General features: G+C 40.7%; 49 protein-coding genes (1 of these 49 running past the window's edge). 19 read left to right on the top strand and 30 right to left on the bottom strand.

Annotated features, from left to right (window positions below):
* Positions 1-748: the final stretch of a citramalate synthase gene (cimA, locus tag A3775_RS11465; protein ID WP_066379991.1), read on the top strand. It extends 953 nt beyond the left edge of the window; the window shows 748 of its 1,701 coding nt (coding positions 954-1,701); its start codon lies beyond the left edge, outside the window; it ends in the stop codon at positions 746-748.
* Between the two features lie 147 nt (positions 749-895).
* Here the strand turns inward: cimA and A3775_RS11460 are convergent, their stop codons facing one another.
* Positions 896-1,129 carry a hypothetical protein gene (locus A3775_RS11460; RefSeq protein ID WP_066379994.1) on the bottom strand — a complete coding sequence of 78 codons (234 nt, stop codon included), beginning with the start codon at positions 1,127-1,129 and terminating at the stop codon, positions 896-898.
* A 162-nt stretch (positions 1,130-1,291) separates the two neighbouring features.
* On the opposite strand from A3775_RS11460, the gene A3775_RS11455 reads away from it, so the two are divergent.
* On the top strand, positions 1,292-3,427 hold the full coding sequence (locus tag A3775_RS11455; protein ID WP_066425004.1) for an NAD(P)/FAD-dependent oxidoreductase: 2,136 nt from the start codon (positions 1,292-1,294) through the stop codon (positions 3,425-3,427).
* A gap of 71 nt (positions 3,428-3,498) precedes the next feature.
* Here A3775_RS11455 and A3775_RS11450 read toward each other — a convergent pair whose 3' ends face one another.
* From A3775_RS11450 to A3775_RS11430, 5 genes are all read right to left on the bottom strand, one after another.
* Positions 3,499-5,055, bottom strand: a complete 1,557-nt coding sequence (locus A3775_RS11450) for a hypothetical protein (RefSeq protein ID WP_197480135.1) — start codon at positions 5,053-5,055, stop codon at positions 3,499-3,501.
* Between the two features lie 450 nt (positions 5,056-5,505).
* Positions 5,506-6,996: an Ig-like domain-containing protein gene (locus A3775_RS11445; protein WP_066425002.1), complete on the bottom strand. Its 1,491-nt coding sequence runs from the start codon at positions 6,994-6,996 to the stop codon at positions 5,506-5,508.
* Between the two features lie 77 nt (positions 6,997-7,073).
* Entirely contained in the window at positions 7,074-7,838 is a 765-nt protein-coding gene (locus A3775_RS11440; protein ID WP_066379997.1) for a TIGR03943 family putative permease subunit, read from the bottom strand.
* A 129-nt stretch (positions 7,839-7,967) separates the two neighbouring features.
* Positions 7,968-9,023 (bottom strand): permease, encoded by a 1,056-nt coding sequence (locus A3775_RS11435; RefSeq protein ID WP_066379998.1) that lies wholly within the window; start codon positions 9,021-9,023, stop codon positions 7,968-7,970.
* Between the two features lie 424 nt (positions 9,024-9,447).
* Positions 9,448-9,693 (bottom strand): hypothetical protein, encoded by a 246-nt coding sequence (locus A3775_RS11430; RefSeq protein ID WP_156481604.1) that lies wholly within the window; start codon positions 9,691-9,693, stop codon positions 9,448-9,450.
* On the opposite strand from A3775_RS11430, the gene A3775_RS11425 reads away from it, so the two are divergent.
* Positions 9,687-11,045: a sensor histidine kinase gene (locus tag A3775_RS11425; RefSeq protein WP_066380099.1), complete on the top strand. Its 1,359-nt coding sequence runs from the start codon at positions 9,687-9,689 to the stop codon at positions 11,043-11,045. The two genes, A3775_RS11430 and A3775_RS11425, sit on opposite strands and share 7 nt — an antisense overlap.
* A 207-nt stretch (positions 11,046-11,252) precedes the next feature.
* Here A3775_RS11425 and A3775_RS11420 read toward each other — a convergent pair whose 3' ends face one another.
* The 12 genes from A3775_RS11420 to A3775_RS11365 all read right to left on the bottom strand — a co-directional run bounded on the left by A3775_RS11420 (position 11,253) and on the right by A3775_RS11365 (position 23,374).
* Positions 11,253-12,131, bottom strand: coding sequence for an NAD(P)-dependent oxidoreductase (locus A3775_RS11420; protein WP_066380004.1), 879 nt, complete (start codon positions 12,129-12,131; stop codon positions 11,253-11,255).
* A 566-nt stretch (positions 12,132-12,697) separates the two neighbouring features.
* Positions 12,698-13,927 (bottom strand): class I SAM-dependent methyltransferase, encoded by a 1,230-nt coding sequence (locus A3775_RS11415; RefSeq protein ID WP_066380006.1) that lies wholly within the window; start codon positions 13,925-13,927, stop codon positions 12,698-12,700.
* Positions 13,928-13,989: 62 nt separating this feature from the next.
* Complete coding sequence (gene proB, locus A3775_RS11410) at positions 13,990-15,099, bottom strand: glutamate 5-kinase (RefSeq protein WP_066425000.1); 1,110 nt, start codon at positions 15,097-15,099, stop codon at positions 13,990-13,992.
* A 272-nt stretch (positions 15,100-15,371) separates the two neighbouring features.
* On the bottom strand, positions 15,372-15,911 hold the full coding sequence (locus tag A3775_RS11405; RefSeq protein WP_066380009.1) for a YqeG family HAD IIIA-type phosphatase: 540 nt from the start codon (positions 15,909-15,911) through the stop codon (positions 15,372-15,374).
* 249 nt (positions 15,912-16,160) lie between these two features.
* Positions 16,161-16,733, bottom strand: a complete 573-nt coding sequence (locus A3775_RS11400; RefSeq protein WP_066380011.1) for a DUF3727 domain-containing protein — start codon at positions 16,731-16,733, stop codon at positions 16,161-16,163.
* A 141-nt stretch (positions 16,734-16,874) separates the two neighbouring features.
* Complete coding sequence (ruvX, locus tag A3775_RS11395) at positions 16,875-17,333, bottom strand: Holliday junction resolvase RuvX (RefSeq protein WP_066380013.1); 459 nt, start codon at positions 17,331-17,333, stop codon at positions 16,875-16,877.
* A 70-nt stretch (positions 17,334-17,403) separates the two neighbouring features.
* Positions 17,404-18,660: a GNAT family N-acetyltransferase gene (locus A3775_RS11390; RefSeq protein WP_066380016.1), complete on the bottom strand. Its 1,257-nt coding sequence runs from the start codon at positions 18,658-18,660 to the stop codon at positions 17,404-17,406.
* A gap of 205 nt (positions 18,661-18,865) precedes the next feature.
* Positions 18,866-19,066 carry a hypothetical protein gene (locus A3775_RS11385; RefSeq protein WP_066380017.1) on the bottom strand — a complete coding sequence of 67 codons (201 nt, stop codon included), beginning with the start codon at positions 19,064-19,066 and terminating at the stop codon, positions 18,866-18,868.
* Positions 19,067-19,329: 263 nt separating this feature from the next.
* On the bottom strand, positions 19,330-20,898 hold the full coding sequence (cobA, locus tag A3775_RS11380) for a uroporphyrinogen-III C-methyltransferase (protein WP_066424998.1): 1,569 nt from the start codon (positions 20,896-20,898) through the stop codon (positions 19,330-19,332).
* A gap of 92 nt (positions 20,899-20,990) precedes the next feature.
* Positions 20,991-21,464 (bottom strand): tetratricopeptide repeat protein, encoded by a 474-nt coding sequence (locus tag A3775_RS11375; protein WP_066424996.1) that lies wholly within the window; start codon positions 21,462-21,464, stop codon positions 20,991-20,993.
* A gap of 57 nt (positions 21,465-21,521) precedes the next feature.
* Positions 21,522-22,466 (bottom strand): homogentisate phytyltransferase, encoded by a 945-nt coding sequence (locus tag A3775_RS11370; RefSeq protein ID WP_066380023.1) that lies wholly within the window; start codon positions 22,464-22,466, stop codon positions 21,522-21,524.
* A gap of 53 nt (positions 22,467-22,519) precedes the next feature.
* Positions 22,520-23,374 carry a methyltransferase domain-containing protein gene (locus A3775_RS11365; RefSeq protein WP_066380024.1) on the bottom strand — a complete coding sequence of 285 codons (855 nt, stop codon included), beginning with the start codon at positions 23,372-23,374 and terminating at the stop codon, positions 22,520-22,522.
* 203 nt (positions 23,375-23,577) lie between these two features.
* On the opposite strand from A3775_RS11365, the gene A3775_RS11360 reads away from it, so the two are divergent.
* A complete protein-coding gene (locus A3775_RS11360) occupies positions 23,578-24,912 on the top strand; it encodes a TrkH family potassium uptake protein (RefSeq protein ID WP_066424994.1) in 1,335 nt (444 codons plus the stop codon).
* 187 nt (positions 24,913-25,099) lie between these two features.
* Positions 25,100-25,795, top strand: a complete 696-nt coding sequence (locus A3775_RS11355; protein ID WP_066380026.1) for a TrkA family potassium uptake protein — start codon at positions 25,100-25,102, stop codon at positions 25,793-25,795.
* Positions 25,796-25,804: 9 nt separating this feature from the next.
* Here the strand turns inward: A3775_RS11355 and A3775_RS11350 are convergent, their stop codons facing one another.
* A complete protein-coding gene (locus A3775_RS11350) occupies positions 25,805-26,968 on the bottom strand; it encodes a tetratricopeptide repeat protein (protein ID WP_066380028.1) in 1,164 nt (387 codons plus the stop codon).
* Between the two features lie 208 nt (positions 26,969-27,176).
* On the bottom strand, positions 27,177-28,367 hold the full coding sequence (queA, locus tag A3775_RS11345) for a tRNA preQ1(34) S-adenosylmethionine ribosyltransferase-isomerase QueA (protein WP_066424993.1): 1,191 nt from the start codon (positions 28,365-28,367) through the stop codon (positions 27,177-27,179).
* 270 nt (positions 28,368-28,637) lie between these two features.
* Between queA and A3775_RS11335 the strand changes: the two genes are divergently transcribed.
* A complete protein-coding gene (locus tag A3775_RS11335) occupies positions 28,638-29,027 on the top strand; it encodes a hypothetical protein (protein WP_066380032.1) in 390 nt (129 codons plus the stop codon).
* Between the two features lie 81 nt (positions 29,028-29,108).
* Here the strand turns inward: A3775_RS11335 and A3775_RS11330 are convergent, their stop codons facing one another.
* On the bottom strand, positions 29,109-29,567 hold the full coding sequence (locus tag A3775_RS11330; RefSeq protein WP_066380034.1) for a YraN family protein: 459 nt from the start codon (positions 29,565-29,567) through the stop codon (positions 29,109-29,111).
* Positions 29,568-29,581: 14 nt separating this feature from the next.
* Between A3775_RS11330 and A3775_RS11325 the strand changes: the two genes are divergently transcribed.
* Entirely contained in the window at positions 29,582-30,157 is a 576-nt protein-coding gene (locus A3775_RS11325) for a pentapeptide repeat-containing protein (protein WP_066380037.1), read from the top strand.
* A gap of 314 nt (positions 30,158-30,471) precedes the next feature.
* Here A3775_RS11325 and A3775_RS11320 read toward each other — a convergent pair whose 3' ends face one another.
* The 5 genes from A3775_RS11320 to A3775_RS11300 form a co-directional block, all read right to left on the bottom strand.
* Positions 30,472-31,818, bottom strand: coding sequence for a TMEM143 family protein (locus A3775_RS11320; RefSeq protein WP_066424988.1), 1,347 nt, complete (start codon positions 31,816-31,818; stop codon positions 30,472-30,474).
* Positions 31,819-31,890: 72 nt separating this feature from the next.
* The gene (locus tag A3775_RS11315) at positions 31,891-34,059 is read right to left on the bottom strand and encodes a DEAD/DEAH box helicase (RefSeq protein WP_066424983.1); all 2,169 of its coding nucleotides are present in this window, start codon (positions 34,057-34,059) and stop codon (positions 31,891-31,893) included.
* A gap of 95 nt (positions 34,060-34,154) precedes the next feature.
* A complete protein-coding gene (locus tag A3775_RS11310; RefSeq protein WP_066380040.1) occupies positions 34,155-35,483 on the bottom strand; it encodes an ATP-binding protein in 1,329 nt (442 codons plus the stop codon).
* A gap of 75 nt (positions 35,484-35,558) precedes the next feature.
* Positions 35,559-36,857 (bottom strand): tellurite resistance TerB C-terminal domain-containing protein, encoded by a 1,299-nt coding sequence (locus A3775_RS11305; protein ID WP_066380041.1) that lies wholly within the window; start codon positions 36,855-36,857, stop codon positions 35,559-35,561.
* A gap of 139 nt (positions 36,858-36,996) precedes the next feature.
* The gene (locus A3775_RS11300) at positions 36,997-38,349 is read right to left on the bottom strand and encodes an ATP-binding protein (RefSeq protein WP_066424981.1); all 1,353 of its coding nucleotides are present in this window, start codon (positions 38,347-38,349) and stop codon (positions 36,997-36,999) included.
* An 82-nt stretch (positions 38,350-38,431) separates the two neighbouring features.
* Here A3775_RS11300 and A3775_RS11295 point away from each other — a divergent pair, with 82 nt between their 5' ends.
* Positions 38,432-38,752, top strand: a complete 321-nt coding sequence (locus A3775_RS11295; RefSeq protein WP_066380043.1) for a TMEM14 family protein — start codon at positions 38,432-38,434, stop codon at positions 38,750-38,752.
* Between the two features lie 875 nt (positions 38,753-39,627).
* On the opposite strand, the gene A3775_RS11290 is transcribed toward A3775_RS11295, so the two are convergent.
* Entirely contained in the window at positions 39,628-39,906 is a 279-nt protein-coding gene (locus tag A3775_RS11290) for a hypothetical protein (protein ID WP_066380044.1), read from the bottom strand.
* 98 nt (positions 39,907-40,004) lie between these two features.
* Here A3775_RS11290 and A3775_RS11285 point away from each other — a divergent pair, with 98 nt between their 5' ends.
* From A3775_RS11285 to A3775_RS11275, 3 genes are all read left to right on the top strand, one after another.
* On the top strand, positions 40,005-41,243 hold the full coding sequence (locus A3775_RS11285; RefSeq protein ID WP_066380046.1) for a phosphotransferase family protein: 1,239 nt from the start codon (positions 40,005-40,007) through the stop codon (positions 41,241-41,243).
* Positions 41,244-41,412: 169 nt separating this feature from the next.
* A complete protein-coding gene (locus tag A3775_RS11280) occupies positions 41,413-42,477 on the top strand; it encodes a T3SS effector HopA1 family protein (protein ID WP_369815989.1) in 1,065 nt (354 codons plus the stop codon).
* An 89-nt stretch (positions 42,478-42,566) separates the two neighbouring features.
* Positions 42,567-43,013 carry a thioesterase family protein gene (locus tag A3775_RS11275; protein ID WP_066424979.1) on the top strand — a complete coding sequence of 149 codons (447 nt, stop codon included), beginning with the start codon at positions 42,567-42,569 and terminating at the stop codon, positions 43,011-43,013.
* Positions 43,014-44,413: 1,400 nt separating this feature from the next.
* Here the strand turns inward: A3775_RS11275 and ruvC are convergent.
* A complete protein-coding gene (gene ruvC, locus A3775_RS11270; protein ID WP_066380049.1) occupies positions 44,414-44,905 on the bottom strand; it encodes a crossover junction endodeoxyribonuclease RuvC in 492 nt (163 codons plus the stop codon).
* Positions 44,906-45,078: 173 nt separating this feature from the next.
* On the opposite strand from ruvC, the gene yvcK reads away from it, so the two are divergent.
* Positions 45,079-46,449, top strand: coding sequence for a gluconeogenesis factor YvcK family protein (gene yvcK, locus A3775_RS11265; protein ID WP_066380051.1), 1,371 nt, complete (start codon positions 45,079-45,081; stop codon positions 46,447-46,449).
* Between the two features lie 11 nt (positions 46,450-46,460).
* Complete coding sequence (tsaE, locus tag A3775_RS11260; protein ID WP_066380052.1) at positions 46,461-46,916, top strand: tRNA (adenosine(37)-N6)-threonylcarbamoyltransferase complex ATPase subunit type 1 TsaE; 456 nt, start codon at positions 46,461-46,463, stop codon at positions 46,914-46,916.
* A gap of 1,434 nt (positions 46,917-48,350) precedes the next feature.
* Here tsaE and A3775_RS11255 read toward each other — a convergent pair.
* Entirely contained in the window at positions 48,351-49,670 is a 1,320-nt protein-coding gene (locus tag A3775_RS11255; RefSeq protein WP_066380104.1) for a dihydroorotase, read from the bottom strand.
* A gap of 289 nt (positions 49,671-49,959) precedes the next feature.
* On the opposite strand from A3775_RS11255, the gene lepB reads away from it, so the two are divergent.
* The 3 genes from lepB (at position 49,960) to A3775_RS11240 (ending at position 53,737) form a co-directional block, all read left to right on the top strand.
* Positions 49,960-50,604 carry a signal peptidase I gene (lepB, locus tag A3775_RS11250; protein ID WP_066380053.1) on the top strand — a complete coding sequence of 215 codons (645 nt, stop codon included), beginning with the start codon at positions 49,960-49,962 and terminating at the stop codon, positions 50,602-50,604.
* 228 nt (positions 50,605-50,832) lie between these two features.
* Positions 50,833-51,960 carry a circadian clock protein LdpA gene (ldpA, locus tag A3775_RS11245; protein WP_066380054.1) on the top strand — a complete coding sequence of 376 codons (1,128 nt, stop codon included), beginning with the start codon at positions 50,833-50,835 and terminating at the stop codon, positions 51,958-51,960.
* 40 nt (positions 51,961-52,000) lie between these two features.
* Positions 52,001-53,737 carry a R3H domain-containing nucleic acid-binding protein gene (locus tag A3775_RS11240; RefSeq protein WP_066380056.1) on the top strand — a complete coding sequence of 579 codons (1,737 nt, stop codon included), beginning with the start codon at positions 52,001-52,003 and terminating at the stop codon, positions 53,735-53,737.
* A gap of 206 nt (positions 53,738-53,943) precedes the next feature.
* On the opposite strand, the gene A3775_RS11235 is transcribed toward A3775_RS11240, so the two are convergent.
* Positions 53,944-55,323: an ATP-binding protein gene (locus A3775_RS11235; RefSeq protein WP_066425055.1), complete on the bottom strand. Its 1,380-nt coding sequence runs from the start codon at positions 55,321-55,323 to the stop codon at positions 53,944-53,946.
* A gap of 185 nt (positions 55,324-55,508) precedes the next feature.
* Here A3775_RS11235 and A3775_RS11230 point away from each other — a divergent pair, with 185 nt between their 5' ends.
* The 3 genes from A3775_RS11230 to A3775_RS11220 all read left to right on the top strand — a co-directional run bounded on the left by A3775_RS11230 (position 55,509) and on the right by A3775_RS11220 (position 57,252).
* Entirely contained in the window at positions 55,509-56,363 is an 855-nt protein-coding gene (locus A3775_RS11230) for an ATP-binding protein (RefSeq protein ID WP_066424977.1), read from the top strand.
* 89 nt (positions 56,364-56,452) lie between these two features.
* Entirely contained in the window at positions 56,453-56,830 is a 378-nt protein-coding gene (locus A3775_RS11225; RefSeq protein WP_066424975.1) for a hypothetical protein, read from the top strand.
* Between the two features lie 23 nt (positions 56,831-56,853).
* The gene (locus A3775_RS11220) at positions 56,854-57,252 is read left to right on the top strand and encodes a hypothetical protein (RefSeq protein ID WP_066380064.1); all 399 of its coding nucleotides are present in this window, start codon (positions 56,854-56,856) and stop codon (positions 57,250-57,252) included.
* Positions 57,253-57,671: the final 419 nt, after the last annotated feature.

Below are 57,671 nucleotides of genomic sequence, written 5' to 3'. Positions count from 1 at the left end.
ACATGCGCCTTTTGTGGGACGTTCGGCTTTTGCCCATAAGGGTGGTATTCATGTCTCGGCGGTGGAACGTAATCCCCTCACTTATGAACACATTCAACCCGAACAAGTGGGGAATCGTCGCCGCATTGTGATTTCTGAACAATCGGGCATGAGTAATATTTTAGCTAAAGCCCGTACCTTTGGCATTGAACTCGATAAGCAAGACCCCAGGGCTAGGCAAATTCTCCAGCGTCTCAAACAATTGGAAAGTGAAGGGTATCAATTTGAGGCGGCTGAGGCGAGTTTTGCCTTATTGATGTATGAAGCTTTGGGGGAACGACGGCAGTTTTTTGACATCAAAGGTTTTCAAGTCCATTGTGACTTGGTGGAAGGCAAGGAATCTAGTAATGCCTTAGCCACTGTGAAAGTAGCTGTTAATGGTGAAAATCAACTAGAAGCTGCTGAAGGTAATGGCCCTGTGGCAGCGTTGGATGCTGCTTTACGCAAGGCTTTACTGAATTTTTATCCGCAATTGGCTAATTTTGAGTTAACTGACTACAAAGTGCGGATTCTCAATGGGCATCAAGGCACAGCATCAACAACTCGTGTACTGGTGGAATCAGGTAATGGTTCTCAACGCTGGGCGACGGTAGGCGTGTCTACAAATATCTTGGCTGCTTCCTATCAGGCGGTTGTTGAGGGTTTGGAGTATGGGTTATTGTTGCATTTTCTAGAAGCTAGAATTCAGGGGTTAGAGGTTAGAGGCTAGGGGCTATCTTTTTAACTTTTGGCTGATTGAGCGATCGCACAGCAATTATGATTTTGATTCCCACACCACAAATCAGCGCGATCGCTCAGTCCTACCTCAACACTCGATAGACGCATTCATCGCGTCTCTACAAGAAAAATCGCCGCTTTAACTAAATTTCTCCCAAGCTTGACTGACTAATTTACTCAGCCAGCGTCGTTGCTGCTGATCTAATAATGGGTCATCAGCTAGCAGTTGCGCGGTTAAATCTTCTAAAGAGCGTCCCTGAGAACGCATGATTTTAATGACTCCGGCGATCGCTGATGCTACTAATTCTTCATCCACTGGTTTTTGTTTTAAAGCAAAAATTTCTTGGGGACTGTTTGGAATGGGATAATTCATGGCGTGGGTTTATAAAATTACAAAATGAATCAAAAAATTTGACAATTTTTTAAAAAATCTTTACCGAATCATTATGGAAACCAATAGGGCGGAGTCTAGCGTACTTGATGCCTTTCCCATATCTGCCTGAATAAGTAGATTTCGCGGAGATATTAGAAAAACATGAAAGAAATCCTCTATCTTGAAGTTCCGATTCCAGATACAACAACTGTACGCAGTTGGCTGCAAATAGAATTTAACCCCGGAAGTTGGGACAAAGTGCTGACTCCAGATGGATTCCGCCTGAAATTATCTAGTAAATATACAACAGGTGGGGCTAATTTTTCCGAACAATTACCGAAAGAAATTTCTGTATTTGTTTGGTCTGTCCAAAGAACCACTTATCTTAAGGTGTTTCGTTGGGCAGACAAGCCACTGCCCCAAGAGCAAGAATTCCTACAACGCTTAACTACGGAAATTAGAAGCCGGTTTCCCAATCAATACCCAGAACCACCAGCGATTGATTTATCCCAGCAATCAATTTTTGAGGCTTTAGCACCTGACTATCCCCTGACGGTAAAATATTTCCAAAAAATGCCCAATGGAGAATATGACCTCCAGCGCGCTTATTGGTGGGAACAAAGATGGCGCGAAGGGGTAAGAAATCCACAGCAACCCCGTCAGGTAGTGTTTTCACACACAGATGACAGACAAATTAATTCAAAAGTCAAGAATTCTGGGGAAAAAATCTCCCCTGCCTCCCCTACCTACGATTTAATTTACATCGGTGGCGCATTAGGGGCGATTCATGCGGCGGTGATGGCGAAACTGGGGTACAAAGTGCTACTGGTGGAACGTCTACCTTTTGGGCGGATGAATCGGGAATGGAATATTGCCCGTGATGAAATTCAAAGTTTGGTTAACTTGGGTTTGGTGACACCAGCCGAGTTAGAAAAGATTATTGCTAGGGAGTATAAGGACGGATTCAATAAGTTTTTTGATGGTAATAATCCCGCCAAATTGCGATCGCCTGTTTTACACACCCCCACAGTGCTAAATTTAGCTTTAAACTCAGATACATGGCTGCAAATGTGCGGCGAAAAGCTAAAAGCCGCAGGTGGGGAAATTTGGGATGAGACAGAATTTTTACGTGCAGATATTGATGACTCTCAAGTTGTAGTCACTCTCCAGCATTTACCCACTCAAGCAGAAAAACAAGTGAGTGGGCGACTGTTAGTCGATGCAATGGGAACAGCTTCCCCCATCGCTTGGCAATTAAACGGTGGACGGGCTTTTGATAGTGTTTGTCCTACAGTGGGGGCTGTGATTGACGGCGGTTTAGCACCGGAAGTATGGGATTCTGACTATGGAGACGTACTTTATAGCCACGGTGATATTTCACGGGGTAGACAGTTGATTTGGGAATTATTTCCCGGTGCGGGTGCAGAATTGACGATTTATCTGTTTCATTATCATCAAGTCAATCCCAAAAATCCCGGTTCTTTGCTGGAGATGTATGAAGATTTCTTTACTATCTTGCCAGAGTATCGCCGTTGTGATATGGAGAAGTTAGTTTGGAAAAAACCGACATTTGGCTACATACCGGGACATTTTAGTGTGAGTGATAGCGATCGCCAAGTGGCATTTAATCGATTAATCGCCATTGGTGATGCAGCTTCTCTACAATCTCCTCTTGTTTTTACGGGCTTTGGTTCCCTAGTTCGCAACTTAGAACGGTTAACCACCCTGTTAGATATTGCCCTCAAACAAGATTTATTAACTTTCCGCCACTTAAACCGCATTCGTGCTTATCAAAGCAATGTGTCTGTAACTTGGCTGTTTTCTAAAGGGATGATGGTTCCTACCGGGAAATTTTTACCACCCCAGCGCATTAACTCCATGTTAAATACCTTCTTTGGGCTATTAGCAGATGAACCCCCAGAAGTAGCCGACAATTTCATCAAAGATAAATGTGATTGGTTCACCTTTAACCGTTTAGCACTGAAAGCAGCCCGCAAAAATCCGGCTTTGCTGTGGTGGATTTGGGAAATGGCCGGGGCTAAAGATTTACTACGATGGTTAGGGAGCTATATTAATTTTGCTCGTTACGCCCTAGTTAGCGTCTTGCTGTTTGCATGGTTTCCGGGCTTTTTAGCGTGGAGTAAACCTTGGCTAGAAAATAAGTATCCCGCCTTGTGGTTGCGACTATTAGCTATTAATTACGCTATCACCACAGGCAGACCGCGATCGCCCCATGAATTCGTCAATTCCAACTCAACAAAAGTCATGCAAACACCAAAAACCGGAATGATGAATTAATCCCAAGTCAATAGTCAATAGTCAGTTGACTGTTGACTGTTGATTGTTGACTAATGATTAATAACTAATAACTACTGACCATTTGGCTTATTAAAATTTGGTAGTTCTACTGAAGCTAAAGATTGACGCTTCTTGCGTTGGTGCTGGGGATAAATCACTGGTGAAGGTGATGTACTATCCTCAGCATATTTATCTTGATCTAATGAATTCGGCGGTAAATCAGTCAATGGTGCCACCTCTTCCACAGGATTATTTGGTGCTGCAACAGTTTGCTGACTGGGGAAGACATTAAATGACAAAGTTGATGGTGTGGCAGGATTTACTTCTGGCGATGGTTCTAATGGTTGTTCTGATGGGGTGTTTGGTATCTCATCGACTTCCCCATCGCTAGCCCAAGAGTTGAATAAGGGCTGAACCACGGGATTTTGGTTTAAATTGGGCTGGGGTGTAGACGCTTGTGATGCTACAGACTCTGACTGAGAAGCAAAAAACATTTGAATCAAACTATCTATTTGCTGATCTAAGTCTGAGGATGAACTGACAGCAGAAACTTCTTCGGGCGTAGTTTGAGCATCATCATCTATGGTTGCCTGTGACTCAGGTGGTTGTGCTGGGGTGGGTGCTTCTTCCTGGGCTGGCCAATTCCACAGAGAATCAGAGGGGGGATTAGGGGTAGAGTAATGACTACTAAATGGTGTTGGTGCTGGTGGTTCACTCCACACAGGAGGATTCTCAGGAGGTGGTTCTGGCTGTGGGGATTCTGGTTCTGCTGACCAAGGTTTAATAGGCTGGGCGTTGGGGAATAAAGAGCGAGCTTTTTTAGTAAATCGGCTTTTGAAGTTGGCTGTATTTTCGGTACTATGAGCAGATTTGGCTTTTGAATCGTCGCTGGGGATAGATGTATCTAAACATTTTTCCAGGGCTGCTTTGAATTGTAAGGTTTGGCGTTGTTGTCGCATCAACCTAGTACGTAACTCTCGACAAACATTTTCCGACTGTACGATTTGTTGAGATTGTTCGTTATAGTTAGTTTGTAGTAAGGCACATTCGCGTTCTAACTGAGCAATGCGCTGTTGGCTAATTTGTAGTTGTGCTTTATAACTTTCAATCAGAATTTCTTGACGCTGTACGGTGGTGGTAGCCGTTTCTAACTGTTGGAATAGAGATTGGATTTGTTCTTGGGCGGCGGATAGTTCTTGGGTTTGCTGATTGAGCATCGACTCAGTGACGCTATAACGTTTTTTGTGCCACTGTAAAGATTTGTCTGTTTCAGCTAAATCATCTTTAAGATGTTCCACTTGCTGATATAATTCATTATTCGCGGTTCGCAATTCTTCATTTAGTGCCAGCAGCTTTTGAAATTCATCATTCACTTGTGTTTGTGTTTCGCTCTCAAGCTCTACCACCCAATCTTTTTGAGTGGTTTTATCCTGCTTAAAATCAGCAACTTGTGTATGCTCCTGTTCATTTGCGGCTGGCTTGAGGAGTGGCACATTTGCAACTGTGGTATTTGCAGCAGGCACAACTGTATAAAAGGGACAAATCGTCTGTTGTGGTTGTAGAGAATTATCAGCAGAATTAAAAGATTCCATCACAGCCCTGTAGTTTGAGGTGTCAGCTTCATTCATCACTCTTGAACCACCCACTGAACAACATTCGGCATTACTATCGTTGAACAGTGCATATCAACTGCCTAGGGGTTGATTGTTAAGCCAAGTTAGGCTTGCCCCTAGTATGAGTGTTCGCGCTCATTCATTAATTAGTGTTTCCCATGTTGTCTAACTAACTGATGCCGTTATAACATTAAGAACTTACCCCTCGTCAACCTGAGATATGGCGGGGGTTTCGAGTTTAAATGCTACAAATATATAAACCGCAGTACAGATACTTAATATCAGGTAGGTACTGGCTTGGCTGGGATAAACAGTTATGTGGTAGTTGCTCGCTGGTACAAATTCAAACGCTGGAGAAACACTAGCTCTGTATCTAATTTAGCAAATAGTTATTCGAGAAAAACAAGAAAAAAAGGCAAAAATTTAAAATTCTTTTGCCTTTCACTTTTGAATTTTTAACTTTTTTTATGGTAGCCACCGGGGATGAAATCCCACTAAAGGTAGTTTTTCTGGCTGAATACTGCTGATGGCATTGTCAGAAATGGGTAGTAGGGGCATTAACCACAGACTACTGGTAGCGATCGCCTCGCCGTCATCGGTTTTTAAGTTGTTGGGCGATGTTGGTATAGGATTCTCTTGAGGAATTATTTGGTCAAATAGCAAAGCCAAACCATCAGGGGCTAAAGTCATTTGTACGTTTCTTTGTCCGACAGGTAACACCAATAATGGTTTCTGCTGTTGCGTTTTCAGGTCAATTGCCACTAAGTAAGGCTGTTCTATATACTCTGTTTGAGAGATAAGTTGTGTTAACAAGCAGTAGAGAGTCGGTGAACCTGGATCAAACTGGCAGCTGAGAATCGAGCCGGTAGTTTTTAACAAAGACTTCTGTGTGCCTTGGTTTGTCACTAAGAATAAATCTCTTGTGAAATCTGTATTAAACTTGACCATTGCTGCTTGAGAGCCATCTTTGGAGAATGCCTGTACTAGCCCAAATTGGGGTAGAAAATCTAGGGGTTTACTGGCATCGGGTTGTAGCGGTAGGATGGCTGCACCTTGTCCTTGGGCTACGGCTACGGCTTTGCTATCGGGAGTAATTAAAAAGTCTCCTCCTGGCTGACTTTGCAACCTTTGAGGTTGAGGTTGTTCACCGGGTTTGTGGTTGGCTGGCATAAACCACAGTCCAAAGTCACTGGGATTATTTCTATTTCCCCGTTGCACAACTATGGTTTCGCCATCAGGCGACAAGTCAAATTTGAGGTTTTGATAGTCTTTATTATTTAAAACTAGGTCAACTTTACCGGCTGCGGCTGTTGGTTTGTCAGTTTTAGCTGGAATTCCGGTTGTGACGGTGTACAGTTGCGCTGACAGTAAATCTTGGTTATTGCTAGCACGAGCCGAAAAGAGAATTTTTTCCCCATCTGGAAATGGTTTAAAGTCCATTACTACCAAATCTTTTGGGGTAAGTAATTTTTTTTGTTCTTTGGTCAAGTTATACAGGACTAAGCGTCCTTTGTCTTGTGCGTCGGCTCCTATGTACATCAGAACGCGATCGCGTGTGCGAAATTGACCCGTAAATGGCTCAATTATCCGATTTGAGGCTTCTGTTTGGGAGAACTTATCTTTAGCTCCCTGTAACTGTACTTTATAATTTGCACCATAAGGTGCTGGTGTCAACAGAGTATAAACCATCCGTCGCCCAGCCCAACTAAATTTACCCGCTAAAGGTGGGTCAATTTTTAAGTTTTCCTCAACGCTTTTGACATCCATCGGACGGCTAAAGGTAAAGGTAAAAGAAATATCATCTGCACCAATTTGTTGATTTTGCCAACTAAAATCTCGCACACGCGGCACAACAACATCGCCTTGCAAAATCAGGAAGCCAATCAGTAGACTCAGCAGCAACATCAAGGCGATCGCTACCCGATCTAATGGTTGGAAAAATGCTTTGGTAGTCATTAGTCATTAGTTATTAGTCATTAGTCATTAGTCATTAATTGCTCTCCTCCGCTCCTCCTCTCTCTCATCTCCCTCAATTAATAACTATAGGGATTCTGCGGTTGGGGAATCTTTGTCAAGGATTTGGCGGCAATAGTGAGTTGACGTTTACCATTGATAGTTTCTGTGATCATTTGCCCTTCTATTTCTAGCCAAGTGTCGGGAGAATATCTTTCTTGATTATTGCTGAGTTTCACGGGTAAACCGATAGGATAAGCATCTGCGGCACAACAAGTCAGCACAAATCTGGCGATGAATATATACTCTTTGCCTATGTCTGGTGGGTGGATGACAAATCCTTGCACCTTGGCTTTTTGACCTGTGTATGCGTCTGGTTCTGGATAGACGCTGAGTGTACGCACCCAGTCTACAAGCGATCGCTCTTCTGGACGAATGGCAGCACGAAATGATTGGGGTTGAACACGAGAAGTTGTTAATAAGTCGGTAACACCCTTTTGGAGTGCTTTATCACTGGCAAATACTTGCGGTGTAATGGTTAAGCCTAGAATTGCTGAGATTAACAACAAGCTACTACCCAAGCCAGGGGCAAAAAAATTAACGTGTTGGGCGTTGGGTGTAACTTCCCGTTTGCGCTTTCGTTGTCGCCAAAGTTCTTGGGCTTTCAATAAACCAACGATGAGCAAAGCTATACCACCGGCTACCACTAACCCAAAGAAATTGGGGTGAATCAACAAGTACAGCTTGCCAGTTAGCCAATATCTCAACATCAACACACCCCAAGCTATGATTGCCAACACATCCAGCCAGGGAATTAACCGATTTGGAGCCTGAGATTTAGTCATGAGTGATGAGTTATTAGTCATTAGTTATTAGTCATTAGTCATTAGTTTTTCTCCTCCGCTTCCTGCCCCCTGCCCCCCTGCTTCCCTATCCTCCTGCTGCTTAAGAGTTTCCATTCCCTATTTCTCATGTCAAAATACGTGCAAGTTAACAAACAGGGTGAACAAAAATGTCAGTTGTCCGGCTAAGGCAAATAAGTAGAAGATAGTTTTGGGTTTGAACATGGATAACATCAAGCCGACACTTTTGATGTCAATCATGGGGCCAAAAACCAAAAATGCTAATAGCGAACCAGTGCTAAACGCTGAGGCGAAAGACAGGGCAAAAAAGGAATCGACTGTGGAACAAATTGAGACAACGGCGGCTAATACTAGCATGACTAGAATTGAGGTAATCGGGCCAGCACCGAGACTGAGAATCAAATCGCGGGGGGCTAAAACTTGAATTGCTGCCGCGATCGCACTACCTAAAACCATCACTCCCCCTAATTCCCGTAACTCTTGGATAGCATTATCTAGGGCTAGGCGGAGTTTGTCTGCTGCTGGTTTACTGGTGGTGATAGCAGCCTCATTGCTGGGGGCGAGATTAGCATCTAATTTTGTGGTGATCCCGGCTCTACCGCCTAAAATATAAGTGCCAGAACGTAACATATTTGGTGTGTTGGCGGTTTGTTGTCTGGGCTGATTTCTGCCCCGGCGTTTTGCTTCCGGTTTAGGTGGGGGGTTAAATTTTAAATAACGGGCGATCGCCGGTTGAACTATAGGCTGCAAGTCTGTTTGAAAACTGAAAACACAACCAATAATCGTGGCAATTAACAAGGAAAATACTACTCGTAACACTACCATTTCTGGCTGATCACGAAATGCTGTCCAGGTAGCCCAAATCACAATCGGGTTAATTGTGGGTGCTGCTAGTAGGAAACCAACTGCTACTGGTGTGGGTACTCCTTGCATCAGCAATCGCCTGGCTACCGGCACATTGCCACATTCACACACCGGAAACAAAAAGCCCACCATACTGCCGACTAAAGCTCCCATGAAGGGGTTTCTGGGCATTATTTCTACTAATTTGCGCTCATCTACAAAAAACAGCAGCAAACTAGAGAATAAAACCCCTAGCAGCAAAAAAGGCATCGCCTCGACTAGCAGACTCAAAAATATAGTGAAACCATTGTTCAGTTGATTCATGGGTGTCGCAGTCAAAAGCGGTTTGGATTTTTTAGGATATGCTTAGTCATTCTATCGGAATCGGGATCAAACACATTTAGCTGTCATGAAACATATTTAAACTGAGATTAATGTTTATCTTCGGCTCTGTGTTATCCTCAAGCACTATTTGCACTCTCTAGTGGTAAACAACGATTTTTATGGGAGTGGATGCGATGATCATGACCATTGCTAAGATTGTTGAATCTCCAGAATAGTTCCGAATGTGCTGATCAGCCATCTCACGACATCAAGTTTTATTAACTAATATTTATACTTACGGCAAATTGGGTCTTGAGTGTGTTAACTTCTGAGCATTTTCATCAAGAATTCATAGTTTTTCAAAATTTGGGGATCACTGTGAGTTGTTAATATCAATGATTTTGCTGAGTTCTGGGAGAAGCGATCATTTTGGGCGGATAGGTTGAATTTCTACTATAAAAACACTCAGCTTGCAAGTCCTATCTGGAAAAATTTGCCATTTATGTGAAAAAATTGTGGCGAAAACTATCAGGTTTCTAGTGATGGGTGATGTCCCTGACTCTACTGCTGTAGCAGGTTTACCGCCTTGATTCTCAGCAGTAACTATAGCCGCTAAAAAATTAGCTGATTTTTTGCCAGTCTTGAGCAATGTATAAGTATACCGTGTCACAAGAGTTTTTTTCTCGAATATCACCTCCCGTGTTATCTGTGGGTAGCGATCGCGATTTGCGTCTAGATTCCACGCTGCAAGAACTACCAATGTACACTTTTACAGTCGAAATTAGCTGTATCGGTGCAGAGGTAGGAAAATATTTTGACAAATATCCCTTACTACCAGGGGCTATTATGGTGGAACAGGGGCAGTTCTTCGGGATGATTTCCCGACGGCGACTATTAGAGTTTTTGCTGCGTCCCTATGGACAAGATTTATTTACCACAGAATCCCTTGAGGCTCTGTATAGTTACGCTCGGACAGCGATTTTGTTGTTACCGGAGACAACGCCCATTTTAACAGCAATGCAGCATAATCTCAGGCGATCGCCGGAATTTTTGGCTGAACCTATTGTCATCCAAACAGCCGAAAATACCTACAAATTATTAGATACCCATGAATTGAATATTGCTGCTTGGCAAATTCGCGGCATAGAAACTCAGGTACGGTATGAACGCAGCCAAGCCCAAATGATTCAAAATGATAAAATGGCTAGTTTGGGCAGGTTAGTAGATGGGGTAGCCCACGAAATTTTAGACCCCTTAAATTTTATCTGGGGTAACTTAACTCATATTTCTAATTACAGCCAAGATTTACTCAAACTCATAGCTGCTTACGAAGATAATTTCCCTCAAGGTTCTGAGACGATAAATGCTTTAAAAGAAGAAATAGAATTTGATTATTTAGAACAAGATTTATCTAAAGCCATCAACAGCACTCGTACTGGAGCAGAAAGATTAAAAAAACTTGTCACTAGCTTACAAAATTTTTGTCATATTGATACAGTTTACCCTAAACCAGTAGACTTACACGCTTGTATTGATAGTATTGTAATTTTAATTAAAAGCCATTTAAAAGAAGAAATTACCATCATTAAAAACTACGGTCAACTCCCACCAGTGTCTTGTTTTATGGGGCAGTTGTACCAAGTTTTAATGAACATTTTTACGCAAGCTGTAGATAATTTATTAGATGAGGCAGTCCGGCAACAATTACAACCAGAAACCAACCAAAATCCTAAAAAAGCCACAATTGAAATTACTACAGAAGTGATTTCTCAAACTAATAATTTACCATCTGGTAAAGGCTCTCGCTGGGTATCAATTTGTATTGCTGATAATGGCCCTGGAATGTCCGAAGAGTTACAAAAACAGATGCTCGACAATTTAACTGTAGAAAAAAGAGCCGATAAAGAAACCAGTTTCGCAGTTAGTTATCGAATTATTACCGCAAGACATGGAGGCCAACTAAATTTTAGTTCACAACCAGGTAAAGGTACAAAATTTCAAATCTTGTTACCTTTGGTTTAGTCATTAGTCATTAGTCATTAGTCATTAGTCATTAGTCATTAGTCATTAGTCATTAGTCATTAGTTTTTCTGCCCTCACTCCCACCCTGCGGGTGAATCCTACGGATACGCTGCGCGAGCGCGGTAGCGTCTCTGTTCGCGGAGCGTCCCGTAGGGAAAGAGAAGCAAGCTACATCTCCCCCCACTCCCTCATCTCCCCTGCTTCTTCCTAGCCTCCACTCATTTCTCCCCAATCTTTAATTACAGAAAACAGGGCAGAGTAATCGTCATTGGCGAATGACACTTTCATTGCTGTTTGCAAAATTTTCTGTACAGTTTCGATAGTGCTAAGATCCAAACCTAGAGATTGAGCTTCAGAAATAAACAAATCTGTATCTTTAAGTAAATGCTTGGTGGGAAAATTCGGATTGCTGTAGTCGCCGGATAACATCCTTGATAGCTTTTTGTCAAAAGTAGGGGCGTAAAGCGCACTGTCGCGTAATACTTGCATAAACAAGTCTACATCAACACCTTGATGCTGCACAAAAGCCAAGCTGAGAGCAAAGCTAGTAGTTAAGGAGGCAATTAATTGATTTAAAGCTAATTTCAAAGCTGCCGCAGTTCCCACAGGCCCGATTAACACCGGTTCTGGATCAAAATTTTTCAGTAAATCCAAGTAACGTTGATACTGTTCAGGTTTAGCACCTACCATCACCTTCAGCTTACCTGCTTTAGCTTCGGGGATGCTACCCAATACGGGTGCTTCCATATATTCACCACCACCACCAATTACAGAATCTCGAATTTCTTGGCTTTGTGAGGGGGTGATAGTTCCCATCTGGATGATTGTGCGCCCTTCTAGGGTGCGCCAAGAAGTATCCGAAAGCAATACATGATAGATTGCTGCGGCGTTAGTCAGCATGAGAATCACACACTCAGCATCCCGAATCGCATAACGGGGGTGTGTTACTACTTCCGCACCAGCTGCTTGCAGGGGTGCTAGTTTTTCTGGGGTGCGGTTATAGGCAACTACCTGTATATTTGCTTCTATCAATCTTTGGGCCATTGGTAGTCCCATGAGTCCAGTTCCCAGAAATGCCACCTTCATTGTTGATGTTCCTTTAGTACAGCGTAGGTGTAGCCAGTTTTATAGATGATTGTGCCATCTTGCGATGGTAGGTTAGGAAGTAGCTATTGGATGGTTCACCAAATTTTCTACTCCCTATACCCGGATCTAGCAATCAGCCACCTGCGGCAAAACTAGCCATAATCAAGACTGAAAGCAAGATTCCGGGACTCAATAGTGTTACTAGCATTAACATGTCATGAGCAGACATAATGATTACTCCCCTCTGATGCTCGATTTGATTGTAATCACTGTTATGCTAGTCCATCTCAAGGGAATACAGCATTCTTACAGAGAGTTTTAAGTTTTCACACCCAGTTGAAAAAGGATTTGGGAGTAGGTATTTAGCATTGCTAAACCCGTACAGGCGTAGGGTATGTACCTTTTTCATGTTTGGTTGTGAGATTTTCTGGTGAATGGTTTACTGATACAGGAATTACGCTACAAGATTTTTTGTTGACCTTTATACCTAAGTGCCACATTTTTGATTGTGGGTTACTCACAGGTCTGTCTTATTGTACCAAAAAACCTTTATAAAAATTTCCTGTTTAATACGGCACGGTTAAACCTTTTAAGGTGGGGTAAGAGTCTTTCTCTAAACCCTTGCTTTGAATTAAAACGCCAAAGTTGCCCATTCCCATAGGATCAATCAATTGGTGTAGTGACTCGCGACGTTGCAGCAATTGCGAAAGTGGGATGTTTTGCTGGGAGAGGGTAGAAATGCGATCGCCTAAACCCAAAGCCATTAAAAACAACCCTTGCTGAATAAAACCGACTGTTTCTAAACCACAATGCTCACCCCATCGTTCCAAGGCGGTAAAATCAACATGGGCTGTAATATCTTGCTGCCCAATATTGATGTAGGGATTGTTGTGATGACGATGGTGATAGTAGCACTGTAGCGTTCCTTGCGATCGCCTGGGGTTGTAGTATCTGTTGGCAGGGTAGCCATAATCAATTGTTAACACATAGCCACGCTGCAAGCGGTCAGCTACTATACTCAACCAATCTAAAGCAGCTAAATTAATCTCACTGCGGTAGCCATCCTCATAACCACCTTGAGTGATGTTAACCCCGACTAAATCAAAATACTCAGCTAGCTTGGGTGTAGAAAGTTCGCCGGTGACTTCTGTAAATGAGGGGGATGAGGGGGATGAGGGGGATGAGGGGGAAACGAAAAAGTTTTCTGCTTGATTTTCTTTTACTTCCTCATCTTCCCGCACAGTGACATAAATCTCTCGCAGTTCACCCGACTCTAAGATAAACTGATGTACTGGCAAAGCATCGACTAATTCATTCGAGAAAAAGCAGCCAACAATCGAGTTAGATGACATCTCCTCCCAGCGACACCAACGCACCGGAAAATCTTGCAGACGTTGCTGTTGTTCTTGCTTTAAGCCGGGAGATTTTTCCACAATAATGTACTGCAAAGCTGCAAAAAAATCAGGATAATGCTGCTGAGTGTATTCTAGAATATGCACAGCCAACAGACCTTGACCTGCACCCATTTCTACCAAATGAAAAGGTACAGGTTGTCCCAAAATTTCCCACATTTGCCAAAATTGTACTGCTAATAATTCCCCAAAATCAGACCCAAGATTGACCGAAGTAAAAAAATCACCACCCTTAAACCCAAATTTCACCCTATTACTAGAATAATAACCATATTCAGAGTGATATAACACCAAATCCATATACTCAGCAAAAGTAATTCGCCGTTGGGGACTGGCAAAAATACAATCAACAATGACTTGATACAACGCCAAAATAGAATTCATACTCAAATTAAACTCTGCGTACCTCCGCGTTTCCTCCGCGCCCCTCTGCGTTTTTTTCCCTCTCACATCAAAACCAAATTATCCCGATGAATCACAGTTTCCGCGCCAGCATAACCCAAAATTGCCGGAATCTCTCTAGAATGACACCCGCGAATTTGTTGTAATTCATTGCTGCTGTAATTAACAAGCCCCCTAGCAATTTCCTTACCGTGAGTGTCGCACAACTGCACAGCATCCTGTGTATCAAATTCACCCTCAACAGTTTTAATCCCAGCCGCTAATAAAGATTTACCAGCTTCCACGATAGCAGCGATCGCACCCACATCTAAATATAACTTCCCAGCCGGCACAAGTCCGTAGGCTATCCAACGTTTACGGGCTGAGGTTGGTTCTGGTTGGGGGAGAAAATGAGTACCTATCGCTTCCCCTTGTAAAATTTTGCTGATATTTTGAGGAAATCGCCCTTGAGTAATCACGGTACGCACTCCGGCAGCGATCGCAATTCTGGCCGCCGAGATTTTTGTTACCATCCCCCCAGTACCCCATTGCGAACCTTGAGAGCCTGTTTGTACCTGTAAGTCTGCCAGTTCTTTCATGTTAGTCACTAAAGAAATGGGTTGAGCATCCGGGACTGCACGGGGATCGGCTGAGTACAATTTATCTACGTCGGTCAGTAAAAATAACCAGTCTGCTTCTACAAGGCTAGCAACTAATGCCGAAAGTGTATCATTGTCGCCGAATTTCAGTTCATCAACGGCTACAGTATCGTTTTCATTGACTACAGGAATTACTCCTAATCCCAGCAGTTCACCAAATGTATTGTAAACATTCAGGTAGCGGCTACGTTGGACTAAATCGCTGCGTGTGAGCAAAACTTGGGCTATGGGTTGTTGTAAGGTGGTGAATAAATCATCATACACCCGCATTAATCGCCCTTGACCAACTGCGGCTACTGCTTGTTTAAGTGCGATCGCTTTCGGACGTTCGGTTAAACCCAACCGCGCACAACCCACTCCCACCGCCCCAGAGGAGACTAAAATGACACGATTTCCCTGCTGTCTTAAATATGTCAGGGTTTCTGCTAAGGTGGCGATCGTTGACAGTGCTAGTTGTCCATTTTCAGGTTGAGTTAGGCTAGATGTACCGATTTTGACAACAATTGTTTTAGTCATTAGTCAGCCCCTTCGGGGAATTCAAAATTCTTGCATTCAAAAATAAATTTACAAATGTAGTAGAGACGTTGCATGCAACGTCTCTACATAGCGCAAAACGTCAACCCTTACATAGATTCAGGGCTGACGCTTGGCTGCTTTATATTTATTTACTATGAGCTAGAGTCTTTTTTTTAGCTGACTCCATTTTATTAATACTTATATTCTCCGATGTTTGAATGTTCACTGTTTTTTTTAATTATTTCTTTAGATTTCGATTTTTTAAGTTTTCGTCAATCTTTGTGAATTTTTGTAGACTGGGAAATGATGGAAGCTCCTAAGATTTCGGAAAACCAAACTTCAAAGTTACGAACGGGATGGGAGCGCAAAGCCGCATCAGGATGGACAATGGGTTCTACAAGAATGGTAAACATCCCTAAACGATTTCCGGCTAAGACATCAGTAAATAAGCGATCGCCTACCATTCCTACCTGATGTACTGGTAAATTCATCGCTTGGAGTGCAGCGCGAATTTTGCGGCGGGAAGGCTTGGCGGCACCCAGGTAATATGGCAGATTCAGAGAACGAGCAATGCCACCAATTCGGGCTTCGCTTAAGTTATTACTCACCAACCACAGCGCGGTGTGGGTTCGCATTTGCTCCACCCAATCCTTGAGTTCTGGGGAAGCTGCTCCTACTCTCAAGGGTACTAAGGTTTCATCGACATCCAACACCAGCCCCTTAAGTTGATAATGTTGAATAATTTCTGGTGTCAGGTTCAAAACAGAACCCGCCAAAACCAAATCAGGCTGTAAAAACTTGTTCCAAGTCATCGTTAACTGCTGTAGGGAAAAAATACAAACTTCAAAATGTCAAAACCTATTTTCTGGAAGATTTTGACATTTTGGCCAATTTTATCTCGATTTCAAGAGTAACTTAATTGCACACAGGTGCAAGCATTAGTCCTCACAAATATTTGCCCTTTTGCCTAGAATTTTTGGGGCTGTGCAGATATAAATGAAAAACCTTAATTAAAAATTTTAAAATGTAGCATTTTAAATTTTAATTATAAATTTTTCATTCTACTCAACTTCATTAAAAAGTTGTTCTTCTAGGAAAGGCTGCACTTGGCGAAATTCTTCTGGTGATAACAACACAGGTTCACCTGTTTTTGACATTCTGGCAAAAAACAGCAGTGGATCAAGAGGTGTATAAATTGCGTACTCTTGTTCGTGATGATAGAAAGTAGTGAGTAACTGTAATTGCTCTGGTTCTAAATCAGCTTCGTCGTCTTCAATTTCTAGGGTAAATAGTTCTGATTCTTCTACCGGTGGTAATTCACCTGCAACCGTTAGCGCATAGGCTGTATTTTTCAGTACCAAGTTTTGTTCTGCTAAGACAGCTTGAGCGGTGCTAAAAATTTCATCGATGATTGCATCATCTTCTACTAAAGTTGCTTGTTCTTCCTCTTCGTCACCTTCCCAGGCAAAAATTTCTATGGGTGAGTCAACAGGCAGCAACAAAACATATTCTTCTTCATCTACTGACAGGGAATGTTCGATATAACATTCTAGGGTTCGCCCTTGCTCATCAGTCAAAGTGATGGAAGTTGTGGGAGCTTGATCGTTATCTTCAGAAAATGGCGAGGAAAACATGGCTAAGGTGTGAGACTTTATGAGTAGCAGCAGTTGGACAAATTGCTTTACTGTTGAATGACATCTTGATGTCCAGCAAATAGCTTCAGACTTAAAGTCAACTGCTATGCAACAGCTTTCAGGATATCATGTTCAAAGGTATCAATACTCTACAGCTGCCACTGAACTCTGAGGGTTAGCTCGTCTAGTATCGAGCCACTGCTGTAAAATCAAAGCTGCTGCTTTGCGGTCAATTAATCCTTTGTTACGTGAAGGTGAGCGATTTTCGCCAATAATTAATTGCTCTGCTTGAAAAGAAGTCAGTCGCTCGTCAACATACTCTACAGGAAGTTGCAGGGCTTTAGCCAGTCTGGTGGCGAATTTCTGGACTTGGCGCGCCTGAAACCCTAAACTACCATCCATTGAATAGGGTAAACCGACAATAAGGACTTGTACTTCACGTTCAATAACTAAGTTGCGTATTTGCATCACATCTTGGTCAAAAGATGTACGCTCAATCGTAGTGATTCCCGTGGCAATCAAGCCTGTGCGATCGCATCCAGCAACACCAATCCGCTTCCGCCCTACATCCAATCCCAACGCTGAAATATACTTGGTCATTAGTTATTAGTCATTAGTCATTAGTCATTAGTTATTAGTAGTTCTCCTCCTGCTCCCCAGTCCCCAGTGCCTAATTTTTCTGCTGTGTATCAGTTGCATCCGACGGGTTGGATGGTTCTATGTGACAGTTTTGACACTTAAATCTCGATGATTCTGATGGGCTTTGTATTGGGATTTCCGAGGGTTGCTGTTGACTGGTTTGTACCCAGGACATCCCACCGGGTATGGGTTTACGGGCTGGCTGTAAACCTTGGAGTACGTCAGTCCATTGAATACCTTCTAAGGAGACTAATTTAGATTCCCGCAGTTTATGCCATACAGAACGGGACATAATCAAGGTATGTTCTATGCGTTTTGCCCCTATCCGTTCTAAATACTCTTCTCGTTCTGGCTGATAGTCGGAAGAAGCCAATTTTAAGCCTTGTTGGGGGAAATCTTGGGCGATGCGAGCTAGTTGGGCTAGTAACTCTGGATATAGCCAAGTATAAGCCGGGTGAACTGTCAGGCTAGCGACATGGGGAGATTCACCTTTACGATCAAGTTGTACTTGAAAATAACCAATAGCGGCTTTGCGTTGGGGTTCAAACACGTAGCCACTCACGACTTCAGTTTTCGTTACCCATTGTTTCACAGCATCAGTTAATGCTCCAAACAAACTGGTTTTAAAGTCGCGGTTGTTGCGATCAAACACTTGGCGCACCAAAGGCGGCATTGATGCTGTATCTAATTGATAGAGTAACTGAGCATCAGCATTGCTGACTGGTAGGAGATTGGGCAAATCTGGTTCGGCTTGTGCTAGTTCTTGTAACAGTTCCGGCTCAATTTCCCAGTATGTCATTTCTGCTAGACGCTGGAATCCGTTGTGACGATATAACGCTAACGCCTCTAAATCATTGACGTTAACTTCCAATAACCAAGTCCGTGCTTCTAAAATCGACTCGAAGCAATGGCGTAAGAGTTGCGAGCCAATTCCTTGCTTATCCGCACTCCGATCCAGCATTACCCGATCAATCCGCCAAGTGGTGCGTGTGCGGTTGAAGGGTGAAACTTGAATCATGCCTAAGAGCATCCGTCCTTGTTCAGCTACATAGGCGAAGAAACTATATTGTAGGGGGTTGGGAAACCAACTCAAAAATTTGAGTAACCCGTACCAGCGTCGTAACCACTGCATTTGCTGATTGACAAAGTTAGCTCCTTTGGGAGTCAAGGCGGCGAAGGAATCTTGAGAGATGCGTTCAATTCCGTCCAGATCCCGGTATTGAGCGGGCCGGATGACAACGCTGAGGTTTTGGGGAAGTAAGGAATTCATTTTGATTTGGGCTGCCATTTAGCCTTAACTAAACTGGGTCAGAGGAACTGCTGCCATCATCTTAACGGCTTTCTGTTCGTTAATATTGCTCCAAAAGGGTGATTTTCGTGTCTTAATCTTGACAAACTAGAAAAAGCAGACTGGTTGAGTACACTTTTGGTATTCACCCAACATAGTCTGCTTTTATTTTATTTGTTTTTTTGTTAATTATATTTTTTCTTATTTAAAGACCTTGACGAGAAACCAGCTTTTCAAAGGTGGCTTGTGTTTGATGTAACAATTCTTCTCTACTATCTTTTTGCTGTGGCTGGAGAGTTGGCACTAGATTGCGAGCTTGCAGAGTCATGTGAAGTTGTAGGTGAGCAACGTATTCACTGATGTCTTCTTTTGCTAAAATCGCGCCCTTGGATAAATTTGATTCCATTGCCACTGTGTTCTCCTTGTCTCTATCTCTAACGCTATTGCTTCACATCATAAAAACTTATCATGTTGTTTGGCTGTTCTTCTTAATTTGCAATGAAGTTTAACGGTTGTTTGCATTTGAGTTAAGGGACTCTTGACTGGGTACTGGGGACTGGGTACTGGGGACTGGGTACTGGGGACTGGGTACTGGGGGGAGATGAGGGAGTGGAGGAGAAAAACTAATAACTAATGACTAATGACTAATGACTAATGACTAATGACTATTTATGAAACACTAGAATTTTCTACCCATTTGATAATTGCTTGACTTAAGCCGTCTAAAGTATATTCTTCGGCTTCGATATCTACACGCCCTAAAAAAGCATGACAAGTTTTTGAGGTTTGAGGGCCAATGGAAGCAAGACAAACTCCTGCTAAAGCATCGGCTATATTACCACTGAAGATAGGGCTGACAAGTTGACAGAAAAACTGCACAGTTTTAGAACTAGCAAAGGTAATTATGTCTACTTGACCATTTTTTAAAGCGAATTCTGCTGCTGGTGCGATATAACTCGGACAACAGGATTGATAAGCGGCAACTTCTATGACTTCTGCACCTTTGGCGGTGAGTTCTTTGACTAAGATTTCTCTACCACCGCTTTCGACTCTGGGAAATAAAATCTTTTTCCCTGGTAGTGCTTCGGGAAAGGTTGCTACTAAAGAGTCAGCGACGAAGTTAGGAGGAATAAAGTCTGGTTGTAGTCCTTGCTGTTGCAAACTTTGGGCGGTTTTTTCACCGACAACTGCAATTTTTACCCCAGCTAATGCACGGGTGTCTTTTCCTTGGCAGTTTAGCCTATCAAAAAAATAATCTACGCCGTTGGTGGAAGTGAGAATTAACCAGTGAAATTCAGATAAGTTATTGATTGCTGTATCTAATGCTTGCCAACTAGAAGGGGGGGAGATTTCTAAGGCTGGCATTTCTATGACTTTAGCACCACAGGCGGTGAGGCGATCGCTAAATTGCTTCGATTGTCCCACGGAACGGGTGACTAAAATGGTTTTACCAGCGAGAGGTAGGTGAGTAGACATAGCTTGGTGGCGAGAATTTTGATTCTGGGAAGCTATTTTCTCAGGTTGTAGGTAATTACTTAACCCTACAACTTCCCCAATCACAATAACTGCTGGTGAAAGGGATACAAGGGCGGTTTTTTCTAGTATATTGCCGAGTTGACCCGTCCAAATTTGTTGCTGTGGAGTTCCTGCCCAACGGATAATAGCTATGGGTGTTAAGAGCGATCGCCCGTGTCGCCGCAACTGATGTACAATTTCCGGTAGGTTTTTGCCACCCATCAAGATGACTAATGTCTCTAACCTTGATAAAGCTTCCCAGTCTAAAGCTTCTGGTTCATGGGCGGTAAATACTGCAAAGCAACGACTCAAAACGGGATCTGTTAACGGAATACCCGCTAGCAAAGGCGCAGCTAAAGCTGAGGAAATTCCCGGTATAACTTCAAATTCACAGTTATTTGCTTTTAAAGCTTCGATTTCTGAAGTACAGCGTCCAAATATAAACGGATCACCTGATTTGAGCCTGACGACTTGTTTACCGTCTTGACAGTGCTTTATCAGTAATTGATTAATCTCTGTTTGGGGTGTGCTGGGTTTGCCGCCACGTTTCCCCACATCTAACTTTAAGCAATCCGGGGGTACACATTTTAATAATTGCTCATCAACTAGGGCATCGTAGACTAAAACCTCAGCCACTGCCAGCAGATTATCAGCTTTTACTGTCAGGTACGCCACATCTCCCAACCCTGCACCTACAAGGTAGACTTTGCCTGTGTTAGTCATTAGTTATTAGTCATTAGTTATTAGTCATTAGTCATACCCAGGTACCCGACTTCTGGAAGAAATCGGTTATCTATATCCTTAGTTAATTGTATCTAGCTGGATTTAACGCTCATTTTTTCTAATAGTTGCCTAATTCTTTCAGCTTTTAGAGGTTGACGTTGTTTTTGAAATAGTTCTTGAGATTTGATTAAATTAGCCTTTGCTGATTCTGGCTGATTTTGCTGCATCAAAATATTGGCTAGGCGAAGATAAGCTTCAGGATTTTTAGGACTACGTTGAATTACTTCTTGGTATAATTCTGTGGCTTGGGCGATTTTGTCTTGAGCTTTTAAAACATCACCTAAAAATAAGCGCACCACATCATTAGTAGAGTTGATAGCAATAACTTTCTGAAAAGCTGCTTCTGCCCCTTGATAATCTTTTTGTTGATACAGGTTAACGCCTTGTTGGAATAAATTAGCAGTAATTAAGGTTTTTGCAGCAAAATAAATCAGGAAAGCAATACTAACAACTACTAAGATAATCGCCACAAGGTTCATGTTATTGAATTCTAAGTTGTTAAGCATAGTTATCTGTAATTTAATGGCAAACTCGGTAAATTTATCCTTTGTGGTTATCGAGGCTCATGCCAAAAGACAGGCGAGGGGAAACAGTAAATATTCTAGGAAAAATAACTTCCAGATGAATTGATAAAATTGAGCGATCGCCTGCTTATCTTGTAAGTCTACCGCCAAACTCCGCACCCACAGCCAACACAATACTACTAAATGAGAAATTATTAAAAATTCTGGGTTAATTGACTCTACTCGCAACACCCCTACTATCACTATACCTAAATAGCAAATCGTGAGTACCCACATAGCTAGATTAAAGACGGCTTGTGTACCTAGTTGAATAGTGAAAGTCGTAATATTGTATTGGCGATCGCCTTCCAAATCGGGGATATCTTTAAAGATGGCGATCGCAAAGGTAAATACCAAAATAAATATAGTTAAAACCCATACCGCCCAAGGAATTACTATCTCGTTTTTCAATATCCAACTAAAGTGCAAATACAACCCCAAATTAACAATTGTTCCCCGCACTGAGAAAATACACAATGCTGCCCAAAAGGGAAACCGCTTTAAGCGAATGGGAGGTAAAGAATAAGCTGTACCAATAGCCAGACTTAACGCTACCATGCCAAACAAATAAGGGCCATTGAGCAATGCTAAGACTAAAGCTAAAATGCCAGTCATAATCACAATCAATTGCCCTTGTTTGCGGGTAAATTCTCCTGATGCGAGTGGTAAATGAGGTTTATTAATTTTGTCAATATCAATATCTTCGAGTTGATTCAGCCCCACAATATAAACATTGCCACATAAACAAGCAACCCATGCACCTAACACTGATAAGAGTTGCGTCACAGCAAAATCTTGAGAACCAACCGCCAAAGCAACTAAATATAAACCAAATACGCTCAGAGATGTGCCAATAATTGTATGTGGGCGGGAAAATTTCCACAAAGCATAGAGCCAGTTACCCTGCAAACTAGCAGACTTTTGTCCAGAAAATTGTTTAGTCATAATTGGGGAATCGGGAATGGGGAATCGGGAATGGGGATGGAAAATTTGTTGTACTAGCCTGTTACCTCCTTATTTCCACACAGCAACCCAAACTTAATTAACCCACGTTCATAACCGCGACGCATCAAACCGAGTGATAATGCTCCTTGAATGGTAGTCCAACCAGCACGTAGTAACCCAAAAAAGGCTTGAGGAGTGAATGCGGAATCAATGACTACATTCCAAAATGGGGCGACAGCAGTAGACCAGTCAGCAGTGCGGATATTGTTTAATGGTAGTTGACGAGCGATCGCTTCATACTCCGGCAAAGAAATCACATAGGGTAAACAATAAACTCGATAAATATCCTCCAAGTGCTTTTGTTCGTCGGCACTCAGGGGTAAATTATCAGTAGGACGATGACACCAAGTCACCATAATCAAAGTACCACCGGGCTTTAACACTCGGTAGCACTCTTGCATAAACTTGGTTTTATCTGGCATGTGTTCACCACTTTCCAGTGACCAAACCAAGTCAAAAGTATTATCATCGAAAGGCATGGCTTGAGCATCTGCCACTAGAAACTGACTTGTGTCACTCAAATGTGCTTCTTTGGCGCGTTCTGTGGCTCTAGCGGCTTGTACTGGGCTTAAAGTTATCCCAGTTGCTTGAGCGTGAAACTTGGCGGCTAAATAAAGAGAACTACCGCCGATACCACAGCCGACATCTAAAATGTTTTCTGCTGTTTCTACCCCCGCCCAACTCAGGAGTTCTTCAATTAAATCAATTTGCGCTTGACGACGGTCTTTTTTTTCCGTACCATCCACACCGTAGTAGCCGTGGTGCATGTGTTCGCCCCAAATCTCTTCCCACAGCCCAGAGGAAGTATCGTAAAATTGCTGAATTCGCTGGTAAAGTGTTGCACTCATGGACAAAGTAGTGTAAAGACAAAGCAGAATTTAAAAAAACATATTCGTAGGCTACCATGTGTGTTTTTAATTAAATAAGAAAGTTTTGATTTCCTGGGGGGGGTAAACCTGACAAAACCTTCCAGGAAAAATTTATCAAGTTCCTGTCTGACTTGACACAGCAGCAAGTACCAGGTTAGACGATTTTGAATTTTGAATTTTTTATGACTGTTTCGCGCACAATTTGTTTAGGATTTCTGACGCTCATCGCTATCGGAACTATATTACTGATGATGCCGTTCTCTACCAGTGATGGTACCTGGAATGATCCAGTGGTGGCATTATTTACATCAACATCCGCAGTTTGTGTTACGGGTTTAGCAGTAGTTGATACTGGTACTTATTTTTCTTTCTGGGGGCAGTTGTTTATTTTGATGTTGGCTCAAATTGGCGGATTGGGCTACATGACGACGACAACTTTTTTAATTTTGTTGATAGGACGTAGGTTTGATTTACGCCAAAAAGTGGCTATTCAACAAGCTTTAGACCGTCCAGGGATGAGTGGTAGCACTCAAGTTATCCGCTCGATTATTGCCACAACTCTGATTTTTGAGATTACAGGCATATTTTTATTAATGCCAGCTTTTGTGTCTGATTATGGATGGAATCAGGGAATATGGTTGGCAATTTTTCATAGTATTAGTGCTTGGAATAATGCCGGTTTTAGCTTGTTTCAAGATAGTTTAATTAGATATCAGTCATCTTGGTTAGTGGTGTTGACAATCACTTTTTTAATTATTGCTGGAGGCATTGGATATCAGGTAATTTTAGAAATGTATCTTTGGTGCCGCGATCGCCTGTTAAAAAAAAATACCAATTTAGTGTTTTCCCTAGATTTTAAAGTAGCAACCAGTACAACATTAATTTTATTATTTTTAGGCACAATTGCCTATTGGAGTATTGAGATTAAAAACCCGGAAACTTTCGCTGTATCTGGTTTCAACGGTCAAATATTACTTGCCTGGTTTCAATCAGTCACTACCAGAACGGCGGGTTTTAACAGTATCGATATCGCTAAAATGACAAATGCTGGGTTATTTCTGACAATAGCCTTCATGTTTATTGGTGCCAGTCCTGGCGGCACAGGAGGCGGGATAAAAACCACCACATTAAGAGTGCTTACCAGTTGTACTAAATCAATTCTTCAAGGTAAAGAAGAAGTTTTATTATATGAGCGCAAAATAGCAATATCTTTAATTTTGAAAGCGGTTGGTGTTTTAGTTGGTTCTGTAGCCACCGTCATGTTAGCCACTATTTTGATAGCTCTGACAGATCCAAAACTAGACTTTTTACAAATCTTGTTTGAAGCGGTTTCAGCATTTGCTACAGTCGGACTTTCCACAGGGATTACAGGTAGCGTAACAACAGCAGCCAAAATCATCTTAATTATCACCATGTATGTAGGTAGAGTTGGGGTTTTACTGCTGATGGCGGCTATACTGGGTGATCCTCGCCCTACCAGAGTTCACTATCCAGAGGAAAACTTACTTGTAGGATAGTTACTGGAGATGAGGGAGTGGGGGAGATGAGGGAGTGGGGGAGATGAGGGAGTGGGGGGAGGAAAACTAATGACTAATAACTACTGATAAAATGTAAATGATTCCACGCAAACATCAAACGTGATAATTAGTTGAGACTAACGGCTGCTTGCTCTAGATACAGGGAGTAATAATAAGGATTACAAATGTGAATCTTGCATCATTAGGATTTTTCCGCAGTTTACGTAGAGATAACCACCAATTTGCAGTGATTGGTTTAGGTCGTTTTGGCCGTTCTGTATGTTCAACACTGCATCAACTAGGCTATCAAGTGTTAGCTACAGATATTGATGAAAAACGCGTATCAGCAGCCTTAACTGAAAAGATAGTTGGTCATGCTTTACAATTAGACTCTACTGAACCAGCTGCCCTGAAAGAAGCCGGAATTTATGAATTTGATACGGTAATTATTGCCATTGGCAACTACATTCAAGAAAGTATTATTACAACGTTAAATGTCAAAGAAGGTGGTGTACCTCACGTCGTTGCTAAAGCTTCTAGTGAGGTACACCATAAACTGCTGAAGCGTGTAGGAGCCGATCACGTTGTTTTCCCTGAATACGAAGCGGGCTGTGCTTTAGCCCGCACACTTACTAAACCATCTATTCTAGATAGATTTGACCTTGATCCAGATAACAGTATTGTGGAAGTAATTGTACCCGATGAATTTCACGGTAAAACTGTGGCAGAACTGCAATTGCGTAACCGCTATGGTTTAAATTTGTTAGCTGTGAGTCATGATGGCAAATTTCAAATTAATCCTGATCCCTACAAACGTTTAGAACGTGGTTCAGCAATGGTGGTAATTGGGCGTAATAAAGATATTAATCGCTTGCCAATATAGCTGCGGTTGCTAGTTATCTTTTTCGTTATTGTCAGTTTGACTGGGGATAGAACTAGGAAAGGCTGGTTCAAGCTGCTGCTTTTCTACAGTGACTGGTATCTCAATAGTAGGGGCTATTGTGTCCACAACCGTAACATTATCAGTAGGTTTGGGAGTTTGGTTAGCAGTAGATGCTTGCTGTTGATGAAGTTTTTTTGCGGCAATTTGTTGATCAATTTGCTGCATTAGTTGTTCAGCTTTCTGTGCTTGCTCTAGATTACCTTGCTCCCGATAATGTTTATGAGCGCGTTTTAATGCAGCACTGGCTGTTTTTAGGTTGCCTTGGTTGTATAGAGTCACGCCCAAATTATAGTAAGCTGAGGCATTTTTGGGATTTTGGCGAATAGCTTGCATATAAACTGCAATAGCTTCAGTAGTTTGTCCTTGAAGTACCATAAGACTGGCCAAATTACTGTAAGCTTCGGCGTTTTGGGGTTCTAATTTAATTACTTGCTGATAAGTGGCGATCGCCTCTGGCATTTTTCCCGATTCTTGTAGAGCGATCGCCAAGTTATAATGAGCGTTGGCGTTGCTACTATCAAACTCAATCGCTTTTTCATAAGCTGCGATCGCTTCTGGTAGTTGTCCCTGTTCGTAGAGTGCCAAACCCAAATTATAATGGGTATCCGCCTTTGTCGGCTCTAAGACCAAAGCTTGACGGTAAGCTGTAATAGCCGCTTCTTTTTGTCCTTGGCGTTGCAATGCTAACCCTAAATTGTAATAAGCTTCACCCAAATTAGGGTTAATTCTAATCGCCTCCCCATATTCCTGCACCGCCACATCTAGACGGTTTTGCATCAGGAAAATATTACCCAGGTAATATCTAGCCATGCCTATATTTGCATCGCGTTGTAAAGCTTGGCGAAAAGCATATTCTGCACCAGTCCAATCACTACGGTTGTAACGTGTCACCCCCTGTTGGTAAAAACTAGCTGTTTCTAAATCCTGAGAAATGGGAGGTTGTGCCAATACCTGACTTTCTGACAAACTAATCACTGTCGGTGCAGCCAACATCAAAACAGCAGAGGTAGCACAGAGAACCCCAAACTGTGGCTTTTGCCCACGGGAAACGCGATGGCTAGTGATAGGAGACAAACCGCAAAACCACTGTCTAACAAGATGTTGCTTATACATAATTGAATCTCTGTACTCAGGGTTAGATCCTCATAAATCAGAGTACCCAAAAAATCAATTCAAAACTCAAAATGGGGATGGTTGATGGTTGATGGTTGACTGTTGACTGCGAAAGATTTCTACCTTGTCTACCTCATTTGCAATTTTGAATTTTGAATTTTGTACGCCTTTGGCGTTCCCGCAGGGTATTTTGAATTGATTTGTCCCCCTACACCCCTACACCCACAGCTTCGGGCAGAATTAACATGGCATCGCCGAAGGAATAAAAGCGATATCTAGAAGCGATCGCTTGCTGGTATATATTTAATAATCTTTCTCTACCAATCAGCGCACTCACCAACATCAGCAAACTAGAACGGGGTAGGTGAAAATTAGTAATTAAACCTTCTACGACTCGCCACTGGTAGCCAGGATAAATAAATAGGTTGGTTTTCCCGCAAAAAGGCTGTAAATCCTCACAGGCGGCGGCTGCACCTTCTAAAGCACGGACAACCGTTGTTCCCACAGCAATAATCCGCCCCCCGGCTTGTTTAGTAGCGCGGATTTGTTCTACTGTCTCGGCGGGGACTTCAATCCATTCCTCGTGCATTTGGTGGCTGGTTACGTCTTCCACTTCCACAGGGCGAAAAGTTCCCACGCCTACGTGTAGGGTAATAAAAGCTTGATTAATATTGCGATCGCGCAATTTTTCTAATAACTCTGGAGTAAAGTGTAACCCAGCAGTAGGAGCTGCGATCGCTCCCGGTTGTTCAGCATACACTGTCTGATACTGTTCGTCAGCCGCCTGAGATGCCGTAATGTAAGGAGGTAGCGGTATTTCGCCGAATTTATCTAAAATCTGTACTAAAGATTGAGTCTCCGGCAAATCAAATTGCAGCAACCGCCCGCCTGTCGCCTTATCCGTTTCCATAACAGTCGCAGTTAACAAGGGACTCTTGACTGGGGACTGGGGACTAGGGACTGGGGAAAAACCTAATTTTCCGGCTTCAAAAAAGATTTTACTGCCTTTTTTAAACCGTTTTCCCGGCTTAACTAAAGCTAACCAACAATTATGTTGGCGTTCTTCTAATAGTAAAATTTCCACCTCAGCACCAGTTGATTTTCGCCCATACAGCCGTGCTGGAATCACTTTTGTATTATTCATGATTAACAAATCACCAGGGCGAAGAATATCTGGTAAATCACGAAAAATGTGATGTAATGGATCTGAGTCCTTGCCTGTAGTTTGGGAATCTACCACCAACAAGCGAGAACTATCTCTGGGAACCACTGGATTTTGAGCAATCAATTCTGGCGGTAGTTCATAATCATACCCAGCTAATGAACAATCTAAATTTGTATCGGGTGTTGCTTGATCAGACATCGGATTGTGATTAACTTGTGATAGTTGCTGTTCCATTAAGATTCCTCTTCCCTAGTAAGCGTTCAGTGCTAAGTGCGTCATCGATGCACAGGATTTTCCCCCACATCCCCCACATCCCCCACATCCCCCACATCCCCCTCATCTCCCCTGCCTTGCCTAGATTACAAAAATACTTAACATTTAAACAAGAATATGAAAATTGGGTAAAACTCCCCATACTAAAACGGGGGCTTCTACCCTACCAAGAATCGGGATTAATTGAGGAAGATATAAATGTAGGATTGGCTTTGATCCCAAGCACCAAACATGGAATACTTGTATTATCTGGCAAATGCCAGTTTAACTCTGAGGGTCGTTCAATACCTGCACGGTAGACCCCAAATACCTGTTTCTTTCGTCACCGTGATTCATCAAATTGATGGTTGGGTGGTTCGGATCAAACTTAAAGGCCACTTCTCGCCCCAAGAGGATGGTGATTTTCGAGCTTTTCTCAATGAACTGGGGATTAGCTACGAGCCACCCATGCGAGTGCAAATGGCACTTTGGAGTTTGGAAGCAGGACAGTCGGCTGTAGATGTAATGCGCCGCTATCAAGTAGCCATTGTATCTCACGGTAGCCCAGAACGAGAGGAAATAGAGGCTTTCCGGCAACAGTTTGTCCGGGGGTTGGGTTACTGTCCAGAAACTCTCGCCTAAAAGTCAGCATATTCAACGATACTACATACAAATTGGTAATTGGTTACTGATAATCAACTAATTACCAATCACCAATCACCTCTAATCAATGACAGCATCAAAAGCGGCGGGAATATATTCCTGTAGCTGAAATATGTAATCTTGTGTTGATGAGCTAGCCAAGGCTGGTTGTAAGTCTATAACTTGGCGGTGCTGAGAAATTTTCAGACAACAAACAATAGCAACATCAAAGCGACAAGAGTAATTGGCTTTTTCGGGGTATGTTGCTAAAAATAAGCCAGCAGTTCGCCCAATTTTGGCTTGCTTTTTCAGGGTAATTGCACTTTTACCCCAAGTATCCCAATTTCCAGAACTACGGGTTTTAACTTCCACAAAAGCCAGTGTCGAGTCTGGAGATTGAGCAATAATATCAATTTCTCCCCAACGGCAGGAATAGCGGCGTTGTAGAATTAACCAACCTGTAGATTGTAACCATTGGGTTACGAGTTCTTCTCCAAAGTGACCAATATCGAGATAATGTGATGGAGGAGGATTCGCCATTGGCTAAAAAGAGCATGAATTCTAAGTTAAGCGATCGCGTGTTAGCTGCCATACTCGACTCAACCACAACGCTATTCGGGTTAAAGCGTCAAACATCTCATCGAATCTGGGTAAACATACTCAGTATATTACTCTGGGGAATCTTGGGCATCACCACAATTGTCGGTTTTGCACCCACAGCATTCGCACTTGATTACAACAAAGAAATTTTAATCGAGGCTGACTTTTCAGGACGTGATTTAACAGACTCCAGTTTTACTAAAGCTAATCTGCGTCAAAGTAACTTTAGTAACTCCAATTTACAGGGAGTCAGTTTCTTTGCTGCCAATTTAGAATCAGCCAATTTGCAAGCAGCAAACCTCAGCTATGCTACTTTAGACTCAGCCCGTCTCATCAAAGCCGACTTGACAAATGCAGTCTTAGAAGGCGCATTTGCTGCTAACGCCAAATTTGACGGCGCAATTATCGACGGCGCAGATTTTACTGATGTATTATTACGTCCAGATGAACAAAATAAATTATGCAAGGTAGCCAAAGGAACAAACCCCTCCACCGGGCGCGACACCCGCGACACCTTGTATTGTCCTTAACATCTCCCCCACACCAACTAACTGTAGGGTGTGTTACGGCTACGACAATATTTGAACCTTCACGAGAAGATTCATCAGCCGTAACGCACCACCTGAACGATAAACATAATTGTAGTAGCGTGGCAAAGCTAAAATGATGCACAAATATAGTTCTTGTGGTGCGGGCTTCTAGCCTGCACCAGACGGGCTAGAGAGCTGATCCCACAAGAGAGTTTTAATGCAACATTTAAGGCTTGCCAAGCTAGTAGGGTGTGTTACAGCTACGACAATATTTAAGCCTTCACAGTTTCAGCAAATTACCCCTTACCTATAGTCTACAAAATTATCCCGTTAAATTGAAAGGCATTATCCCAAACATAATCAATCACTGCTTTAGCATCATCCAAGGGGAGAACTTGACACATACCCTGGCGATTATATGTGAGTAAAGGGATTATTGATACATTGTCTGTTGTTTCGCGATTTTTTTGAACTACTTGGCCACGAATATCTTCTAAATTACTTAGAGGCCCTTGAATATCAAAATTAATCTTTATCCCTAGTTTATTCTCCATCCAAGTTTCGATGCGAGAATCTAATTGTTGAGGCGTTAATGGAGTGGGGCTGGTAAGTAAGTGATAGTATGCCAGAATAATTTCCTTACATTCTTCTTCTTCTGCCAATTCAATAAACATTTGAAAAACACTAGCATTGTTAGCTAAATTTTTGAAAAATAGCGTATCAGTCACAATTTTTTGGAATTTTATTTTTTTATTTTTGTAATTATTATATTGCTTAAAAGCAAATCCACCCAAAGTAATTCCTAATGATAAACTTGCCACCAAAACGGGCATGAAATTTCTGACCTTATCCAACTCTACATTTAATGATTCAATCAGAAACGACAAATTTAATACTAGCAAAATAGCAGCTACCAGCAATAATAAATTCGGCAATGTTCTTAATATCAAAGGAATGGCTGCACCAATAGCAGGAATTCCAAATAGTAAGCGGTCTTTCCATGTCATACTCGTTTCCACATTGGGAAAGAGTAAGTCAACATCTAATTTAGGAATATTTTTGTAGAAGTAGACATACATCTTACCAGGAATGAATTTCAACTCTTGGATGTTGACCTTATTGGCACGAAAGTAAGCAGCTTCTTTGAACTTGACTAATAAAACAATCCGTTCAAAAATATCAATTTTCTTTTCTTGTCGCCAAAATAATAACTTTTTTACCGAAATTTTTTTATAACTATCACCACGGTAATAACAAAGAAAGCGGTCAAAATCATCAAAATTTACTTGAGTTTTCAAATCAATGAGGGATTTGGTGGACAGTGCTTGTTTAACAACAGATTCAGGCAAAGGAACATAATTTGCTCTTTCGACAATATGCTCAAAGGCATTAACTATATTCAACTCCATCTCATCATATTGCTCAAATGTTGGTGGAGTTATTGGTTGAATATCTGCATTGGGGTTAAAAGGTACGTAGTTATCTTTGATAATTTCTAAAGTTTTGTGGAAGCGAAAGTGATAGTATGCCGTGAGGATTTGGCAGAAATCTTGAAATTTTTGGGCATCAGCCCCATTTAGCCGACCATCTTGCAAGCAAAGTTTAATAATATCGCTGCGAGTATAGGGAATGAACGCTTCTCGATTTTCGTAAACAGCCATGTTCAAAGATAATTGGAATCTAATGACGCTGATTGAGAATAGTGCAAAATATAACCGCACCCTACAAATATACTACCACCTTGAAACCTGCTGTCGTAATTCTTCCATATCTAAATAATCATCAACAAAAGCCTTTCTTAACAATGGATGAGGAATAAACTCATCATATTTTTGTATCTCTGGAGCTTCCGCAGAACTCACTAAAGCCTCTGGAATAATTCTTTGCTCACACAAAGAAACAATTTCTTGCTGAACATATTTAAATTTATCTTTCCCTAACTTAATTGTTAAATAATAGGGATTCACGCCCCCAATACTACTAATTTCCAAAGCTTCCCGACAAAATGTATTAATTAATCTTTCTAACGTGCGGTAAGCAACAGTACCCATCCAAGGAAATATACAACACTTACCTTTGTCTAACTGCACAATATTCTGCTTATCTAAACCAGCCTGTTGTACTAACTTCCTCGCTGCTTGTAGACGTTGCCGAGCATTTTTTTGCAAATAGCTATACTCTACATCTTCTAATAAAACTTGCCGCATCCGTTGCAGCACTTTAGTGTGAATAGTACCACTACCACCCCGCCAATAACTCGTAGCTTTACCTTCTACTTGTTTAACTAAAACATTTCTTTTTTTAAAATCAATTTCTAAAACTTCCCAAGTTCTACCAGCTAAAGCAAATTGATTACCCACAGGAGGCGGCACAATAATACTACCAATTTCTGTAGACCCTTGCTTTACCCTATATTCTTGATTGTCAGCAAAGACAGCATAAAATTGAAACTTACCGACAATTTTTTCTCCAGCTATACCGAGAATTAATTTACCATTTTCACCCCGTTGAATATGACCAATATCAATTAAATACCTCAACAGTAATTTATAATCTTCTTGGGTAATAGCAGCAAAAGGTGGCAAACCCAAAACCTGTTTAGCTAACGCTGCCGGTGAAATTTCTCCCACCGCTACTAAGACGCTCATTGTTTGGTGATAAAGTAAACTAAAAGGATATTTAATAGTTTTAATAGGTTCAATCCAACGTGATTCTAGATAAAGTTGAATAATCGCTATACACTGTAAAAGTTGCCAGGGAATTTGCTCTGGTAGCGGTGCTTCTGCCACCAGTTCATCTTCAGCACAAATAAAGCGCATATCAGCCGCCTCACCTCTCCTACCTGCGCGTCCTAAACGTTGTAAAAAACTCGCTACAGATAGAGGTGATTCTAACTGAATCACTCGCTCTAAATGACCGATATCTATCCCTAATTCTAGCGTCAGGGTGGCAGCAGTTACGGCTGGTTGATGCGGTTCGCGCATGGCATTCTCCGCCGCTTGTCGTAAGCTAGTGGAAATACTACCATGATGGACATGATAGATATCTGGTAGGGCTTGTTGTTCAGCAATTTTTCGCAACGATGCTATGATTAATTCAGTTTGAGTGCGGTTATTAGCAAAGATTAAACATTTCCGAGATTTACTCAGATTGAAAATATATTGCTCATAGTCTGTAGATTCTGAATCATCTATATTTTTATCAATAAAAAAGTGTTCTAAGGCTAGTTTAATTTGCCGTTTCCCTGCTTCTACTTGGGGTGTGATTACTGGTTTATCCGTTCCAGCAGCTAACCACGCTTCAGCCATTGAGTAATCACCGAGAGTTGCTGATAAACCAATGCGTCGCGGTTGTGTTTGTGTTAAATTGGCTAAACGCTGTAGTTGACAAATAATCTGAGAACCGCGTTCATTACCCATAAAGGCGTGAATTTCATCAATAATCACAAACCTTAAATCACCAAATAAGTTTAATAGGTGTTGATGTTTGTTGACTAATAAGCTTTCTAGTGATTCTGGGGTAATTTGTAAAATTCCTTGGGGATTTTTTAGCAATTTATTTTTCCGGCTTTGTGCAACATCCCCATGCCAATGATAAACGGGTATATCGGCTGATTTTAGTAAGTCGTTGAGGCGTTCAAATTGGTCGTTAATTAAGGCTTTGATGGGGCTAATATATAATACACCGATGGTTTTGGCTGGGTGGTTATGCAGTAGGGTTAAGACTGGTAAAAATGCGGCTTCTGTTTTTCCGGCGGCTGTGGCTGCGGCTATGAGTAAGTGGGCATCGGTGTCGAATATTACTTGACAAGCAGAGGTTTGGACTGGGCGTAGTTCTGTCCAGTTGTGTTGATAAATGTATTCTTGAATGAAGGGTGCAAGTCTGTTGAAAGCGTTATTCATGTTTTGAAACGCAGAGGGGCGCGGAGGAAACGCGGAGGGGCGCGGAGGTAAGAGTGGAGGTAAGAGTGGAGGTAAGAGTGGAGGAAGGGGTGTTTTTATAGGGTAAATTCGGCGGTGTTATCTTCTTCTAGGTTTGGGTTTTTACCCGCAGTTGTGGGTTGGAATTGGGAGCCATGAATTAGTTGATTAAAGTTAATATTGGGGTTGTGGTGGAGGATGTTTAAAATGCTAATAAAATCTCGGACTATTTCCCCTGGTGTAAGTAATGCTTCTGCACCTAAGCGGTTGACTATTTCTTGTACAAATTCTTGTAAGTCACGATTTGTTATTGTTTTTTCATAGCTGAAATGGCTAGTGTGTATTTCGGTTAAGCGTTGCAATAGGGTGAGGATTTCTGCTTCGCTTAATGGGTTGAGTCGGATAACTGGCCCTAAATATTCTTGTACTTCGGTTTGGGTTGCGAAGCGGCTTTCTTTTGTGCGTCTACGCCACGCTTGATCTGCAAATAGTCCCCGGTGGGGGTCTTCTAAAAATTTGGTTGTGCCACCAATAATAATTCCTAGGTGTTCTGCTTTGCATTGCATGGTGTCGTTAAACATTGCTAGCAGTCTGTTATAGTTTTTTTCGCGGGTGACTGTGGTCGATATTTGATAAAGATTTGCGGCTTCATCTATGAGAATTAACAGACCTTTATAGCCTATTTCGGCGACAAATTTGGCGATGAGTTTAATGTAGTCGTACCAACTATCATCATCAATAATGACTCGCACTCCTAGGGCTGCTTTTGCTGCGATTTTTGTGGTAAATTCTCCCCGTAACCAGCGTAATGCTGCATTTTTTAAGTCATCGTTATCTAGGCGATATCCTCGCCAGTAAGCAGCTATAACTGTACCAAAATCGAATCCATGTACTAGGTCTTCTATGTAGTGTATTACTTCTCTAATTTTGGCTTCTACTTGGTCATCAAAACCTTCGTCGTTAGGACGTAGTTCTGTTTCTTTAACTACTTCTTGTTGGATTTTATTAATCCAGCCTTCTAATATGGAAACTAATGCGCCACCATCAGGTCGTGTTTTTGTGGAAAGGCGACTCATTAATTCTCGATAAGTGGCTAAACCTTCGTTGTTGGTTCCTGCTAGTCTGCGTTCTGAGGATAAATCAGCATCAGCTACAACAAATCCTTGCTCCATCGCCCGGTTACGAATCATTTGCAGCATGAAGCTTTTACCCGCACCATAGTTACCAATTATAAAGCGAAATGCTGCTACACCTTCTGCAATATCATCTAGGTTTTGTAATAGGCTTTTCAGTTCTTTTTCTCGCCCAACTGCTATATGTTCAACTCCTATTCTGGGAACTACTCCTGCACTTAGGGAATTAATTACAGCAGTTGATGTTTTTTTCGAGATTTTGAGCTTGGCCATGTATTTCACTTTACTTGATATCAAATAAGAGGTATATACTTACTTCCTCTTAATTTTACAATGCTGGGGAGGATTTTAATTTGAGGAAGCTTGTTTAGCTATCAAATTTTCATACAAGGCTATCATTTTTCTGACGTTCATTATATACTCTGCATCAATTTCTGGTTTGTCTAAATTTGTGGAAATGATTAATTCACCTATCATATTACTAGCACGTTCATTAATCTCATCAATTAATAGATTGGGCATGGTAATATGAGATTCAGCAATTTTTTTGATAGCTGGATTAGGATTATCTTGCTCTAATATGGCTTTTAAAACTTGCAGTTCATGACCGGGTAATTGTTGAAAAAATCTCTGCCATGTTTCTGGTAAGCTATCAGGTGGAGCAGAGGAATTATTTTCTGTATCTAATGTGGCGAGTAAGTCGGCAAACGGAAATAATTCATTATTTTCTGTTTCTGCTTCGACTGGGGTATTTTCTGGTTGAGGTTCTTGATTAAAGTTTTCTATTTGCTGGAGTAGTTCCCAAACTTGATTTTGCAGTATGTCACGCTCTTGTTGCAAGACGGCAAGTTCATTACGTAACTGCTGTAACTCTGTTTGTTGGGCTGATTTTTGTGTTTGTAAAGCGGTGAGATTTGCTGCTATGCTTTCTTTTTGATATGTTATGTCTATAAGTTGTTGATTTTGCTGGGTTTTGGTTGTTTCTAAGTTTTCAATCTCTAGTCTGAGTTGATACAGTTTTTCTTCGAGTTGCGGTTTAATTCTACCTAGTAGGGTTAAATTGTTCTCTAGTTCTTGTTTTTCTTGTTGCAGTTGATTAATTTGAGTCTGCAACTGATTTATTTCGGCACGCGAGGTGTTAAAATGCAACTCTAACCGGCGTTTCTCTGTGTTGAGGTTAGACAAGGAATTATTGAGTTCTTTGTGATTTTCCTCTACGGTCTGGATTTGAGTTGTTAAAATATTAAGTTCAGTTTCTAGTTGTTTTTTTTGACTGGCAAAGTTACCTAAATCTCGATGTAGACTATCTCTTTGCTTGCGACATTCTAAGATTTGATTTTGCAATTGTTGTGATTCTGCATACAATAAATTACGATGGGCTTCTATTTGCTCGATTTCTCTAACTATCCGAGATTTTAGTCCCTCCATTTCTTTAATACGTTTACGCAGTGAAGTTAAAATTAATAGTTCATGACTTCTCCGCCGCTTATCTACAAATAAAGCGGCTGCATAGGTAGCAACTACGGTAATTACTCCGGTGACGAAGGCTTGATTAAAATCCCATTTGGGGACTAGACTCAGCCCAAAACTTACACTGAAGGCAATGATGCCTAAAATCATTCGATTACTGATTATTACTGATTGCATATCGCTGATTTTTAGCGTTGTTAATTGTTGATAATCAATAGTTGTTCAATTTCTAATACCTCTTATGTTCTTGTTTGTCTCTCCAGTTATAATCTGATGGTAAAATGAACAAAATATGGTGAGAAAGCAATAAATCTTTTTATGATTGAATGTTATTTATATTGTTCTCGGCTGGAAATAATTTTAATTCTGCTTGGAAAAAATCAATAAACTGCCGTGCTGTCCTTCCAGAACGCCCATTATGGCGGGTTGCCCATTGCAAGGCTTGATATTCTAAGTCCTGCTGATCAATGTTAATATCAGTTTGGGATGCCAGATGGTTAACTATTTTTAAATAGGTCTGTTGATCGGCTGGCTCAAAGGTTAATGTTAGACCAAAGCGATCGCTAAACGAAAGCTTCTCTTGCATCGTATCCCAAGCATTGATTTCTTCTTGGTCTTTCGGATTCGGTCGATCAGTAAAAAATTCTCGAATTAAATGGCGACGATTTGATGTAGCATAAACTACAACGTTTTGGGGGCGCGCTGTTAAGTTGCCTTCTAATACCACTTTTAAGGCTTTAAACGCATCATCATCTTCTTCAAAGGATAAGTCATCGACAAAGATGATAAATTTCTGTGGCACTCCCCGCAATTGTTCCACAATTCTGGGTAAATCCCGCAAGTCTGATTTTGTCACTTCTACTAAGCGCAGATGGCGATCGCAATATTCATTTAACAAAGCTTTGACTAAAGAAGATTTACCTGCACCCCGACTACCATATAGTAATACGTGCAGTGCTACCTCACCGGATAATAAAATCTCGGTATTCTTTAACAAGGCTTCTCGCTGTAATTCGTAACCTACGAGTGTACTCAGTTTAACGGGATCTGGGTAAGGGATGCCAATCAATTCACCTCCTTGCCAGCGCAAAGCACGATATTGGGCAAATAAGCCTGTACCAGATTGTCGATAATAATTTGCTAAGTCTTCTACTGCATCTGCCCAGTTATCTAAGTGTGGCAGCGAAAATTTCAATCCTACTGTATCTATGTCCTCTGGTTCTACATACCACACAACTGGAGACACTGGCAAATGAGCTACAGCTTGTACCCACTCACTCAAAATCGCACTGTTGCATTCATAGAGACTTTGCAGTATTTGTAAATCATGTTTGGCGGCGGCGACTAATGCCAGGGGTAAATCTTCAAAGTCTCGCTGTTGGGCAAGTTGACTAAAGGGATTTTCTGCTGTGAAAATTTGATTGATCAGATAGTCTTCCCAATTGTGCTGTCTATTGGCTAAGGCGTGAAAGTAATTGCCATAAGCATGGAGACAACCCCGCGCATCAGCATCAGTATAACGTATGGCTTGCAACAGTTCTAAAAAGGCATTCCCTACGTCGCTGTGCAGAACTGATTGGTAAAGTAAAAGTGATGCTGCTTGACGTTGGAGGAGTTGAATTTGGGCATAGGAGGAAATACTTGCCGTTGCCATCGCTTGAGTATCCATCAATCAATTAGGTAATTTAGCTCAACAGGTTTATTGTCTGCTGGTGTGGGTAGCAAAATCAAAATCAACATAGGGTTTAACCATGAATTTAAGTATAATTGCTGCGATCGCCTATGGTATATTAGCGATTATTGGTGGCATTATTGGCTACTTGCAGGCCAATAGTCAAGTTTCACTCCTCAGTGGGACTGTTAGTGGTTTATTACTCATAGTTGCTGCTTACTTTCAACTCCAAGGACAAACCTGGGCTTTGATTGTAGCAACTTTTGTCACTGCTGTTTTAGTTGTGTTCTTTGCTATGAGATTAGCTAAAACACGCAAGTTTATGCCCGCAGGTTTAATGACTATTTTGGGGATGCTGGCACTGACAGTGATGGTAAATCAACTGGTGAATTTTGGGTAGAGGTGTTTTTCTACATCTCTGCTTGCAGTTTGTAGCCGTTGTCATAGAAAATTATTGCGGCTGCTGACAGTACAGCTTGTACTTTTTCTTGCTTAACCTGATAAAAGCACAGCCCAACAGCCTTAATTAAATAAAGTTTACTTATCTCAGGACAAGAAACTGATCACAGGTAATTAGGGATGAGAATTGAATGCTAGCTTTTAATCCTTCCACGCTGGGGAATGTTTTTTTAGTGACAGAGTGCTTGCAGTTTGGTTAATTAACGTGGTATGTGATTTCACGACGCAGCGTCAATGATTGATTTCTCTTCCGCAAGCAGAACTCTCATTTACCTAAAATATCCGGTTTTCTCACCTGCACGATGATAAATAAAAATAATACCATCAGTCAGATTAATGGCATTGAGATTTCCGAGGTATACCTGTAGCTAAATTTACAATAAATAAATTATGATATTTTTCAGGCGGCTTTGACTGTGGTGTACAGATGCTACATCTCCATCCAAAGTTACGCAAACCCCTGTGTGTGTTTTGACTTCACACTCAAAATTAGATGAGTTGTTATAGATATAGCGTTTTCTGTTGTCTGCTGATCATCCAAAATACTGACTAGCAAAAAAATGCTTTGTCAGTTGGTACATCTATCTTGAGACAGTATTTCATTAAGATATTTTGTTCATCTATGTACCTTGCTCAGTTGGCAAACTCATGATCAACGGCAATTCAAGTGTTATGAGAAAAGCTAGGAGTTATGTTACTTATACTACAATGGTTAAATATAAAGGATGACTATACATGGGTGAATTGACTGGTGATTATTCTTGATAATATAGATGTTAAGTCAGACTGGCTAAGGATTATCCTGTTTTCCTAGGGTTAATTTGCCAGATTATAGCCATACTGGGCTAAATAAGTAGCATTTTTAGCAGAAATAGCTGTTTCATGCTGATGAAAAACACAAAATCTAGGATTAGTCAAGATGAAGCTGTTAACAAAAACTCTCTGATTTTTTTGTAATCCGTAATGAAAACCGTGTAAAGATTTCATAGGGAAGCTATGAGCATTTACAGAAAAAAAACAAGTTGATTTTTGCCATTTTGGCAGGTTTGGAACAGATAAATGAGATATTAATGGATTGGAACCAAAATTATTCATATTCACATACTTGTTGTTATCTACCTAAATTGCTCAAGCGAAAGCAATCTTGAGATTAATTCACTGTCCCGGCAATTTTACCAACTAGGAAATAATCCATGTTATTACCACTGTCTTCTCACAATGTTATCCAGTATCTGCACGCAGCAGGTCTGTGTAGCTTAGAAGATGGCACATCAAATACATTTGAGTTGCCAAAAACTAATCAGAAGAATTGCAATTTAGTGGTGAATGTAGGAGATAATCGTCAACTATTGATTAAACAAGAACGTGGGCATGAAAATCAGGGAATATCCCACGAATTGTTTAATGAGTGGCTGTTTTACCAATTGCTGCAACAGTTTCCAGTTCTAGGTAATATTTCTGCGATCGCTCCCTTAGTGTTACATTTCGATCAGGACAACTCAATTCTTGTGCGTAGCTACCTGGGTGAATATGTAGAACTGGGTAAGTTTTATCAACATAGCGAAATTTTGCCATCGGAAATTGGCACGGCGATAGGTACGACATTAGCCGCATTACACCGTGTAACTTTCCAACGTCAAGAATATCGTGATTTTATGGCGACTGCGCCCGAAGGACAGTTTCGCTATAGCTTTTACAATCCGGCGCAAGGGGTAGATTCCATTAGCCCAGAGATTTTTGCTCAGGTTCCCAGCGAGGCGTTAAAATTTTATCAAACCTATCAAAACTCTGAGAGTTTAGAAGCTGCGATCGCCGACTTAGCCTATGAATGGCATCCCTGCTGCTTAACACACAACGATTTAAAATTAGACAATATATTAATTCATTCACGCTGGAATCAGTTAGATAACTGCTTAGTGCGATTGATTGACTGGGAAGCTTGTGCATGGGGTGATCCAGCTTTTGATTTAGGCACTATCTTAGCTAGCTATTTAAAAATTTGGCTGGCGAGTCTGGTAATCGATCCGACTCTGGAGTTAGAAGAATCTTTACAATTAGCAATTACACCATTAGAAGAAATTCAACCCTCATTAGTGGCGTTGTTACAGGCTTATATTAATGCTTTTCCGATGATTTTAGAGTATCGTCGTGATTTTTTAGTTAGAGTTATGCAGTTTACCGGATTAGCATTAATTCATCAAATACAAGCCCAAATACACCACAGTAAATCCTTTGATAATTCTCATACCTATCAGCTACAATTAGCCAAAAATCTCCTGACAATGCCTGAGCAATCTATTCTGAGTATTTTAGGAATGACTGAGGCAGAAATTGTCAGTTGTGTAGCAAAGCACCATCAAATACCTCAACCCCAAAAAGCACAGAACTTAGTGCCTCTTTATTACGAAAAAACTCGGTTGCGTGGTTGCTAGCAGCAATCACTCAAAACTAGCTGATTCATTCAGATTTGAGTGTATATTCCGCCCAGATTTTGCTGCACTCCGAAGTAACTAAAGGATCAAGATATTTATCTTGTAGGTGGTTTACAGGTATCAATTTTTAACTTTGAATTAATTCATCCTAGATGCTGCTGCGAAAACAATGCTAAATTCCTTGATAGACATTGCCACTAACATCCAGATTGAGCCAAACTTTTGCATCTACCATCCCCATTATCAACCTTTTGCTTTACCACCGAAAGTAGCAGACAGATTTCGCCAAAATTCGACGGCTTTACAACATAAATATCTCAACTTACTGTTACGTAATTTTATTTACGGTATTTATTATAATGGTGCATTACAAAGCAGTTTGGCAGTTGCACATAGTCATGCTAATTATCCAATTCCACAAAATTTAGCCACTAATTCGGTTGTAGATATCGATTGGGGATTTTATCAACAACTGCAAGCTAGTAATCATGGTAGAGGTTATTTTGACCCCAATTGGCAAGTGTTGCGAAAAGAACCAGATGGTAGTATGGCAGTGACTAAAGATGGTTTAACTTTATATATTGAGCCAGATTGCCATCTTCAAACCGGAAAAAAATCCGTCAAAGTCGGGGAATCAGTCGCCATTTGGATGCCTAATAACCGCTTGCAAAATGGTTATTACTTGGCTGTCAGCAATCTGGGGCAAGAACAGCAAGGAAATTTAGATGGTGATTTCGGCGCAGTGAGGATTTATTTTAACTTCAATCCGGCGGGTGCGATCGCTATCATGGATCATCTGACGCAGCAATTAAATGCAGCCGCTATCCCCTTTACATTTCAAGTTCTCTACAATCCTACTGCCTATGAACGCTATGATTCTGGTCTACTCTACTTTGACCGAGAATACTATACAGTAATCCACAAAATTCTACAAGTTATTTATCAAGAAAATCAAACTTATTTTCAGCCAGAAATACCATTATTTACCAAGTATTTAGCACCAGGGTTAGGACTAGCGGAAGAACCTACACAAAAATTAGCTACCCCAGAAAGTTTTGGCATGAATCGTTGCCAAATTCTCGCGAATGCCTTATTAGAAGCTTGGCATACAGGTAAGAATGCCGTAGAAGAAAGAATGAAAGCAATTAAACAACACTTTCAACATCACTCTATTGATTGGCAACGCCCCTACCTCAATCCTACCTCCGAAGACATATACTATCCCTTAAAGTAATCAATTTTGCTTTGAAAATACAGTAAAATTAGTCCAGATAGCAGGTGATCATCCTGCTATTTTTTATTGTTAAATTTTCCTTTTTAGTTATGTCTTTTACTTATCATCGCACTATTCGCTTTCAAGATACTGATGCGGCTGGAGTTGTATATTTTGCTAATATCCTCAGCATTTGTCACGAAGCTTATGAAGAATCTTTAGCAATATCAGGGATAAATATTCAACAATTTTTTACTCATCCAAAAGTGGCTTTTCCCATTGTTCATGCCAGCGTGGATTTTTTCCGCCCAATATTTTGTGGAGACAAGCTATTAATTAGTTTAATACCTCAAAAAATCAGTCTGGAAAAATTGGAAATCACCTACGAAATTTATGCAGATGACGTAATCATTGCGAAAGCTGTTACTAGACACGTTTGTATTGACGCAAGTAGTCGCACTAAGCAAGAATTGCCTGGGGAAATTATCCAATGGTTGGAAGCTAACCGCAAAGAAACAGAAAGTGCAGAAAGAAGAAAAGCCAGAGAGATAAATTAACACACATCTTGCACCTATCTTGCACCAAAATCAAAGATGGGGTTTTTTGAAATATCTGAGGCTGATACCCCAGTCCCCAGCCTCTGAAAACTCTCTGTGTTTTTTCAGGGATAATCCCCTATCAAATCATTGCCAATTTGAACACATCCTTGAGGAAGATGACCTTGAGAAGGAGTAGTTTTAAATTAATCTTGGTGTGTCAAATAACTGCTTTCCAGAAAGGTTTAGCAGTAGCTAAACCTTTTTTTCCACAGGTTAATGCTATTTATGAATATTATGAGGATTATTAATTTTGTCATAACTCATATTTAACCTAAATCTTGTATATACAGCAACTCTCTAGAGAACATCCGGCAGTGCATTACATATCTAAAGATAGATGCACTAAAGCATCACTTTAATTATAATCATCCCTATGGTAAACTCTTGGTATGTATGGGCTTGGCTGATCACCGAGCCTATTTTGTCAAAATTTGTCACACAAAATTCCGCCTTTTTGTAGTAATCTCAGAGCGTGTTGTCAAACTATTGTGATTAATATCAAAGCCTCAAAAATCTTACTATCTTTCTAGAGATAGGGGAACAAGTTTTGGACAGAAGTTAGAATTTAGCCTGTTAATGCCTGAAAAACGTGTGTAAACCCTGGAATTTTAGCCAGGGTCTTCTTTTTGGTATCCTGGAATCAGGAACATACATTATTATTGCGTCATTTCGGATATGAAAACAAATGCACATCTGTGACTGAATTACTCATGATGTGTCAGGGACTATTCATTGGGTTTCGTCAAAATTTGATTGAATATTTAAATTCTATTTTTTGGGAGATTAATATCATATTTTCTAGTATTTGTACACATCTTTCTGATAGATGAACTATTATCAAATTGGAAATAAATTTAAAATATATGGTAAACACCTGGTATAACTAGAGGCTGAGTAATTTCTCAGACCTCTTTTTTACTGGATCAACTACTAATTTATTTGGCAATCAGCTTCAGATTTTAGGGGAGAGTTACCCGGTGCATGATTGCTATGGAGAGGAATTTATAGTATAATTATTAGTTGGCTAAAAACAAATTATATGCACAAACGAATTGATTTATACTTAAGGAAGATGTTATTTAAAAAAAAGCCAGTGTAAATTAATTTGATACGTTGTTAAGCACAGCAATCATCGAGGTTTGGTCACCAACCAAACCTTTTTTATAATTAGCACAATGAGTACATAACAGGTTTAACAAGATTTGTATACACCCTATAGAGAGATGAACTAAAGTAAGAGAGGGATTAAATTAATCTTGGTGTAGTAAATGCTTGGTATATAAGGGCTTGGTGAAGCCAAGCCTTTTTTTCAGCAAATTTTTGATTTTTAGTATTTTTCAGTATTCTCAATCCAAAAATCATAACTGAAAACACGCTGTCAAAGCCACAGCCAAACCATCCGCCGCATCATCTGGCTGGGGAATCACATCTAAATTTAACTCTCGTGCTACCGCTTCTTGCACTTCTGATTTATCTGCATTACCATAACCTGTTAAAGCTTGTTTAATTTGAGCAGGGGTAAACTCTACATAAGGTAAATGGTGTTGCGCTAAAGTTAACATGACTACACCTCTGGCTTGTGCCACAAGGATAGTGCTTGACATACGATAGAAGAATAATTTTTCAACTGCTACCAAATCGGGTTGTACATTGTCTATCAGAGTGTGCAAGTCATCAAATAAAGTACATAACCGTTCTCCGACATCTATATTAGCCGCAGTTGTGATTACCCCAAAATCTAAAATATTGACTATTGTCTCTGTGGCATGAATGGGGTTGGTTGTACAGGTGATTGCCCCAAATCCTAAAATTGCCAGTCCTGGATCTAAGCCTAAAATGCGTTTTTCCATGAAAATATCTTTTAATATGCCAAGTTATTGTTTGATACGCAACATTGCCAGGTTTGACAATGTGGCTGTAGTCTTATGGATGTGCAAAGTTCCATAATTTCATACTTGGTGTTCAAACCAGTTAGTGTACATTTTCTGTTAATTTTTGTTTGTACCACTGTTCCGAATCAGGTATGTCAATTGGTTTTTTCAGACAAGCCCTTAATGCACTGCAAAAGCAGTCGCGCAGTCGAACTTCCCATCGTGTGAACCAGTGGTTCAAATGGTTATCCCCTGGACTGTCGATTAAACGTTGGTTGTTAATTAGCCTAGGCGGTGTACTGCTGGCAATTTTGGGGTTAGCTATTTGGGTGAAGCTGACCCCTATTTTCTGGATGTTGGAATTGATTCGGAATTTTTTGGGCGCGATCGCTTATATCTTACCCAACTATGTGAGTGGGCCTTTAGTGCTACTTTTTGGTCTGTTGCTACTGCTTTGGGGACAAACTCGCACCGTTGGCTCAATTACTCAAGTGCTGAGGCCAGATGCAGAAGAGGAACTTGTAGATGTATTATTAGCCCATCGTCGATTGTACCGAGGCCCGAAAATAGTTGTAATTGGTGGTGGTACAGGACTATCTACTTTGCTGAGGGGATTGAAAACCTACAGTGCTAATATCACTGCCATTGTCACTGTTGCCGATGATGGCGGTTCTTCGGGGCGATTACGCCAGGAATTTGGTGTCTTACCACCAGGGGATATTCGCAACTGTTTAGCAGCCTTAGCAGATGAAGAAAAATTATTAACAGAATTATTTCAATACCGTTTTCGCGCCGGGGATGGGTTGACTGGTCATAGTTTTGGTAACTTGTTTTTAACAGCCATGAGTGATATTACTGGCGATTTAGAACGGGCTGTAGCGGCTAGTTCCAAAGTGTTAGCCGTGCGAGGACAAGTTTTACCCGCTACTTTAAGTGATGTTCGACTTTGGGCAGAATTGGCTGATGGTCGTCGGATAGAGGGTGAGTCTAACATCCCTAAAGCCGGCGGGAAAATTGTTAACATTGGTTGCATTCCGGAAAATCCCCCAGCTTTACCAGCCGCAATTAAAGCGATTAGAGAAGCTGACTATATTATTATTGGCCCTGGGAGTCTTTATACAAGCATAATTCCTAACTTATTAGTTACAGACATTGCGGATGCGATCGCCGCATCTCAAGCCCCCCGCATTTATGTCTGCAACATTATGACCCAACCCGGAGAAACTCAAGGTTATACGGTTGCTGATCACATTCGCGCCATTGATGCGGCTTGTGGACAAAGACAACTATTTGATGCTGTATTAATACACAAAAAATCACCCTCAGCCCAATCACTCATCCGCTACGCTCAACAAAATTCCCATCCTGTATTTTTAGATAGGGAAGATGTCTCCCAACTCGGAAGAAGAATTGTTTTGGCTAACGTCATGTACGAAGATGAAACCGGCTTTGTGCGTCACAATCCCCAAAAGTTAGCAAAAGTCCTCTTAAAGTGGTACAGTGGCGCGCATCATGGAAAATGAGGGTTAATTAAATGAAAATTTTCCTCGCAAATGCCGAAGCAACGCTAAACTTGGGTATCCGTCTCGGAAAAACTCTAAATGCTGGTAGTGTGATTCTTCTAGAAGGTGATTTAGGTGCTGGTAAGACTACATTAGTACAGGGTATTGCACAAGGTTTAGGAATAACTGAGCCGATTGTTAGTCCTACTTTTACCCTGATTAATGAGTATTCACAAGGACGCTTACCCCTTTACCATCTTGATTTGTATCGTTTAGAACCACAAGAGGTTTCAGCATTAAACCTAGAAATTTATTGGGAAGGTGTCGAGGTGATTCCGGGTATTGTAGCGATTGAGTGGGCGGAACGAATGCCTTATAAGCCAAGTAGTTATTTGCAAGTCTATTTGACTTATGGAAATGAAGGCACTCGTCAAGCCGGGATTATACCATTCAATTGCACCATCAACGAATTCATTAATGCTATGTGAGATGTTTTGCTTAAATTTGGGTAAAAACGCTGTCAACACTTCTACAGGATCAGGTTTGGTAGGTGAATAGAGTCCATTTTGGCAATGAAGAGGGTAAATTAACAAATTCACCCCCTAGCACACCCGTATCTTCCTAAATTTATCAGCACTAACAGCGTCATTTCCCCATCCAACCTTACTGTCTGACGACAATCTCAAATATTCTACGATAGTCGAGGGAGAGTTCCACGCTCGTTCTATCTACCGCTACCACGCTCATCAAAAAAAATCATCAACATAATTGTCTGCTTTAATCCCAAACTCAATGAAATCTGATTTACAAGCACATCTGGTGAGATTTACCATCTACTAACTTGCGGAGTGAGAATTGCGCTCATTGCGTATTCTCGCGGTGAATATGGCAGTAGATGGATAAAAAATTAACTCAAATTGTCTTCAAAAATGTTTTCGCAGGCGATATCTAGTAAGTTAAGAGATTTTTTTAATACCTGCTTTTTCCACAAATTAGATTGATCTCAAAACTCACATAAACTGTTCCTTTATTTGGATAATTTTGCTGTTCAGGCTCTTGTAAGGTCTGAGTTAACCAGTCCATACTGGTAAAAATTTTTTGTTTCATGCACTCAGGTTATTACTGTTAACCCATTGCTTGATTATCTCTGTAGATTTGTGCTTGGGTTGGCTGGAAAGAATGCCTAGGGGTCGTTTGAAGCGTGATTTTGCTAAGTAATGCTAAGATTTTTAGCTACATCACTGCTTAATCAGTAGGCAATCACAAATGTCAGAAATAAGTTTTAATGGGGAACAAATTAAGTGCATATAAAATTTTTATATGTATAAAACATAGTTTTCGCAGCTACTTACCCGGTTACTTCAACCTATTGTTCTCTACAGTTATTTGCTAAAACATCCGGATAGTTAAACGCAAAAAACAAAAGGACACAGGTTTAATGTACAGAAATTTCTGTACTAGCCGTCTCACCTGGCTTTGCACTTAATTATCAAATCCAATTCAGGAGCTATACTTCTAAAGTAACTAATTGTTAATAATGAGATAAACTGATTTTTTTTAATTTTTATTAAAAGTTATGCTTATGATTAACTCGAAATTCATAAAAATATCAGACATTTTCCGGCGTTAGTTTAGCATTTATATGAAAATATCCAGTACAAATACTACCCAACTGATTTATAAAATATTTACCCTAAAGTTTTTTGCGTAAAAATACTAATTGAACATGATCAAAGAAGCGATCGCATGCTGAAGTGTTGGGTGGTAGTGATTAAATAGAGGCGGGCTGACAACAAATCATCATGAATATATTGATGATTTTGGTAAACCAGCCCCTAATGGTCAAGAATTTTGACCGCACCAGCATCACTGTTGACTTCTCTGAAGGCTAGGACAGTTAGTTTGGCGATTCATCACCTTTACTACACAAAAGTTAAAGCTTGACCCCGTACTTCTGTATTGAGTTTGCCTTTGTCGTAGACAATTTGACCACCGACGATAGTTGTGACAGCCCAGCCTGTGAGATTCCAGCCTTCAAAGGGACTCCAACGACTCTTGGTTAATAGTTCCTCTCGGCGGACGGGACGGTACGTGTTCAAATCTACCAGGACTAAATCAGCATCATAACCGGGAGCGATCGCGCCTTTATTGGGGATACCATAAGCTTCGGCTACAGCCTTAGACATCCAATTTACCACTTGAGCAACTGTACATTTGCCTTCCATTGCCGCAGTTAACATCAAGGCTAAGGAAGTTTCTACCCCTGGCATTCCAGAGGGAGTATTCGGATATTGTTGGGCTTTTTCTTCTAGGGTATGGGGTGCATGATCGGTAGCGATAAAATCAATCACGCCATCTCGCAAAGCTTGCCACAGCACTTGATTATCGTGGGGCGATCGCAACGGCGGATTCATCTGTGCCAATGTGCCAATCGTTTCATAAGCACTGGTATTTAACAACAAATGCTGTGGTGTCACCTCTGCTGTCACCCAACTGGGTTTATCCTGACGCAGTAGTTCTGCTTCCTCAGCCGTTGACATATGCAGAATATGTAAACGACGTTGATATTTTTTAGAAAGTTTTAATGCCAACTGTGTTGCTAACAGTGCTGCTTGATTATCTTGAATTTGAGAGTGAACCGCCGGATCATGAATACCTGCAAATTCTTGGCGGCGTTGCTTGATTCTGGCTTGGTCTTCGGCATGAACGGCAATCAAACGCTGGCCTTGAGCAAATATTGACTCTAGTAACGCTTCTTGATCAACCAGCAGTTGACCGTGCATTGACCCCATGAAAATCTTGATTCCCGGTGTGGGTGAGGCGGAAAGCAAATCTGGTAAGTTGTCTGCCGTTGCCCCAATAAAAAAGCCATAATTAACTAAGCACTTATTGGAGGCGCGTTGTAACTTGTCGTCTAAAGCCTGTTGGTTAGTGGTCAAAGGACGAGTATTGGGCATTTCTAAAAAAGAAGTGACTCCACCTTTGGCACAGGCACAACTGGCGGTGAATAAATCTTCCTTATGTTCTAAACCTGGTTCGCGAAAATGTACCTGCGGGTCAATGACTCCCGGCAACAAAGTTAAACCTTGTGCGTCAATTTCTGTGGCTGGTGTGGTTGTGGCAATTTCTGGCGCAACTTCCACAATCAGGCGATCGCGAATCAGCACATCTCCTACCATCAATTCACCATTAGGTAAGATAATGCCAGCGCGACGAATTAGTAAACTTTGGGGTGATGACATGATATTAACAATTTTCTCACAATAACCTAAAGATATAGAAAAACCCGCTTTTAGGTGAAATGTACGCTCAATTTTGCTCAGAAAATTTTGCCGTTCATGCAAAAATTAATTTTTAATTTATGAATATACTTGCTATTAGAGCAACATCCATCAAAAACTGCAACAACTTTGCACATCCAATAGTCCGATGATTACTCAATCGACTTTCTCCCGTTAAGATTAACAAATATAGTCATAGTCTGCCTCAACGAGTCCATTACCTGGCATTTTTCCTTACTTCAGTAATTTCATGCAAAATCAAGTGTCTGACAACAATTCTAATCAACAAACCGATAATTCCTGGATCGCAGAGCTAGGTAGAACGGTTGTATTAAGTATCGTTCTCGCTTTGGGTATTCGTACCTTCGTGGCAGAAGCACGCTGGATTCCTTCTGGCTCTATGGAACCTACTTTACACGGAACTCCAAACCAATGGGAAGCAGACAAGATTATTGTTGATAAATTGAAGTATAGATTCTCTGCGCCACAACGGGGGGATATTATAGTATTCTCACCAACAGAAGAGTTGCAAAAAGAACAATATCAGGATGCTTTCATTAAACGGATAATTGGTCTACCTGGGGAAACAGTAGAAATCAAAAATGGTCAAGTTTACATCAACAAAAAACCTCTTGAGGAAAACAAATATCTCAAATCTGAAAACAGTACAATCATTGATGTTTGTACATCAGGACAACAACCGCCTTTCTTAGCTAAACCCCAGACCATACCACCCGATTCGTATCTTGTCCTAGGTGATAATCGTAACAGCAGCTACGACAGCCGTTGTTGGGGTGTGGTTCCCCGTGAAAATATTATCGGTCGCGCCATACTTCGCTTTTGGCCACTCAACAATATCGGAGGAATTGATAAGTCACCACTGTATCCACAGTGAATGATTGATTATTTAACAAATAGCAATTTGGGGTGAAAATCACAAATAACCAATCACATCAAGTGTCAATGATGAATATTCACCCCAGTTAATTGATAATTTTGATAACTCAAACTTTTATTAACAACATATTAAGCTCATAAGATTGAGGAAAGTATATTTGTATACTAGATATAATTTGGCTCTGGGAGACTGCTATTTTTAGTCACAAGACAGCATAATAGAAATGTGACTAATTTGTTAACCTCTTTAGAATCTCTCAAACAAGGTAACTGGTTCAAGCTGATCTGCGGAGCCAGTTACCAACATCTACCGGCAGTCAGAAGTTTAACATTAGCCTATACATTGGCAGGTGCTGACTGTATAGATGTGGCAGCTGATCCAGCAGTGATCAGTGCCGCGCAAGCAGCCTTAAAAGTAGCCAAAACTTTAGTTAAAGATGCCCAAGCGCGAGGCTTTGACTATAAAGGTAGCTCACCTCTTTTAATGGTGAGTTTGAACGATGGAGAAGACCCCCATTTTCGCAAAGCAGAGTTTAATCCCCAGGAGTGTCCAGCAGACTGCCCCAGACCTTGCGAAAAGATTTGTCCAGCCCAAGCCATTGTATTTAACTCGATAAAAGATGATTTTTCGGGAGTTGAGGCGCAAAAGTGCTATGGCTGCGGTCGTTGCCTGCCAGTGTGTCCTTATGATAGAATTTATACAAAATCATCAGTGTCAACGCCAGGAGCGATCGCGCCATTGGTAATCTCAACGGGAATAGATGCCATAGAAATACACACACAAGTCGGTCGTTTGGCAGAATTTCAACGATTATGGCAAGCAATTTCACCCTGGGCAGATCAATTAAAGGTACTAGCGATTAGTTGTCCCGACGGAGAAGGTATAGTCAACTATCTGCAATCTATCTATGACTTAATTTCTCCGCTTCCTACTACCTTAATTTGGCAAACTGACGGCCGTCCGATGAGCGGTGATATTGGCAATGGCACTACATTAGCCACCGTCAAACTAGGGCAAAAAGTTTTGGCAGCTAAATTACCAGGATATGTACAGTTAGCAGGTGGCACTAACAGCTACACAGTTGCTAAGTTAAAAGCAATGGGACTACTCAACAGAGTAGGGGAACACTCAGACTCTCAGTTCCATAGCCCCTCATCATCCATTGCGGGAATCGCTTACGGTAGCTATGCCCGTGTCAAGTTAGCACCCATTATTGAGCAGTTGGAAAACAAGGAGGTGAAAAATAATGTCAAGGCGACTGTTCGCCTGGAAGAATCACCCGAATTACTCTGGCAAGCCGTAGAACTTGCCTATTCCCTCGTTTCCCAGCTCAAGTCACAGCAGGAAAGCTAATCGCTCGTTCGTTATCTCTAAAAACGTCACCAGAGAAAGCATGACGACTACAGACGATCTCCAAAAGTTGTTAGATATTTTGCCCCTAGACCTGCGACAACTACTAGAGAATCATCCCCAACGAGATAATTTAGTAGAAGTCGTCTTGGATTTGGGTCGTCGCCCAGAGGCTCGTTTTCCTAATCAAGCCGAGTATCTGAGCGAAACACCCGTTACTCAAGCACAGATAGATGATTGTATTCAGCGAGTTGGAACATTTGGCGGAGATAACCGAGCAGGAATTGAGCAAACTTTGCATCGGATCAGTGCCATCCGCAACCGTAATGGCAAGATTATCGGTTTAACTTGTCGCGTCGGTCGGGCGGTATTCGGAACTATAGGAATGATCCGCGATTTGGTTGAAACGGGTAAATCAATTCTCATGTTAGGCCGTCCGGGTGTGGGCAAAACCACTGCCTTAAGAGAAATTGCCCGTGTTCTAGCAGATGAATTGAATAAACGTGTGGTCATTATAGACACCTCCAACGAAATCGCAGGGGACGGCGATGTTGCTCACCCTGCTATTGGTCGTGCTAGGCGGATGCAAGTAGCTCATCCAGAACTTCAGCATCAGGTGATGATTGAGGCAGTAGAAAACCACATGCCAGAAGTCATCGTCATTGATGAAATTGGTACAGAACTGGAAGCTTTAGCAGCCCGCACCATTGCTGAACGTGGTGTGCAATTGGTAGGTACTGCCCACGGCAACCAAATAGAAAACCTGATTAAAAACCCCACGCTTTCTGATTTAGTGGGGGGTATTCAAGCAGTGACGTTGGGAGATGAAGAAGCGAGAAGAAGGGGTAGCCAAAAAACTGTTTTAGAACGCAAAGCTCCTCCTACCTTTGAGATAGCTGTGGAAATGCTGGAACGGCAACGCTGGGTAGTACACGAAAGCGTCGCTGACACGGTAGATACACTATTGAGAGGACGACAGCCTAACCCCCAAATGAGAACAGTTGATGACCAGGGGAAACTCTCTGTTACACGGCAGTTAGCAGTTGTCAACGGTCGTGGCGAACATCAGACCGTCAGGGATGAATCTTCGGCATCAGTACGAAAAACTAACGGCTGGCGTTCATCTGGACAGATGGTAGCTTTGCCAGTAATACCTTCAGAACGTGAGCGAATTCCTGGGCGCAGTGAATTTGATCGCTTATTGGATGAATCGTTTAACTATTCTGAAAGTATTGATTTTAATGCTACTAGACAGCCAGGGCCAAATGGTGAAGACTTACCACTGCATATTTACCCTTATGGTGTTAGTCGTCACCAGTTAGAACAGGTGATCAATGTGCTAACTTTGCCTGTAGTCTTGACAAAAGACATTGATAGTGCTGATGCCATTTTAGCGTTGCGATCGCACGTCAAGAACCATGCTAAACTGCGGCAAATGGCGAAAGCCCGTCATGTGCCAATCCACATGATTAAATCTAGCACCATTCCTCAGATTACCCGTGGCTTGCGGCGGTTGCTGAACATTGATGAACCCGAAATTACCGATGATCGAGAACTGCAACTGTTTCTGCACAATGGTAGTGATGACGAAATTGATGCACTAGAAGAAGCTAGGCTAGCCGTTGAGCAAATTGTGATTCCTAAAGGACAGCCAGTTGAGTTATTACCCCGTTCTCCTCAAGTCCGCAAAATGCAACATGAGTTAGTAGAACACTATCGGCTCAAGTCTCATAGTTTTGGCGAAGAACCAAATCGGCGTTTACGGATTTATCCGGCGTAACTTGACCGATGTTTCTACAGTAAACCAAAGCTAGCGATCGCTCTCAATGTTTTGTTGTCAGATGAGCGATCGCTCAATTAAGAAATCGCTAAAGTCAACAGAAACTAATTTCGGCTACATTATAATTTTGGCATAAATACCGAAAGAGTCATGTTGAGCGAAGCAAAACATCTCTAATATTCTTCATTGGTATGAATATAAGAACACTATTTTTCACAGAAAATTCTCACATATTCTCTAAAAACACTAAATAAATCAAACAATATTTTATCTTCAGTAATTTTCTTAACTAAAAATCTTCTTTGTAGCGATTCTAAGCCATTAATAAAATTAGTTGAAGATAACTCTAACCTCTCCTTTAAATTTGCCTTTAAATACTCTCTAGTTACAGGTTGCTCAAATTTGCTCAGTGATAAAATAATTTCCTGTTCGATAGGTGATATTTTTTTATTGAAAACTTCAGCAAATAAAGATTGCATATCTTTAGTAATAACTAATTCATTCTCAGATATAAATTCACTTACTTTACCATCAAAAATATTTTTGATTGATATAGCAATACTTTTTAAATAAGCAGGATTCCCTGCATACAAATTAACTAAATTTAGCCAAGTTTCATCTTTATTTAGTCCTATATTATGTAAAATATCAACATTATTCAAACCAGATAACTCTAAAGATTGAATAGGATATAAATCCTGATTTAAAGATTCCATCTCCGTAGATTTTTCTTCGCTAATTAAAATCACACTACTTTGATGTTCAATTCTTGTCATTAGACTAAAAAAGTTTTGATAATCTTGATATTCAGTTTTATATTGTCCAGCAAACTCACCACTAACAAATATATTCTGAACATCATCAAGAATAATTAAACATCTTTGTTCCCTGAACAACTTAAATAATTGTTTTAACTTATCATCTATAGTTTTTTTCACTTCTCGTTGACAAACATCTAATAAATCATCAATAAGTAAATCTAAAGATTTAGGATACTTTAGACATCTCCAGATAATCACATCAAATTTATCTAAATGTAAATCAACAAATCTTTTCACCAGCGTAGTTTTACCAATGCCATATAGTCCTAAGATAGAGATTAAATTGGTATTTTGATTGAATATCCAATTATAAATCGTTTGAAGTTCAGAGTTTCTATTATAAAAGTTGATAATTTGAGGTGCTAAAGTTAAATCGTGAGTAATTGATTTAGATTTATGGATATTATTATCTTGGTTATTATATTGATCAAGGGCTTGTGAACCAAAATGAAAAGTATGATTATTATTTTGTTTATTGTTATTTTGAATAATAATTGGTAATGATGTTATTTTCAATCTTTCAATTGTGGAACGAAAATTAGTTTTTTTTATATCTTCGTCTAAGATTTCAGATAAAAGTTGCCATAATTCAGCACCTACATCTCCTACATGATTTTTAGTAACATTACATTCTTGTGCAATATCATCATAGGTTTTTCTCTCCCACGTTCCCTCAACTACAGCAGTTTGAACGTCATCTAAATGCTTGCCAGTTTTATCAAATACTAACTTATCCACAAAATTTACAACTTCATTTACATTCATAAAAGCTATACACTGTAACATTTTTAACCATTATAGCGAAACACAAGTCAAATTTTTCCGATATTTTCCGGTGTTTTTCTTAGCATTTTGTAATAAAACTACCGTATAAATCCGTTTTTGCAGAATGTTGAAAATACTGTAATTCTGGCATTGTAGTAGTTGAGTCAAATAGATTAAGCATTAATATGGACTACGAAATTGTCAAAGACAGCGATAAGTCAAACAAGAAATCACAGATTTTAGTAGAGCAACCGAAGTGGACTCTTGAAGAAGTAGCACTATCTAAAAGCACCCTTGACCAAATAGACCAGATGGTTGCTTACATCAAAAACAGAGATAAGCTCTTGAATGATTGGCAATTTAACCGATTTCTGAAAACAGGAAGTGCTTTGAGCATTAACTTTTTTGGCGTACCCGGTACAGGTAAAAGCATAACGGCTGAGGCAATTGCTCATAAACTTGGAATGTCAATTATTAGAGCTAACTATGGTGAGCTTGAATCCTCTTTTATAGGAGGAACATCTGATAACTTAGCATCAGTTTTCAAAACAGCAGAAGAAACAAAAAGCTTACTATTCTTTGATGAAGCTGATGCTGTCCTCAGTAGAAGAATCTCCAATCTATCACAAGCAGCCGATCATGGTGTGAATTCAGCAAAAAGCACTTTGCTCACTCTATTAGACAAATTCAACGGAATTATTGTGTTTGCGACAAATCTTTTTGATAACTATGATGAGGCTTTTTTGAGGAGAATTATATTCAATATAGAGTTTTTATCTCCAGATTTAGTAATGAGAGAACATCTATGGAGATTTCACTTATCTGAAAACGTACCCAAAGAAGTAAGCTATGAGCGTTTAGCTAATATTAGTGATGGTCTTTGTGGTGGTGATATCAAAAATATCACTATTAAGTTAGGCTTAAAATTGCTAACTGAAGAGGTAAAAAGTATTGATGAGGCTTTAGTAAAAGAAGAAATTGAAAAATACACAGCAGTAAAACTAAGACACCAGAGAAAATTCGCCGAAAATACTAATTGATGAGGCTTTAGTAAAAGAAGAAATTGAAAAGTACACAGCAGTAAAACTAAGGTACAAGAAAAAACCAGTGTTAGTCAAAACTAATACGAATGGCTCTGAACAAAACATTATGGAGAAGGAATTTTATGGATCCAATTACCTGGGTAATAGTGATAGGAAGCTTTGTTGCTGGAGCGTTTGTGGCAACTTTTTGGGAAGAAATCAAGTATTGGGCTACTGTAGTCCTTGTACGTATACTCGATACCATTGATAAGGTTCTTGAAGTTACTTCAGATGCTATTGTTTATCTTGTAAAAGAGGGAAATCGTGTTTATCAGAGAATGGAAGTTTATGTCAGAAATGTTCGCAATGGTAGTACAAGACTTGAGTACAGACAAAAAGAGATTGCCCGCGCAGACGTTCCTGCTGATATTAATGCTCAACTTGACAAAAAAATGCAATTGAAACTTATGCAACAGGGAACTTAGGAGATAATCAGTTATAGATAGTTATGGATCAACAAGAAAGCCTTCAAGATAAGCTTGGTAAAATATTCAATAGGATTGTAAGCCTTCCTAACCAAATCGCAGAGGCAGTTGAGGAGGGATTGAAAGAACCTTCTAACTTACTCTGTGTTCAAGAAGGATTGTTGAATTTTGAGCTAATTGAAGAAGATGTGAGACGGATACAAATAGATATGAAAGCCAGAGGTGATAAAGTTCTTGGCAGTCATCTTATCTTAGATAATGAACATGACTCAATGGAAATTAGGACTTACATTGAGAGAGGTGATAAAACTTTTGTGATCACAGTTGATGCTGAAGTAAAACGAGTAACCAATATTCCCCCTGACGTTTTAGACGAACTAAAACAAAAAGGGCGTGTTGAACTAAGTTTAAAAATCAAATAGCAACTCAGTATTGTAGTGGACTGACACGCCTAAAATGATCAAATAGATTTTTGAGGAAATCAGAGAAATCAATGAGTTCTGATTTTGCCTAATACACAAATTTTGCTGTGTCAGTCCACTACTTACTACTTAGGGCTGGCAGAAGAACTGGGAAAAGGTAGTAGCAAATAGATACACAGGGGAAAGAGAAGTAATCAAGTGCAAAGAAATGAGATCAAATAACTAAAAACCCTTTCAGCAGTAAAGCAAATCAGGAAGAATCTCTATTTACAATACTTTATAGGGATGTCAGCCTATAGTAAGTAATGATGCGCCATTAGAGGCATCAATCAATGTTCCGAAAACACAAGCCCCCTCTTGTTGATTAGAGGAGGCTTGATTGTTTAAAAATCAACCTGGCGCCGAGCAATTGTGGCAGG

The organism is Anabaena sp. 4-3 (genome assembly GCF_001597745.1).
GTDB lineage: Bacteria > Cyanobacteriota > Cyanobacteriia > Cyanobacteriales > Nostocaceae > Trichormus.
This window is presented reverse-complemented; position numbering and strand designations above follow the sequence as displayed.

Coding starts and splice junctions, on each gene's coding strand:
- A3775_RS11330 (WP_066380034.1), bottom strand. CDS start 29,567: ATGGCGAATCCTCCTCCATCACATTATCTCGATATTGGTCACTTTGGA.
- A3775_RS11275 (WP_066424979.1), top strand. CDS start 42,567: ATGTCTTTTACTTATCATCGCACTATTCGCTTTCAAGATACTGATGCG.
- A3775_RS11350 (WP_066380028.1), bottom strand. CDS start 26,968: ATGTATAAGCAACATCTTGTTAGACAGTGGTTTTGCGGTTTGTCTCCT.
- ruvC (WP_066380049.1), bottom strand. CDS start 44,905: ATGGAAAAACGCATTTTAGGCTTAGATCCAGGACTGGCAATTTTAGGA.
- A3775_RS11420 (WP_066380004.1), bottom strand. CDS start 12,131: ATGAAGGTGGCATTTCTGGGAACTGGACTCATGGGACTACCAATGGCC.
- A3775_RS11370 (WP_066380023.1), bottom strand. CDS start 22,466: ATGACTAAACAATTTTCTGGACAAAAGTCTGCTAGTTTGCAGGGTAAC.
- A3775_RS11225 (WP_066424975.1), top strand. CDS start 56,453: ATGGCTCTGAACAAAACATTATGGAGAAGGAATTTTATGGATCCAATT.
- A3775_RS11290 (WP_066380044.1), bottom strand. CDS start 39,906: ATGAATAATTTTGGTTCCAATCCATTAATATCTCATTTATCTGTTCCA.
- A3775_RS11325 (WP_066380037.1), top strand. CDS start 29,582: ATGAATTCTAAGTTAAGCGATCGCGTGTTAGCTGCCATACTCGACTCA.
- A3775_RS11415 (WP_066380006.1), bottom strand. CDS start 13,927: ATGAATTCTATTTTGGCGTTGTATCAAGTCATTGTTGATTGTATTTTT.
- A3775_RS11440 (WP_066379997.1), bottom strand. CDS start 7,838: ATGACTAAATCTCAGGCTCCAAATCGGTTAATTCCCTGGCTGGATGTG.
- A3775_RS11375 (WP_066424996.1), bottom strand. CDS start 21,464: ATGCTTAACAACTTAGAATTCAATAACATGAACCTTGTGGCGATTATC.
- A3775_RS11235 (WP_066425055.1), bottom strand. CDS start 55,323: ATGAATGTAAATGAAGTTGTAAATTTTGTGGATAAGTTAGTATTTGAT.
- A3775_RS11450 (WP_197480135.1), bottom strand. CDS start 5,055: ATGAATGAAGCTGACACCTCAAACTACAGGGCTGTGATGGAATCTTTT.
- A3775_RS11230 (WP_066424977.1), top strand. CDS start 55,509: ATGGACTACGAAATTGTCAAAGACAGCGATAAGTCAAACAAGAAATCA.
- A3775_RS11405 (WP_066380009.1), bottom strand. CDS start 15,911: ATGACTTGGAACAAGTTTTTACAGCCTGATTTGGTTTTGGCGGGTTCT.
- A3775_RS11335 (WP_066380032.1), top strand. CDS start 28,638: ATGGAATACTTGTATTATCTGGCAAATGCCAGTTTAACTCTGAGGGTC.
- A3775_RS11390 (WP_066380016.1), bottom strand. CDS start 18,660: ATGGCAGCCCAAATCAAAATGAATTCCTTACTTCCCCAAAACCTCAGC.
- A3775_RS11310 (WP_066380040.1), bottom strand. CDS start 35,483: ATGGCCAAGCTCAAAATCTCGAAAAAAACATCAACTGCTGTAATTAAT.
- A3775_RS11285 (WP_066380046.1), top strand. CDS start 40,005: ATGTTATTACCACTGTCTTCTCACAATGTTATCCAGTATCTGCACGCA.
- A3775_RS11455 (WP_066425004.1), top strand. CDS start 1,292: ATGAAAGAAATCCTCTATCTTGAAGTTCCGATTCCAGATACAACAACT.
- A3775_RS11315 (WP_066424983.1), bottom strand. CDS start 34,059: ATGAATAACGCTTTCAACAGACTTGCACCCTTCATTCAAGAATACATT.
- A3775_RS11360 (WP_066424994.1), top strand. CDS start 23,578: ATGACTGTTTCGCGCACAATTTGTTTAGGATTTCTGACGCTCATCGCT.
- A3775_RS11305 (WP_066380041.1), bottom strand. CDS start 36,857: ATGCAATCAGTAATAATCAGTAATCGAATGATTTTAGGCATCATTGCC.
- A3775_RS11435 (WP_066379998.1), bottom strand. CDS start 9,023: ATGAATCAACTGAACAATGGTTTCACTATATTTTTGAGTCTGCTAGTC.
- proB (WP_066425000.1), bottom strand. CDS start 15,099: ATGACTAAAACAATTGTTGTCAAAATCGGTACATCTAGCCTAACTCAA.
- A3775_RS11295 (WP_066380043.1), top strand. CDS start 38,432: ATGAATTTAAGTATAATTGCTGCGATCGCCTATGGTATATTAGCGATT.
- yvcK (WP_066380051.1), top strand. CDS start 45,079: ATGTCAATTGGTTTTTTCAGACAAGCCCTTAATGCACTGCAAAAGCAG.
- A3775_RS11460 (WP_066379994.1), bottom strand. CDS start 1,129: ATGAATTATCCCATTCCAAACAGTCCCCAAGAAATTTTTGCTTTAAAA.
- ruvX (WP_066380013.1), bottom strand. CDS start 17,333: ATGACCAAGTATATTTCAGCGTTGGGATTGGATGTAGGGCGGAAGCGG.
- A3775_RS11220 (WP_066380064.1), top strand. CDS start 56,854: ATGGATCAACAAGAAAGCCTTCAAGATAAGCTTGGTAAAATATTCAAT.
- A3775_RS11400 (WP_066380011.1), bottom strand. CDS start 16,733: ATGTTTTCCTCGCCATTTTCTGAAGATAACGATCAAGCTCCCACAACT.
- A3775_RS11385 (WP_066380017.1), bottom strand. CDS start 19,066: ATGGAATCAAATTTATCCAAGGGCGCGATTTTAGCAAAAGAAGACATC.
- queA (WP_066424993.1), bottom strand. CDS start 28,367: ATGGAACAGCAACTATCACAAGTTAATCACAATCCGATGTCTGATCAA.
- A3775_RS11280 (WP_369815989.1), top strand. CDS start 41,413: ATGCTAAATTCCTTGATAGACATTGCCACTAACATCCAGATTGAGCCA.
- A3775_RS11240 (WP_066380056.1), top strand. CDS start 52,001: ATGACGACTACAGACGATCTCCAAAAGTTGTTAGATATTTTGCCCCTA.
- A3775_RS11255 (WP_066380104.1), bottom strand. CDS start 49,670: ATGTCATCACCCCAAAGTTTACTAATTCGTCGCGCTGGCATTATCTTA.
- lepB (WP_066380053.1), top strand. CDS start 49,960: ATGCAAAATCAAGTGTCTGACAACAATTCTAATCAACAAACCGATAAT.
- A3775_RS11320 (WP_066424988.1), bottom strand. CDS start 31,818: ATGGCTGTTTACGAAAATCGAGAAGCGTTCATTCCCTATACTCGCAGC.
- A3775_RS11365 (WP_066380024.1), bottom strand. CDS start 23,374: ATGAGTGCAACACTTTACCAGCGAATTCAGCAATTTTACGATACTTCC.
- cobA (WP_066424998.1), bottom strand. CDS start 20,898: ATGACTAACACAGGCAAAGTCTACCTTGTAGGTGCAGGGTTGGGAGAT.
- tsaE (WP_066380052.1), top strand. CDS start 46,461: ATGAAAATTTTCCTCGCAAATGCCGAAGCAACGCTAAACTTGGGTATC.
- A3775_RS11300 (WP_066424981.1), bottom strand. CDS start 38,349: ATGGATACTCAAGCGATGGCAACGGCAAGTATTTCCTCCTATGCCCAA.
- A3775_RS11445 (WP_066425002.1), bottom strand. CDS start 6,996: ATGACTACCAAAGCATTTTTCCAACCATTAGATCGGGTAGCGATCGCC.